The following is a 57,671-nucleotide window of genomic DNA, read 5'->3' as shown; positions in this document are numbered from 1 at the left end:
AAATCATATGACTCTCCTTTTCTATTCAGTTCATTTAATCAATGGAAAGTCTATCACTTTTCTGCGTATAAAAAAAGTAGCACTTCTACTTTAAAGAAAATGCTACTTAAATAAGTAAATGACACATTTACTTTACCTTATTTAAATATCGATAGATGGTCGCTTCTGATGCTTTTAAATGTTTAGCAACTTCACTTACGCCGCCTTTAAGTAAAAATACCCCTTTATCATTAAGTTTTTTTATCCCTTCCATTTTTTCATCAGGAGACATTCTCTCAGGCGAAACTTCGTACTCTATTGAACTACCCCCACCTACCGCTTCGCGCTTGATGTGGGGGTCTTCTCGCCAGATATGATAAAACTCCTGTAATAAAGGAAAAATCGAATATTAAAAATGATAAAATAAGATGTCGTTCTCTTATTATCAAACGATTAAAAGACTTAATCTTTATAGTGAGAGAGTGCTAAGTTTTGAGTTCATCAAAGGCACTATCTTTTAAGAAATCAACCTCTGAGGAGGAAAAGGATGGATACTCCCCAAAAAAATAAGTGGTTTGCACTTGCAGTATTAATTTTAGGCGGAGGAGCAATTTTTAAACTTCCATTTTTAAAAGATGCTTTTTATATTCCTATGATGGATTATTTTCACTTATCTCATACCCAAATAGGGGTAATCTTATCTGTTTATGGGATTATTCAAGCATTTGGTTATATCGCATCAGTGTATATAGTAGACAGGTTTTCTAAGAAGAAAATCATACCTTTTAGCTTAATTGGTGTTGGATTATCAGGATTATATTTAACAACATTTCCTGGTTATTATGGTGTTTTAACCGTTTGGATTATTTTCGCTTTATTTGCAGAGACTGCTTATTGGCCTGCTTTAATTAAAGCTGTACGGTTATTAGGAGATAAGGACGAACAAGGTAGAGTGTTTGGATTCCTTGAAGCAGGAAGAGGAGTGGTTGATACTATTGTTGCTTTTTCTGCCCTTGCAATTTTTAGTTGGTTAGGATCAGGAGCAGCTGGCTTTAGAGGTGCAATTATCTTCCTTGCAGCAACAGCAATTGTTATTGGTATCATTTCTTATTTCTTGGTAGAAGATGACATAATTAAAGATACAGACGAACATGGTAACAAAATTAACAAAAATAAAGCTGCACTAGAAGGTGCTTTACAAGCAGTAAAGATGCCTGAAGTATGGGCAGTATCATTCACTATATTCTCTGTGTATTCCGTCTATATAGGTTTAACATATTTTATTCCTTTTTTAAAAGTGATCTATGGTATGCCTGTTGCACTAGTAGGTGCTTATGGAATTATTAATCAATACGCTTTAAAAATGCTTGGAGGTCCACTAGGAGGATTCTTAGCTGATAAAAAATTCAAGTCTCCATCTAAATATTTAAGAGTTGCTTTTATAGCCGCAATTATTGGGATGACTATTTTTATCTTCTTACCTCATGAGACGATGAATGTATATGTTGGAATGATCTTTACACTTAGTTTTGGCACGATTATTTTTACTCAAAGAGCAGTATTTTTTGCTCCTATTGATGAGGTGGGAATTCCAAGAGAAATCAGTGGTGCATCTGTTTCCATCGCTTGCTTAATAGGATATGCACCTTCGATGTTTGCATTTTCTCTATATGGAAGCATGTTAGATAGAACACCTGGAATGGACGGTTATAAGCATGTATTTTTAACAATGATTGCTTTTTCCGTACTTGGTTTGATTATTAGCAGCTATTTAGTCCGAATTGTTAAGAAGAAAAATGAGTTAAATTCAATTTCAAATGAAGCATGAGATTTATAACAAAAAGATAAGAAAGGTGAGGATATTATGAAAATTGGATTAGAAACAGAAAGCTATCATTTATCATTTTTAATAGCCTGTAAAGCAGTCTTAAGGCTGCTTTACAGATTATAGAGAAGTCCTTTTTTCTATATAATCATTTTATCCCGCATTAACGGGCAGTAATACTCCCACCTCAAAATTCGGTGAAAGCAAAGAAGTTAGGTGGGAGATAAACTGCCCGTAAAAGCCCGATTGGTTCAACTAATAATCAGTGGGGGATGAAGAACCCCCCCACTGATTAAAGTTTCACTTTATTTCTTTGCTACTAACTTCCTTTCCCTAATCTACAATATCCCCCCCTTAATTTTCTATATTTTTATTTAAAAGTAAATCCTCCTTCTCTTTTTTGACTTTTTTGTATGAATCCTTTACAGTCAAACTGTTCATAAGTTTTACAATGTAGGAGGATCAGCATGGAAATCCAAATAAAAGACACTTTAATCTCACAAGAACAGCTGCAAGAAAAAGTAAAAGAGCTTGCACTGCAAATCGAACGTGATTTTGAAGGAGAAGAAATTTTTGTTATTGCTGTACTAAAAGGTTCTTTCGTATTCGCAGCAGATTTAATTCGTCACATTAAAAACGATGTAACAATCGACTTTATCTCTGCATCTAGCTATGGAAACCAAACAACAACAACTGGAAAAGTAAAATTATTAAAAGATATCGATGTAAATATTACAGGTAAAAATGTAATTGTCGTAGAAGACATTATTGATTCTGGTTTAACACTTCACTTCTTAAAAGACCACTTCTTAATGCATAAACCAAAAGCGTTAAAATTCTGTACGCTTCTTGATAAACCAGAACGCCGTAAAGTTGATTTAACAGCTGAATACGTTGGCTTTGTCATTCCAGATGAATTCATCGTCGGCTATGGCATTGACTGCGCTGAAAAATATCGTAACTTACCATATATTGCTTCTGTTGCAACAGATAAATAATACGATATCAGCTTTTTTTACATATATCGGCCATTCGCCAATATACGACATGCATACGTAGTAAAAAAAGTAGCTATGGCTTATACCAATAGCTACTTTTCTACTACTCCTCACTTACAATCTTAAAATAAGAACGCACCGTTAAGAAGTAATAGCCAATATAAATCACACTATATACTCCAATGCTCATTAATAATGGAATTAAAATTTCAAATGGCAATAAATTAGCCAATCCTTTTAGCGCAAATAAGCTATGCAAAATTCCAATGACTAATGGAATCGCAAAAATAAAGCGAATTTGTTTTGCGATTGCTTTCTTCATCTCTTGCTTCGTTACCCCAATTTTACGAAGAACAACATATCGATCACGGTCTGCATTTGCTTCTGTTAATTGTTTAAAGTAAATGATAGAACCTGTTGCAAGTAAGAATACCATTCCTAAGAAAGTACTGATGAACATCATCAGACCAGTTGCTTCCATTCCGCCTTTAAATCCTGTATAGAAATCTCTAAATGACGGTGCAGGCTCAGGCTCTCTCGGCATAATCTTTGTTAATTTTTCCGTTAATGCCTTACTATTCTTCTCATTTTTCACATTAATATTTTTAACAACTCTCGTTCCATTTACCTTTTTCGCTTGCTCGTATACGTCGTCTGGAACAACAACAACTAATTCTCCTAAGTTCGTAACATTACGACCTTCAACACCTTTAATTGTTAATGCCTTCGTTTCATTTCCAAGAGGAAATACCGCTTTATTTCCTGTATATACTGTACTAAATTCATGTCCTTCAATATACGTGCCATCCAATACGAAAGCTTCTCCAGCGGTTAACCTTACCGTATCCATTTTGTTCGCAATTGTATTAAAGGCGGATTGTGACACAAGTTGATATTGTTCTGTCATCATATAATGAGCATTCATACTTATATCAGCTTTTTCACCTTCAAATTTCCCTTTCACCGGCACCATTTCAATTTCGAACTGCTCTTTAATTGGATTATGCTTCTTCTCTTCCTCAAAGATTGCATTCACTTTCTGTTCTAAAGCCTCATCCTTTTTCTCATAAGAGAAGCTATACGGTGTATAATCTTTCGTTTGTGTGAATGTGTTGTAATACATCGTGACAGATGTACCAACGGCTGTTAATGTTACTGCACTTAAAATAGCAATGGTTGCAAGCGATTTTGCATTTCCTTTAATGCGGTATAACAACTGAGATGTCGTTACCATATTCATTCCATTATAAAAGGATGATTTATTATTTCTTGCGCGTTTTAAAACGACAACTGTAAAGAACTTAAATAATAAATACGTACCAATTACGGTTGCAAATAGAATATAAAATGCGATCATCATGAAGTCTGCGTATTTAATAGCTTTCGTAAACATAAGTGATAAGAAATATCCAGAACCAATTAAGAATATAGCGATAAATGCCATAATAATAGACCCTTTTGGCATTTGTTCTCCTTCACGCTCAGCGCGGAATAGCTCAATAAGCTTAAATCGATAAATTAAACGATACCCTTGCAGCGATGTATACAAAATAATAACAAAAAACACAACTGCCGTATTCGTAATCGCTGCTAACGGCACTTCAAAATGAACATGTAAATCGAGTCCCATTAAGCTTACTAGTAATTCCAGAAATAGCTTAGACAGTAAACTACCAATCACAATACCAATTACTAAGGACATTAATCCCATTAACATATTTTCATAAAACAGCATTCTTCCAATTTGGCGTTTCCGAATTCCTAGTAAAGAATATAACCCAACTTCTTTTTTTCGTTTACGTGTAAAGAAGCTATTGGAATAAATAATAAATACCGCTACGAAAATAATGAGCATTACACTAGAGACTTGGAATGCCCCGCTAATTTTCTTTGATCCTTCTGCCGCTTTTTCCATTTGTGTATTATATTGAAGTGCTGCAAAGGTAAAGTAAATGACGATACTAAAAATCATCGACATAAAATATAAAGCATAATCTTTAAAGTTTCGCTTTATATTGCGAAGGGCAATACTAGATAACGTCATCTACTATACCTCCAGAGATAATAGACATTACATCTAGTACTTCTTGGAAAAATTGCTTCCGCGTTACTTCTCCTTTGTGCAGTTCTTTATATAACTCACCATCTTTAATGAAAATAACACGCTGACAATAACTTGCGGCAAATGCATCATGCGTGACCATTAAAATTGTCGATTGATCATATTCATTTAATGATTTCAAGCTCTCTAATAAGTCAGTTGCAGACTTAGAATCTAACGCACCTGTTGGCTCATCTCCAAAGATCATACTTGGATTTGTAACAATAGCGCGAGAGGCTGCGCAGCGCTGCTTCTGTCCGCCAGATACTTGGTATGGATATTGATCTAAAATATGATCAATACCAATTTTTTTCGCGATTTCAAGAACACGGCGATCAATTTCACCTGCTTTTACTTTTGATAACGCAAGTGGAAGCGCAATATTTTCTTTCACTGTTAACGTATCTAATAAATTATAATCTTGGAAAATGAAGCCTAAGTTATCACGACGGAATAATGCTAATTTATCATCATTCATTTTCACAATATCATTTCCATCAATTAAAATTTCACCGCTCGTTGCGTTATCAATTGTAGAAAGAACATTTAATAACGTTGTTTTACCCGATCCAGACGGCCCCATAATTCCAACGAACTCGCCTTCTTTCACTTGTAAGTTAATTCCTTTTAACGCTTCGTATTTATTTCCACCGGTGTCATATATTTTTTGTATATTATTTGCTTCTAGCACTGTTTTCATTACTATATCCCTCACTTTACCTTATCTCATCATTACTGTTGCCACGATCGAACCCCCTTACACAAACATGATTATTATATAAGTCGCAATATCTTCTATAAAAATTATATTAAAATGATTTTCTTAAGTATTTTGTTACTATAACACCGCCACTAATGCCACACTATCTATTTCTCTTACATAAACATTACATTTATGTAAGATTAGAAAAAAGCCACTCTTCTCAATGGAAGAGTGGCTTTTTCTTTTTGACCGTTTTCATAATATATAATAAATAGATTGCTGATATAAGGGCTGTATTATAAGCCTGCCCTAAAAGAATTATTACACAATAATACTTTATCTGTATATCAATATAAATACCTTTTCTTTAGAAAAGAACCTTCTTTTTATATTTTCATCTCTTTCTTATAAGCAAAATAAGAATATAGCATTGTGATTACCACTCCAATCAAAACGACAGTCAGTACGATATATGATCTCCAATGAACAGGAGCAAAAATACTTATACACATGATAATCCCTAAAATCATAAATACTTTCCCGCTAAAACGATGTGTTTTGCGCCATACTTCTTCATTGCTTAATGTCCATGGAGTACGAATGCCAACAAAGAAATTCGGCTTACATTGTGGTAAATAGTTACCTATTACTAAAAATAAAATGCCGACAATCAACTCTGAAAAACGATTTATTCGTAAATCATAGCCTAATCCCGTTGCAATAATATCCATGTTCCCAATAAATAATACAACAAGGATACTATAAGTTATCATCGTAAAACTTTTCGAGAATTTTTTATAATTCTCTTTCTTTGGATCAATATTTGGAACAACATTGAGTAATATATAAGTTCCAATCATAATCCCAACCATCGATAACATTCCATTTAATTTAGAAGAATAACCATCTGGGGTGCCGCCGCTCCAATGTGTAGCGATTGTATTCGGAAGGTGCGGCCAAGAGATAATCCAAGCAAATATTGTTATGCTAATAAGTATAATGGCAAAAATGTGTTTCTTCATTTTGCTTCTCCCCCTTTATTCGTAAACGTAAACACCCAAGTTAACAAATCTTGAAACACGGTCGTATTTAATGAATACACAACAAACTGTCCTCTTTTTTCATCTTGAATGAGCTCTGCGTTCTTAAGCGCATTTAAGTGATGGGATATACTCGGTTTAGTCATATTAAAATGCTCTGCAATTTCTCCAGCTGTTAAATCGCCTTCTTTTAAGAGGTCTAAAATTTTGCGCCTTGTCGGATCTGCCAACGCTTTAAATGCTTGGTTCAATGTCCCTCTTCCTTTCATCAATTAGACATTTAGATATTTATCTAAATATTAAATTCAGCTTTCGAATTTGTCAATTTCAGCTACAATGTATAATAGGTATGGGACATAATGAAAACTGAGAAAACACATGTTACACTATACATACACAAAGTTAGAGGAGGAGTTTCCATATGTACAAAATTTTAATTGTAGAAGACGATCCTAATATTTCATCTTTACTACAATCCCACATTCAAAAATACGGTTACGAAGCAATTGTTGCTGATAACTTTGATGATATTATGATTTCATTTAACAATGTGAAACCACACCTTGTTTTATTAGATGTAAATTTACCGAAATTCGATGGCTTCTACTGGTGTCGTCAAATTCGTCATGAATCCACTTGCCCAATTGTTTTCATTTCAGCTCGCGCTGGTGAAATGGAGCAAATTATGGCGATTGAAAGCGGTGCGGATGATTATATTACAAAGCCATTCCACTATGATGTAGTAATGGCAAAAATTAAAGGGCAATTACGCCGCATTTACGGTGACTATGCACCAAGTATGTCAGAACGTATTGTTGAAGTGGAAGGATTAAAACTATATCCTGAACGACCAGAGCTTCATTTTAGAAATGAGCAAGTATTACTAACAAAGAAAGAAGCAATTCTAGCAGAAATGCTCCTATCAAAATATCCTCGTACAGCAAACCGAGAAGATTTATTATCTGCACTTTGGGATGATGAAAGCTTTGTCGAAGAAAATACATTAAACGTAAATATTACGCGTCTTCGGAAAAAATTCACTGAACTTGGAATTGAAAATGCCATTGAAACAGTACGCGGCTTAGGCTATCGCTTTAACACCACTTGGAGTGAATAAATCATGAAGTTATTTTTACGTGATCATGTTGGTTTTTTACTTCTTTATATTGTAAACTTTGTCATCATCTTCGCTTTGTATGATGCCGTTGATGGATTTCAAAACAATAAATTCTATTTTATTGTGTTAAGTATGTATCTATTCATCTGCTTTCTTGCTTATCGCTACGTTCGGAATCGCAGGTTGTATAAAAGACTAAGTGAACCACCTGAAAAAATGGAAGATGCGTTCATCGAACGAGCAACTGCCCCTATGCCGCATAGCGTAAATGAACTTGTTCGTACACAATATCGTCTATTTCAGAAAGAATTGCAAACATATGAAGTCAAACAGCAAGAACATCAAATGTTTATTAATCAATGGGTTCATCAAATGAAAACACCCGTTTCTGTTATGCAGCTGATGGCGCTTGAAATGGAAGACGAACATCTCATTCCGAAGTTTAAAAAAGAGCTAGAGAGATTAAATCAAGGACTGGATATGGCATTATATATGGCACGGTTAACGAACTTCCATGAAGATTTCCACGTGGAAACCATTTCATTAAAAGATGCGGTAACGAAAAATATAAATAACTTAAAAGAACTGTTTATTAGAAGCGGTGTCTTTCCTGTTCTAGAAGTACATTCTGATTTAATGGTTACTTCTGATGCGAAATGGTTAAAATTCATTATTTATCAATTAATGACAAATGCCGTGCGTTATTCAGGAGAAAGAGGAAAAAAAGTATTCTTATCTGCTTCTCAAAGTGGAAAAGATATTGTTTTTGAAGTTCGGGATGAAGGTGTCGGAATTCCGGAAGAAGATATTCGCCGTGTGTTTGAACCGTTTTATACTGGAAAAAATGGACGAATATTTGGAGAGTCTACTGGTATGGGGTTATATATTGTTAGCAAAATTTGTTCTTATTTAGGTCATTCTATAAAATTAGAATCTGAAGTTGGAAAAGGTACAAGTATCAAAGTTATTTTCCATAACGCTGTAATAAACAAAACAGAAGAGTATGAAGGGTAATTCTCTTTTTCCATTCATTCGTTCACTATATATGCCATATGAAACTGTAATGAAAGATAAGCATAGTTAGAAAGGTGATTTACATATGGACGAAGTACTACATATTAAAAATGTATCGAAAGTATATGAGGGAAAAGTCCCTCATACCGCTTTAAAAAATATTAATTTACACGTGGATAAAGGTGAATTTGTTGCCATTATGGGCCCGTCGGGGAGCGGCAAATCAACTTTATTAAATGTCATTTCGACAATTGATTCTCCTACATCAGGAGAAGTATTTATTAATGGAAGGCAGCCGCATACGTTTCGCAATGAAAAATTAGCTGTGTTTCGTCGGCAAGAGTTAGGATTTGTGTTTCAAAGCTTTAATTTATTAGATACGTTAACAATTGGTGAAAACATCATTCTGCCATTAACGTTAGATAATGTTCCACTTTCTGAAATGGATGAGAAGCTAGATACAATTTCAAACAAACTCGGAATCAATCACATTTTAAATAAACGAATTTTTGAAATTTCAGGAGGACAAGCACAGCGTACGGCAGTAGCCCGTGCTGTTATTCATCAGCCATCTTTATTGCTTGCTGATGAACCAACAGGAAACTTAGATTCTAAAGCAGCTATCGATGTAATGGAGTTATTTACGAAGTTAAATAAAGAGGAACGAGCTACTATTTTAATGGTGACACATGACCCATTTGCAGCTAGTTATTGCAGTCGCGTTATTTTTATTAAAGATGGTGAACTTTACAATGAACTGCATCGCGGCCTCCACCGTGAAAAGTTCTATCAAGAAATATTAGATGTATTAGCTTTACTAGGAGGAAGACGTGGATGAAGTTTTGGCAATTTGCTTTAAAAAATGTCGTCCGTAATTCAAGAGCTTATTTTGCTTATTTTTTAAGTAGTTCTTTTTCCATTACGGTCTTCTTTTCATTTGCTGTGTACCGATATCATCCACGCCTGCAAAATATACAAAACTACAAAGATACCGGACCTCTTATGAATTTAGTTGGCTTTACCCAGGTAGTAATTGTACTGTTTTCTTTTTTCTTTTTGTTGTACTCCATCGGAGCGTTTTTAAAAGTACGTAATAAGCAGTTTGGTGTTTTAACGATTTTAGGTATTTCAAACAAACAACTGAAACGACTTATTTTTTTAGAAAATATGCTGATTGGGTTGCTTTCTATTTTTGTAGGCATTCAAGTTGGCCTTGTGTTTTCTAACTTTTTCTTATTAATCACCTCAAAGATCTCAGGTGTTAACGGCCTTTATTTATATTGGCCATCAGAAGCAATTTGGACAACTATAACGACATTTCTCATCCTTTTTATTATTGTATCAGTCTTTACACCTGCTTTAATTCGAACACGGAAAGTAACTCGTCTTCTAAAAGGAGGAATTCGTACAAAGAAGGAGAAACTGCCTTCCATTGTCATTTCAATTTTTAGTTTACTGTGTTTACTTTCAGGTTATATTTTTGCGGCTTATCCACAAAGTTATATAACAGAAGAAAGCTTAACAAATGGAGTTGGTGTACTCATTATCTTAGCCATTATTCCTCTTGTTACAGTTGGGACATACTTTCTATTCTCACAAGCTAGCTTCCTGTTCATTTGGATGTTAAAAAAGAGACGACGCTTTTATATGAAAAAAACAAATATGCTTTGGATATCAGATTTGGCATCACGAGTTCGTGTCAATATTAATATGCTTTTCATTGTAACAATGTTATCTGCAATTGCTTTTACCATTATTACACCATTATACGCTCTTAATAAACATACAAAGGCTTCTATAACTGAAACATTTCCTTTTCCATTTACTTACGCATCTTACGAAGGGAATCCATTTGAAACGAAGCATATTACAACACTAGAAAATGAATTAACGAAAGACAAATTTACATATCAAAAACATAAATCAGTTGTATATAAAGATATGGCAGCTAACGAAGATATTTGGATTATGAAACAAAGCGACTATAATATTCTTGCTAAATTTCTAAATCGTTCTCAAATTCAACTAGCTAACAACGAAACATATGTTATTCCAAAATATTCGCCTGTAACATTAGAATTGTTAACAAATCCTTTTCTTAAGCAAGAAAATATTACGTTACAATCTAATAAAAAACAATTTCGTATAAAAGAAATAGCAAACAAGCCAATTATACCGCAACATGCTTGGGTATATCTTATCGTACTGTCGGATGAGGCTGTAAACAACGAAATTCCACACCTCGAACCAATTACACTTTATAATTTCCAAGTGGATAATTGGGAAAATACGCTTCCGCTTACAAAGCGCATATTGCATATGACCGATGCCGATGCACATAGTTTACTTCCAAATCCGGATCAGCAAACGATGCATGACCAGAAAAGTTTCTTTCATATTTATACTGCCAGCGATGAATTATATGCAGAGAAGCGATGGAATGTTGCTTACCTCTTCACTGGTACATTTCTTGGAATTATTTTCTTTATCGGAGCAGGAAGCGTTCTGTACTTCCGTATGTATACTGATTTAACGAGAGAAGCAGAAAAATATAAGACGATTACAAAAATCGGATTAACAAAGTCTGAAATGATATGTTCGGCAACAATTCAATTAGCCATACTATTTTTCGTTCCTTATATTATTGCTTCTATTCATACAATATTTGCAATTAAATTTATACAAAGTACACTCTCTTTCTCTTTAACAAAAGAAGCTATGTTAGTATTAAGCCTCTTTGGAATAGTCGAAGTCATTTCCTTTTTCCTAATTCGCTCATTTTACATTCAAAAGTTATCACAACATATTAAACTGTGAATAAAATAGCCTTGTGCAGAGCACAAGGCTATTTTCAATAGTTTTTAACTTATTATCAGCAATAACCACCATAACCGCCGTGGCCGTAACCACCATAGCCGAAGCCACCACCATAGCCGCCGTAGCCACCGCCACAGAAGCAGGCAGCACCAATGATGATTAATAAAATAAACAACACGATTACAAGCGCAAAGCCATTGCCGTGATGACGAAACCCGTGTCCATGTTCACTACTTTCACCCATTGCTCTTTTCCTCCTTTAATAAAAGTCCTTCATTTGTGGGATCCTTTCAATTGGATTCCATTTATCCTATGTTTCGAATGAGAATAAGAGCTTGTTCTTTTCAAAATCAGGCTTGTTTCCAAACGAGATTGATTTTCTAATCTATCCTGCATAAAGTGAAACTTCCATCAGTACTTTTTTCATCCCCCACCTATCTATCTTACCCACTTTTAAGGCGAAGGGCTTACTTGCCCGTTCATGCGGGATAAAATACAAAAAAGCTAATCATCTACTTATATCCTGTAAATGATTAGCTTTTACTCTTTTAAAAGGCAATATATTTATTCTTTTTTTAATTGTTTCAACAGCTCTTTAATTTCCGCTAATTCGCTTTCTATATTGTGTAAGCGACTTTGCATATTATCAATCTCTTGCTCTGCTTTATAATTAATCGCAAAGTCAATAACAGATTCATGTTTGTCACGTGCAGCTTGACGGTTTTGGCTCATCATAATAACGGGAGCTTGAAATGCCGCTATAAAAGATAAACATAAGTTCAATAAAATAAACGGCGGGGCATCAAAGTGTGCTCCTTTTGTGATAGGCAGGCCATTCCAAATAATCCACCCAGCAAGAAAACTTGCAAACCAGATGATGAATCGCCAACTACCTCCAAACTGTGCAATTTTATCAGCTATTCGGTCTGCCCACTTTGTTCGTTGTGTGTATTCACTATCAAGTTGGTGAAGTATTTCTGACTCGTAGCGATCCACAAGTCGGTCAATACGTGTTAAGCTTTCTTGGTTTAAGTCAATATCAAAACCTTGGATTTTCGTAGCTTCTTGTTTTTGTCCTTTAATTTGCTTCCAGATTTTTTGTACCATTGTACAAACCTCCTCTCTTATAGAGGAAGTCACCTTTCCAAAGTTTATATGAAGCGGTAACCATTTTTACACAGTAATCCGCTTCGGATATTCAGTTGTATGACTTCCTCTGACGTCGGTGCTATGTCCGACTCTCCCATACTCGGATTACTCATAAAACAGTTCCACCTCACTTTTTTCTCAAAATCCTTTATCATTATATGCTAGTGTATTCCTTATGACTATGCGATTGTTGAGAAAATACACTTTATTATCTTACATTTTTATATAAAAAATTTATATGACTAACATTTCATTCACTTAACCCACATCAATAGCTTATATACTTCAATCCTGCTTTGTATGAGCCCCCTTATCATTGAATAAATGGAACATATATTGATGATAATCTGTTATTAAGGTACTTAACTTCTCTACATGCTTATCTTTTAGATGTCTACCTAATTTCCAAGGTACTTTTTCTTTATATTGGGGGGCCTCCGTAAAATCTGCTTGCTGTAGTTCTTTAAACTGCAGATTATCTTTGTTCATTATTAAAATTCTCCTTTATCATGAAATTTAAATGAACAAATTCCAATGTTACTGTATCCAAAAACAGTTCAGTTCACACCTTTTATAATATTTTTTAATAGGGTACTTATATGATTTTTCTCTTTTACTAAGATATTCTCATTTAAAAAGTGAAATCCCTTTGGTATATCATATGCCTGTATGTTTTACATAGTTATCGAAAGTAAATGAAAAGGCTCATTCCTTACGTACAAAGGAGAGCCTTTTTCTCTTTCAAAATCTTTATGCTCAGTCTAGTGCTTTATCCCGCATTAACGGGCAGTAAGACCCCCACTGATGGAAGTTTCACTTCATATACGCTGCGCAAACAACTTTCCTTCTCGTAAAATATGACGCTTCAGTTCGCTATTAGACAATGTATTCAAATGAACCGCATCCACTTTACCTGCCCCGCCCAGCTCTTCCATCAATTGAAACCAAAGCCATTGAAACTCACCTACTGAAATATGTGTAGTCTCAATTGCTATATCATAATCTGAAGAAGATGTTGCTTCTTTTCTTGCATGAGATCCAAAGATGTACGCCACTTTCACAAATGATGTGTTTAATAAACGAGTTTGTATATAGCGCAGCTCCTTTTCATGCTTTTGCATATGTTCACCTCTCACATACAATGCATTGTTCCGTTATCTCTTCTAGTCTTGCCCGGTTTATGTCATAACCAAACCCTGCCTGCTGCGGAATAACAATTTTTCCATTTTGCAGCGTTACTTCCGGTGAAATAATATCTTGCTTCCAATGCCTGTTTGAAGCTGAAATATCGCCTGGAATTGTAAAGTTTGGAAGAGATGCTAACGCAATATTTTGTGCACGTGAAATTCCCATTTCTACCATGCCCCCGCACCAAACTGGAATACCATGCTGCTGACAATAATCATGAATGCGAATGGACTCTGTTAATCCGCCAACTCGTCCAGGTTTTATGTTAATAATACGGCAGCTCTCAAGTGTAATCGCTACCCTTGCATCTTCTAAGCAATAAATACTTTCATCTAAACAAATCGGTGTTTCCATTTGCTTTTGCAAACGGGCATGATCAAGAAAATCGTTATCTGCTAGCGGCTGTTCGATCATCATTAAATCAAACTCATCCAATCGCTGTAGCTGCTTCATATCATCTAACGTATACGCAGAATTCGCATCTACCATTAATGGAATAGTAGGAAACGCTCTTCGTATTTCATGAAGCAACGCATAATCATTATCTGGTTTGATTTTCACTTTAAAACGTTTATAGCCTTCTTCTGCATACGTTTCAATACGTTTTAACATGTTTGGAACTGTATCAAGGCCAATGACAACCCCAACTTCAATTTCTCGTTTTACACCGCCAAGCAGCTCAGCAAGCGATTGATTCTCATGCTTTGCATACAAATCCCATAATGCACCCTCTATTCCTGCTTTCGCCATATTATTACGTTTTATATGCTGAAAAAGAGATGCGACATCAGCAGGGTGCGAAAGCTGCTGTTCAAATAACACTGGCAACAAAAAATCTTGCAGCATATGAAATGCTGTTACAACTGTTTCTTCTGTATACCATGGCTCAGAAAAAGCAACCACTTCTCCCCATCCGCTTCGTCCTTCTTCATCTATTAATTCAATTACAATACTTTCACGCTTTTCATACGTCCCGTAACTTGCAGCAAATGGAATAACGAGCGGCATTTCTGTTAGGTAAAGTATTGCTTTTGTAATACGCATTTACATTTCCTCCGCCAGCTGCCGCAGTTCACGGCGCAATAATTTTTTTGAAGCATTGCGCGGCAACTCAGAAAGAAAATAAATCGCCTTTGGCACTTTATACCGCGCTAGTTTATCTTCACAAAAAGCGAGTAGTTCTTCCGCTGTTACCTCTTCTGATTTCACAACGAATGCGACAGGAACTTGTCCCCATCTTTCATCATTTGCTCCAACTACTCCCGCTTCCGAAACAGCCGGATGTGCAAGCAAGACTTCCTCAATTTGCGCTGGATATATGTTCTCTCCGCCTGAAATAATTAAATCACTGCGGCGATCTAACACATAAAGAAAGCCATCTTCATCTAAATAGCCAATATCTCCAGTATGCAGCCATCCGTCTTGAATACTCTCTCTCGTCGCCTCTTCACGCTTAAAATAACCACCCGTTACATTTGGCCCCTTCACAACAATTTCCCCGGCAGTTCCTACCCCAGCTTCTCTTCCATCTTGTTCAATGCGAAGCTGACATGGAAACAATGTTTTTCCGGCCGAACCAACTTTCTTTAACATATAATCAGCAGCCAATGTGCAAATTTGCGAAGATGCTTCTGTCATACCGTACGTCTGATACACTGGAATTCCTTTTGCAACGCACGTTTCTAACAACGGCCTTGGAGCTGGTCCTCCGCCAAGTAATACGCAGCGAAGAGACGTTGGATAAGTATCTTCTTGCAACCTTTCTAATAAATCCGTCAGCATTTTAGAAACGACCGAAATCATCGTTACGCCTCTCGTTTGCAGCGCTTCATGAATAAAATCCGGATCATACTTCGGAACAAGTAACACCCTCATACCGTACATAATATTCTTCATTAAAAGCGATAACCCACCTACATGGAAACACGGCAAACACGCTAACCAGCAATCATCCTCACGAAGTCCTAAATTCAAAGAAGAACCAACTGCACTCCACCAATGATTCCCGTACGTAAGCATAACGCCCTTTGGCTTTCCTGTTGTACCTGACGTATAAATAATTGTCATTGTATCTTCTAAAACAAACTCATTCTGCACAGTTGCTTTTTGTTTTGGCAATGCCGTAAGTTCTGTAAACAAGTATACCGGTACCCGCTCTGCCTCGAAATCTTCATCCGTAAGCAAACAAGAAACTTCTGCATCCTCCATTTGCCAAAGTAGCTCTTCTCTTGAAAGACGTGTATTCAGCAAGATGGCTACTGCACCCATATAAGAAAGCGCATGAATCGTTATTACCATCTCCATACTATTTTTCATCAGAACAGCCACTTTTGTACCTTTTTGCACTTGTAAATAAGCAAGATGCTCACAAAGTGAAAGAACTTCTTCATGAAGCTGCAAAAACGTATGTGTACTTTCTTTCGTTTCAATCGCGGTACGCTCCGGTGTTAAAAAAGCTCTTTGCATAAGCCAATTTGGCATTCTCTCCATATCATATTCTCCCTTCACAGAATAGAAGACTAACATAACTTCTTTTACTTCTGACCTATTTCTTTACTTGTAACTAGTGTTGCTTTATTTCCATCTTATCTATCTCTTGCTTTTATATCAAATAGGAACTCTTTGTCTGTTTCATATGCTGCAACAAATTATTCTACATTATTTTTTTGAATAGCAAACGATTGCTCAGTACATAAAGAGAAACTTTCATCTGAATCTTGAGTTGGAAGTCTTACTGACAGTTAATGTGGGATACATGTAAAAAAATGTCGAAAAAACAAAAAAATTCAGTTTTTTTGTTGTTATTTTTTAATTTTACTGTTATTATAAATAATAATCATATAGATGTTGGGAATGTTGCTCCTCTAATAAACTGAATTTTCAGACTCCGATACCGACATTGTGTGATTGTAAGCTCCCTCCCCTTTTTATTTTATGCCCGACAAAAAGAACCTTTTTAAGGTTCTTTTTGTATTTACTAGATAAAAAAAAGAAAATCCCGAAATGATTTATATTCATGAAATAAAACTACCACCAGTGAGGTTTTTTCATCTTCCCACCTATCTCTTTATCAGTTCTATTTGCGTACATGTTTTCATTTTAATAATCTATTTCGCGGTACTTATAATTGGTATCCATACCTCTTCTTTTGCGTTTACATCGTCCGGACTATAATGATCATCCATAACTTCAAAATGTTCCCTTACGTCTAAACTATAATTGGAATTTGGTAACCATTCTTGAAAAATATACTGGAAAGTGCTCATATCAGATGCCGTTCCTTGATGGATAAAAACAGCATATAAGCCGCCTGTTAAGGTATGCGTGGACAATTCCGAAAAAGTCTCTGTTTCAAAATCTTCAACTTCAACAGCAGCCCACTTTTCATAAGCATAGTTTATATCATTCATATTTAAAGGCGTATGTAACACCTTTATAGAAAGGAAACAAGAGTTACTTCTATGAGGAATACGATTTCTTAATGGCATGAATGTTTTCCATATTTCTCTTGTGACTTCGGGATCTGTGGCAAAAGTTGTTTCTCTCTTAATCCCAACAATTTTTTTTGCTGGAATGCTTACTATTTTAGGTTCCATTCTTTTATTTCCTCCCCCAATTCATATTCAACATGAATCACTTCAGTTTAAATTCGAAATTCTATATATGATATTCATAAAGTAGTTTTATATTTTTCCAATTAAAACAATTACTGGTACTCAACCACCTGCACTTCCCATATAAATAATTGAAATACACTATGTACAGAGGTGAGATTATGAATTCTTCTTCGTTTTACTCTATTGTGATCATAGTTGCTGCGTTGGTCTTATGGCGTAGAACTAGGGCAATGTATCGTCCTATTAAAGGAAACGGAACCCGTCTTCTCTTACCCATATTATTTCTACTATTACCTAGTGTTTTCATAATCCTGAATCCAAATGTACATGCCGCTGCCTGGGAATGGATTTGTGCAGCTATCTTTGGGTTCCTTTTGTCAATTCCACTTATTTGGGCCACTAACTATGAACTCCGATCCGATCAGCATATTTATGCTGTAAGAAACAAGAGTTTTGCCATTACCTTTCTCATCGTATTTATTATTCGATTTTTACTTCGTGATTATTTAAAATGGCTAGGTCCAGAGACAGAAGCAGCACTATTTATAACTGTAGCGCTGGGATATATCTTACCTTGGAGAATTATTTCTTTCATCAAATTTCGTCAACTATACAAAAGTCGAATCCGAACTAACGACAACATTGACTTCCGATAACATTGATTATGCGAATGGAAAGCCCCTTCAGTTCTTCTGAAGGAACTTTTAAAGTTTTTGTGATACATTATACATTGGTTTTATGTTAACAAAAGGTGCTTTCATGTATAGAAAACACCTTTTCAGTCTACAACTATTTTTTAACAGAATACTAGAACCATCTTCTCTACTTTACATTTACTTGAACGGAATCGAGAGAATATCCCGAATAGCCTCCATCGTTTTCAAATTAGAACTTAGAAAGAAGAACTCCAACAGATACATCATTAACATCCATTGAAGTTTTACTATAGATCTTCATTAGTCATCTAAAGAAATTTCTGCAAGATTTCTCATAATTTCTGTAACAATCTGCATTAGAAATTTCTTTTTATACTTATCTACAGTTTTTAGGATAGTTAATTATTTTAACATTCCCCACAATTCATCCCCAATTCTCCCTAATGGTTCATTAGCTTTAACACGTTCATTAAAATTTGCTTTCCATATAAAGAAATCAGATAATCCTCCCCTTGGTGGATATAAATTACTATGAATTAATTTTATTTCCCTTATAACATCATCAAAATCAATATAATTAATATTTTGGCATTCATTTAAAATATTAATTCCATATCTAACTTCAGATATCTGATAATCTATATCACCTTTACTATTTACCTCTAATATTACACTCAATTCACTAAAAAGCTTTTCTAAAGCGCCGATGGTGTTACGAGTTTCATATTTTTCTATTGTTAAATCTCGCATAGCTTGTGCAAAGGCATCTATATCTTCGTAAAATGGCTGATCAATTTCAGTATCAATCAGTTCTCCTACTTTTCCGCTAAAATCATGGAGCACTTCGTAATCTTCATATAAATCCTGATACTTACTTTTCTGGCTCGTATGTTCAAGGGGAACGACTCCGTCAACATCGTACTTTTAAATTGAATCTTCTATTTCAGAACAAAAAATACCCAGCATTGACCATAAATTGATTTTATTACATTATGGTATACTGGATACTTCTTAGGAGAAAAACATTATTTTCTTCTCTCTCTTCGATTTTTTCGCATTATCAAATATTTTAATATCAATTCACAGGCATCATTTTCATTTTCAAAAGTATCTATAATATTCATTCCACCTCTCTCTAACGATTGATATACTTTCCATACTTTTTCTTCTTTTAATATACCTAATTCCAATTCACGAATAGGTTTATCACCTAAATTGTACTCGTGTTCTTCTATTCCTAATTCATTCAATCTAGTTTTTAACTCACTAATGTTCATTTCAAACCTCCTACTTATTTGATTTCTCTTATAAATCTAAAGTCTTGCAAATACTCTATTGAAATTGGTAATTTCTATGGCATCTGGTGTTTTTAAGATTTCGTTCGGATGTATCAAATTTTCTTTATTTCAGCTATTTTTTATCACTTTTGTAGTTAAGAGTTCTATTCTATGCCGCCAACACTGTCTGCTAAAGATTCACCTTCTAAATGACTCTAGAAAAACACACTGTTACTAAAAAATATTAAAAAAATAAAAAACTAATCACCTATCACATATAGATGATTAGTTTCTTTTATTTCTGTATACCGAAAGAATTCCTTCTACTTATTTAAAAATATTCTATGAAGTTTGGAACGGACTCTCATAAAGCCATGCCAAGTAAGGGTCCTTAATTATTGTTATATCTTTATTATTAAGGTTATACCCTAATGCATTACATTGAGTCGCTACAAAATATGGAAATATTTCTTTCCAACTTTTAAATACTACTTTACCAGTGTGATTTAACTTTTGACTTAATTCTCTTAGCTCTTCTTCTATTAATGAAATACTTAATAACTTCATATCTTCTACTTCTATCAGCAGGAAATCATTTTTATATTGCAGTACATATGCTCCTCCTTTCATATACAAATCCATTACTACAACTTCCCTATACAAAAGTTTTAACATATCTGGATCAAGAGTTAATTGAGATTCATCTCCTAAATTAATTATAACTCCCTGATTTTCCATTCTTAAAATATTTTTAAGTACATTTACAGCATCAAATTCAACAATATTATCAAGGTTTAAATACTTCTTAGTTTCAGTTAGTACCTCTTTACTTGTAGCTATTACTATATATTCATTTTTGTTCAACTTTACTTTAGCTAACGAATTATCAGAATTACATAGACAATAATATGTCACTGCTTGTCTTGAAAGCATTTGAATTAATTCATGTAAGCAATCTTTCTTTTTACTTATTTCTATAATTCTATTTCTAACATCATCGTTATACATTTTTATACCTCGATTTGATAATTTGGGTTAATAGACCAATAAAATCTTATAAATCTAATACCATTTTTTCTTCTACTATTCTATCTACTTCATTCTTTTTTATCCATTTATGAAATACAGAGCGTTCTACAAATTCCATATTTAACTCAGCTCCTACTTCATAATTAGGAGTATAAATTAATATACTATCTTCTTTTTCTGATATGACTTGAAATTTATAACCTTTATAAAAACAGTTGGTCTGTATAGAATATATTTCTCCAACAGCATCTCTTTTTACAATTTTATAATTTATCTTATCATCTAATTGTAGTGTAACGTTTTTACTTTCTTTGTCATAATTAAGAACTTCATACTGTTTACCCATATATAAAGTATATTTACCAAGTAACATACATAACTCCCCCTGTTTACTTAATGTTTACAAACCTACCATTTATGAATTTAGCAATTAACTCCTCAGCTCCAGTAATACTGTCCACTCTAAATAGTTCTGCTCCTTGGTTAGGCTTCAAATATGGTATTGTATATTCTGGAATAATATTACCATTAATATCTTTAGTAAATCCATGTCCTGTAAACGGGTCTGGTGAGTTGTCAAATCCGTTAGTTGGTGGTTTTGCACCTATCCCCTCCATAGATGGTCCATATGGGATATCCATTTTTTCTACTTCATCTGTTTTAAATCTTATTATTCCATAGTCCTTATCCATTCCTACCTTAAACGGAGTTCCATTATAATCAAGTCTTAATCCATCATAAACATCTTTCAATGTACTTAATTGTTTAACATCTTGAGCTCTAGTTACAAATCCACCTACGGTATTCCATGGTTCATCTTCTTTTAAATAATTTTCAATCTTTCCGCCATCGAATACTTTTTGTAATATTGTATCACTGTTCGGAGTTGGAACTGCTTCTCTTACATTCACCATAATTCTTCTTTGTTCATCTGTCAGTTCAGAGGCTAATTTCATTCTCATTGAATGAAATTCATCCAAAGTAACTCCTTCATTTTTTAGTATAGAGTCTACGCTCTCCTGAAATGAATTCATTTGATATATGTTTTCTTTTAAAAATTCAACTTCAACTGCCTCTGTCGCACCCGACTTCAAATTCAACCCATCAAAAAACTCCGCCGATTTCTTCTCAAACGCTGGCGCATTTTCCACAGGTGTTTTCTTCTCTATATTCAACGAAAGGTCTTCAAGTTGCTCTCCTGATAATTTGTTCGCATTTTGCGCCCGTTCTGTAAGAAGATTATCAGCCTGCTTCAAGCGAGATCCGCCTTCTTCTAGCCCTACTTTTGAAGCGTTTTTAATCGTCGTTGTACTAGTACCTGCTTTTAGACCTGTTGTAACATTTCCAAAGGCATGTAATCCTTTTGCCGCAGGCAATACATCAACAAACGCCAATACACCGCGTAGCCAACGTTCGGATGTATCGAGTTTTCTTCCTGTCATCCAGTCTTTTCCCGTTGCTGCGCTGGAAAGTTCCATTGCCCCAACACTCGTTACAAGAGCACCTAATGCAATACCAGCTGGAGGAAAAAACGGGGTGGCAACAGCTAGTACGATTGTTGTACCTAGTATCGCTATATCACGCCAAAATTCTTTATTTTGTTGCTGATCTTTAATTGAATCATAGGTGAATGCTCGGCTATTTAATGCTGCTTTTTGATAGGTAGTATACGATACGTTCTCTTTTGGATGTTCTTTCATATACGCCTCAAACTCTGCCTTCAAGTTAGTTGCAAACACATTATTGGAAGAGAAGATATCATTCACTGTGATTTTGTCTTTGACGCGCTCTGTCGTTTGCACATAGGACCCCCCCATCGGCGTCGCAATTGTTTCTTTGGCACCGATGGTGTTACTAGTTGTATATTTTTCTATTGTTAAATCTCGCATAGCTTGTGCAAAGGCATCTATATCTTCATAAAATGGCTGATCAATTTCAGTATCAATCAGTTCTCCTACTTTTTCGCTAAAATCATGGAGCACTTCATAATCTTCATATAAATCCTGATACTTACTTTTTTGGCTCGTATGTTGAAGGTGAACGACTCCGTCAACATCGTATTCCCCTATGGAATCTTTTGCATCTTCCATTATATCATCCAGTTTTTTCAGCTTGTCAATAACCCCTTTTCCCCACTTACCGAGGCCAACTAGATTACCAATTCCCTCTTCTGTTTTCTCCCAGTCCTGTGGGATATACTTCACGTCCATGGCTTACACCCCAATTTTTTCTATAATTTCTTGTGCCAGTTTTTCATCTGTTTCCATCATGGAGTTTAAAGTATAGGCAACTAGCGACATTATGCGAGCGTAATGATCTCTGATTTCCATTGTTTTGTTCAAAATTTTCTCATACTCACTTACAACCTGTTTCGCTTTTCCATCTTTGTAGTATTTAAATTGCTGGATGTTATGACTGGATGCTTGAATCTCATTTTCAAATGTACTTAGTATTTCTTGTAAGTACTTATAAATCGTAGTCATTTCATCCACATTCATCTGAATGCTTTGGCCATCAGACACAGCATTAGCCATTTACGATTTCCTCCTTCGTATAAGGAAATTCCAGTTCATCAAATACAAGCTTTAATAGCCAGAACTGACTTACAAACAAATATTGCTCTTTTACTAAATTAACAGCTGCTACTTTTTTCTCTTCTTCAAAGAAAAGCCATTGTTGATAGTAGCGTTGGTTCGACTGTAACGCTGGTTTTTCCGTCAGATGAAACAGTTCCATATTTATCATGCCCTGACCTGATAAGGAGCGTTGTTCCATCTCTTTTCTTTCCTGATCAGATGCTTCACGCGTTAGTTCTTTGTATTCATCTTCTTGTGGTTCCCTTAGCAGCATAGGGAAATGCTCAGTCAGCATTTTCAATACAATTGCTTTAGAGAGAACATGTAATTGATATTGCTGATGAGGTATGATTTCAACTAACATGATTAACTCATCTGATTTCTCCTCTAAAAAAGCAAACATAAACTGATTTAGTCGTACATACTTGCGGCTTTTATAATAAGTTTGTAGTGTTTGAATAACAGTGGCTCCGCCTTCTGTTATTTTCCCGTCTACTGTTAATATTTCTTTATCTATTAATTTTTGTTTTGCTTGTTCCATTACGTCTAGACCCTTCATGATTAGTAACTCTTTTGAATCTAGACCAAAAATGACATTGGCATCAAAAGCACTTGCTAGTAAATATAATTCTTCTGTACTGAAAGTATCCTTGATCATTTGTGAATCTATCATGAGCTATAAATTCCTCACTTTCCTCACATCTGCTGTATCTTCGAAATTTCTCACGTACGTATTTAAGTTTTCTAACGCTGTCGTATGCTTGTCCATAATATGCTTCATATCTCTATGGTATTGCGTAATTAAATCTAAGTATGCTTCAAACGCTCCGCGTGTGCTCCCGCTCCATTTAGCTGATTTTACAAAGCTTTTCAAATCATTGCTTTTTTCATAGGATGTGTTTAATGCTTCCTGGATTGCTTTAGAGCAGCTAATTGCTTGCTGTAAATCGCTATCAATAATCTCAACTTTCCCCATCTTCATCACTTCCCTTCTTTAGCCTTTGCATTTGCTTGGTCCCTGTAATAAATGTAACGATTGTAAGCTGCTTGTTTAGCTGCTATTAAACTCGACTGTTTCTCTTTTGCGGCTGAAATATACTTCGTCAGCTTCTCATCCAGTTGCTCACGTTTCGGCACAAATTCATTGGATGGGATACTCCCACTTGATGAATGGGGCATCTTGCCTTTATAACTACTTAGCATACTATTAATTTCAGCTATACCATTTGAATAATCCGTGATGTTTTCTTGTAAGTCTTGGTATAGATTCCTATAGTAATCTCGTTTTCTTTCATATTCATTTTTTAAGAAATCAAACAAATCCATCCCCATCCTTTTAACGTAAATTCTCCACTGGCGATAAGTAAGCTGCTAATTTAATTTTTTCAGCCATGTTTTGCTGTATAAAGTAGGCTTCATAAGGTTGTAAATTCTTTTCTTTGTAAGGACGGTTAGAAACTTCAAACAGCCATTGGTCTGCAACTTTTGTTAATACAATACCCGTTTTCTGTTTTTTCACAGCTTGGTTCACCCTGTCGTAATCTTTTCCTAATAGACCATTTGTACCAGAAATAATACAGTGAATACCCATTCGATGCCCATTTTCGATGAGTTCTCCTAAATTGTCTTCTACTGTTGTATTCAATGTGCTATTAATAAATGGAACATCCGTTATTACAACAACAATAGGTCGTAGCTGTTTTTTAAATTCATGGATTGATAGTTGACCATTGCTTTCTTTCTGCATTTCAATAAATGCTTCTTCTCGTCTTTTCCATACATTTCTTAGTGCAGCAGCTACCTCTTCCATCTCTGTTCCATTAGAAACATACTGTGCAGCTACCTCTTTGCTTCCAGTGAATCTCATTGTACTATTATCAAATAAAACGATATCGTATGCGTCACTACGTTTTAGAAGTTGTAGAATCATTTCCATCGAATTTTCAATGATCTCTAATTGATCTCCTATAACAACAATATTTTGATGCTTTTCTAAATCAAATACGACAGGTTGTACTTCTTCCATATCAACTGCAAACGGTATTTGCTTGTTTTCAACAAGTTGCTTCGTTTGCGGCCAAGCAATGAACTCGTGATAATGTAGTACTTCAGGCACCATTGGAATTGGCAACGGTCTTTCACCTTTCCATGCATGATTCATAGCTTTCGCTTCTTCTTGAATAGCTTCAACAATAGCCAAAGCATCTTCTCCTATCGTTGGTAGCGCTGTTTGGAAAACTGCTGGATTTTCAAGTTTCACAAGTCCTCGCCCTGGTAATTCTTCAATTGTTAAATCTGTACGTCCAACAATATTTCGCGCTTCGTTTTGCTCAATGTTATAGAGTGCAATTTGCATTTTAATATTAGCTAAAAGTGACATCAGTATTGCGTTTTGACGGCCTGCACTCATTAATAAATGAATTCCAATACTCGCGCCCTCACGTGCAATTTGTGTAATCATTCTTTCAAATTCATCACCAAATTGTCCATCGCGTACCGTGTCATAGTTATCTAAAGTAATTAAAATATTCGGAAGAGATTTACCGCTTGCTTTCTCATACATTGCCATATTTGCGACACCATATTTGCTTAGTAGTTGTTTTCGAACTTTAAGCTCTTGGGATAAACGTCTAATAAATTTATTTATTTTCTCCAAATCATCTACCATAAGGGTATCCGCAACATGTGGTAAGCCTTTTAGTGATAATAAACCATTTGTACCAAAGTCTAATAAATAGACATGCAAATGTTCTGGACTATGCTTCCGCACTAAATCCATTACAACAGATTGTAAGAAACTTGATTTCCCGTATCCTGGACTTGCAAAGACTACGATATGTCCTTCTTTTGTTAAATTCAGTTGTAATGGCTCTTGCGCTTGCATCTCTGGAATATCAACAATACCAATCATCGGTTCTAAATCGCTTTTCGGTTCTTGCCACGCTTGTTGGAAATCAACAAGTTGCAGTTGCGGCAAGTAAATACGTTCTTCTAAAGGCGGTAACCATGGACGCTTCAGCGGTGCTATTTGTTCTTCTTCTGTGTACTCATGAATGTAATCAATGACTGCATCCAATTCGGTTGGTACTTTTGCGATGCTCTCTTGTTTCCCAAAACCACTCAAATCCTCACTCAAAATCTCATACTGTCCTAAATCATTAATTGCATAAATCGTTGCGTCTAAATGCTCTTGATCGTCTCTGTTCTCTATGTAATCAGCGCCGCTCCATGCAGATTGGAACAATTCATAGATTTCATTATTTCCGACTTGTAAGTAAGCTCGTCCTGGCAGCGTGATTTCTGCGGCATCTGGTGTTTTTAAGATTTCGTTACTGTCGGATGTGTTTTGTACTTTTAGCGCTAATTTAAATTTCGAGTTACTCCAAATTTGGTCATCGACAACCCCGCTTGGTTTTTGCGTTGCTAGGATTAAGTGAATTCCTAGAGAACGACCGATACGTGCTGTTGATACTAGCTCTTTCATAAAGTCAGGCTGCTCTGCCTTTAACTCTGCGAATTCATCACTAATTAAGAACAAGTGCGGCATTGGTTCTTTCGCTTTGCCTTGTTTGTATAGTTTTTGATATTGGTTAATATGATTTACATCATGTTCCCCAAATAAGCGCTGGCGCTTTTGTAATTCCGCTTTAATCGATGCTAAAGCACGCATACTTTGTGCACCGTCTAAGTTCGTAATAGTTCCTAGTAAGTGCGGTAAATCCTTGAATAAGTTCGCCATTCCACCGCCCTTATAGTCAATGAGTAAAAATGCTACTTCATACGGATGGAAATTAACCGCAAGGGATAAAATGTATGATTGAATAATCTCTGACTTACCAGAACCTGTCGTACCTGCGACTAATCCGTGTGGTCCATGTGCTTTTTCATGTAAGTTTAGATTTACAATATCTTCTTTACCGCGTAATCCAAGTGGTACAGCTAATGATTTGTGGGCTGCATTTTTTTCCCACCTTGCTGTAATGTTTAATTCTTGAATTTTCTCAACACCATACATTTCTAAGAAAGTTACACTTTCTGGAATACTATTTTTCAAGTTTTGTAGGTGATTCAGCGGTGCTAATGCACGGGATACATCTTCTAAGTTAAAGTCTTTCGGAAAATGATCGAGCGCGAATTGATGGTTAACAAGTTCACCTTTTTCTAAGATGATATTCCCTTTCTTCGAATCTCTTATATCGATGACTGTCTTTACATGTTCTGGTAGACTTTGCATGACATCCTGTACGAAGACAAGCGATACTCCTAATTCCGTTGGATCTTCATTAAAGAATTCCATTACAATATGGTCTAAGATTAGTTTTTCATCTGTAATGAGTACAACATAGTGCGGTGCAAAATATAATTTTTCATTAGAAGAACCTTTTTCTTCTATTTTCATTTTGCGGTCTTTTAATATTTGATACAGACTATTTAGTACTTGGTCACGGCTGCGTTCATGGTACACAAAACCACGTACGTTAATATCGCGTACACTTGCATGCGGCAGCCAACGCATCCAATCCCATTTATTCTTTTCCTCTTCAGGGAACAATGTAATAAACTGCAAATCATAGTAACTATGAAATAGTGCAGTTTGCATAACTAATAGTTGCAGTTGTTCTAACACTAAAGAGCGTTGTCCAATATATCCGACTGGCCCGTTCATTAAATCTGTCACGACTGGAACATCTTGTAGTGCGAGATATTGTTGTCTTAGTTCACGTGCTGCCTCAATTAATTCATCTTTCTTTTGACTAAATTCTTCTTCATTAAATTGAATTTCAAAACTAGTATTTTCCTGCCCTGTTCCAACACGATATGTTAAGAAATCATGATGAAGCATCGTTTTTTCATATATGCGTGGGTTTACCTGCATAGTCATGTTGCGAATTTCTGCAACATCCGGATAATGATAGTGAAGTGCATGACGTTGCTTTTCAGTTTCTTCATATAAATCTTTTGTCTTTTGTTTTAAATACTCTCTATAACTTGTGTCACGCTCTACAATATCAATTTTGTATTGCTTTACACTTTTAATATACGATGTGACCGATATAATTACTGTCGCTACAGTCATCGCTAATGAGGCAAATATATATAAGCCATTTGACATAAAGATTGCCAATAGTACAGTGACCACGATCATAACAAGAGACGGAGCGATCATTCGCACTAAATGTTCTGTTGGTTTTGATGGTTCACTTGGTGGCTTTGCAATTGTCATTTTGTCAACTGGCTCACGATAAATAATGCGTGGTGAACGATGGTAGTCTGGATATTCATCACGAAAATAGCTATCTGCTTCAAGTAAACGAGGTAATATTGATTGTACTTTGTCTTTGGCTGCTCCAAATTGAATATCTTCATGTCCAATTTGAATTGTTACACCATCAAAAAATAATTGATCTCCACTTTCTAAAATAGCACTACCTTCTAATTTTTGATGATTATGAAATACACGTCCTCCGTGTACGTTAACTTTGAATGATTCATCTAATGAGTCACGAATGAATACGAGGTCTGCGCTTGTTTCATTAATGGTAATATCATCACCTTCACGTTCGCTAAGCGTGATAGAATACTTCGTCGCTATATCATATACAGCAACCTCTTCAACATATGTAATCCACATATGGAGAGATTTATGATTTTTCAGTTCAATTTTATTCCCCTTGTTAACATGGATAATTCTATCTTCTATTTTCCATACACCATTCTCAAGGTCCCAATTCATCGTAAGCGATTCTTCTAAATCAAGATTCGTAATTGTATTTGACCACTCATTCCCAATTGTCACAACGGGACGTTCAGATGGATTTAGGCGACATTTATACAATTTATCGCCATAGCTCACTGCTAGAAGTTGTTGCTTCATCCTTCTCCACTACTCCTTTGTTAGCTTCTATAGTAAAAAAATATGTGTACTGTTTCTCTTAAAGATAGTAAAACTCCCACCTAGCTTCTTTTCTTTACGTTTTGAGGTGAGAGTTTTACTATCCATTAGAGCAGGATACATGAAGTAAAAGAAGTTTCATTCTTTTAACGTTCTTAGTTTGTTTATTTGTTCGTATTAGATAAATCTTTTTCATCAGATGTATCACTATATTTCTTTTTATACTCATCTAACTGTTGCTGATATGTTTTTAACTTCTCATCTCGATCTTTTCCCGACAATTTTGGATTATTTTTCACAGCTTCTATTTGTTTGATTAAGCCATACATGATTAATTGTGGATCATCAATCTGCTTTGCTATATCTAGAGATTTATTAAAATCTCCTTTACCGTTATAAATCCAATACAGCAAATAGTTTTCATCACTTTTTAAACTGATGTTCTTCATAATAGATGATTTTTGCTGTTCCCCTAATTTCTCACCCTTAACATAAGAATATGCCAGCTCATATTTAGAAGCTAAAGGTAGTCCTTCAGCATCTTCATCTTGTAAATTACTAATGACTTGATCATAATCAGTCGCTAAAAAGTTTTTATTTGCTTCTAACAATGTATTTTGATAAGGTACTTTCATAAACGCGTAATACGCTAATGGTGCTACTAAAATAACCGTAGCTGCCGCAAAAGAGTATGCCATATATTTGAACCTTTTAAAGTTTTTCTTAGGGACAATTTGCATATTCTTTTCTGTTTTTCTTTGTTCTTTTTCAAAGCTATCTTCAATAAATTGGATTAATTCGTCTAAACTGTTCATACTAACAACATTTTGCTCAAATGTTGTGTCTTTTACATTTTTCAAGACGCCACTATACAATTCATCATAGCTATATTTTTTAGAAAACAATGCAATAATTAAACATTTATATTGTAATAAGAATTTTTCTTCTGTAATTGGGGCTGGCGGGACAATCTCTCGAATTCCACGATGAACAATAAAAGGTAAATAATTAGTATCAAATACTAGATTTTCTGGGTGTAAAAAGAACGTTATTCTTCTATGTAAATACTCTTTAAAACGAGCGACATTTCGAAGCAATCGTAATTTTTCATTTCTCTCTAAATCTTTTATATCGTCCCACTTCTTTAATTTCTTACTAATTTCGTATGAAAAGACAAAGGTATCTTCTGTTTCTTCTACTGCTACCGGAACAAAGATTGCTGACTTCTCCATTAATAAATCAAATTGACAAAAATCTTTTACTCGAGTTTGTGACTGGGCAAGTTCTAATTTCCAAGTCCCTTCGCCTATTTCAAATCGATAATTCATCGAATCAATCTGAATCGTTTTCTCCACCATGTTCTTCTCCTTTTGATCGTATACATAAATTTCTACACATTGAACTATTTATCCAAGTAGTCATAGTACTTGTAAAATATCTCCATCAGTTACTTCATAATCTATTAACCGATCATTGTCTGTTAGTAATAGCGACTTATTAACAACTTTTATGACATAATGTGATCCATCATGATTTTGAACTTTTAAAGTTTCTATTAAATTCTTCAACAAATATTTAATAGATTGATGATTAGGAATGCGTAAATCATATGTTTTCCCATTCCATTTACTAAAATCTACGGTGACATTAATATGTGTTTGAACAGCCATTCATATTTCTCCTTATACCCCAGTTTTTCGAATAATGGCATAAATACCACTACAAATGAGTAGAATCCCACCGATGAGTAGTACCGTCATCGTTGTACTAATTGGTGTTCCCGTTGTGCTTTGATTATTATTTGTTTCACTCGAATTCATTTGCACCGCGTAGTTTTTCTGGAATAAACTTTCTTTTGTATCTTTAATATCATCATTTGTTTTTGTATTGAGAAATAAGGATTCCCTTAATTCTTGCATCTGTTTCTTTTCTTTCTTTTGTTTTTCTGCAATTTCTTTCTCTACTTCTGGATTAAATAATTCTATTTGTGTCTTATCTAATTCCGTTTCTTGTTCCCCTTTATTCATTTTTTCTTGATCTGTTTGTTCTATTCGATCTACTTTAAACTCCATTTTCCCATTATCATTGAGGTAGCTCTCTGCCGCGCACCTCATCGGTAACGCGGCAAATGAGCCAAGGAAAAGAAACAATGATAAATTAACTAATACTTTCCGTGATTTGATCATCTAACTCTTGTCCCTCTCCTCTTCTTCTATGCCATACAAAGAGATTGATAATAAATCCAAAAATAGCTAAGCCAATAATACATCCAAAAATAGCAGGCTCACTATTTTTACCACTTATAAAGTTATTTAAAAATGTTTCAAGATACTGAAGTGGTGAGAATTCACGTATTTTTCCAAAGTACGACATCTTATCTACATTCATTCCTACTGCATTCGTTAAGAACAAATACATACTAAAGAACGTTAATAATACAAACATCCCAATCATTTTTACTTGACGTAATAAGTATGTGGAAATAAGAACTAAAGCAGCCATAATCATTGTAATAGAACCAATCCACATTAAATTACGTGTCTGATCAAATTCTAGTAAATGCCCTGAAATAATACCAATCGTTATCCCTTCTGCAATTGCAATTCCTAAAGTAATTGCAGTAATTGGTACATTTGAAAGCATCGTAGAGAATTCTTCTTCAAAATCATCTTTTTGACTACGTCTTTTCTCTTGATGTGCGATTGCATAAGAAGTAAATAAAGCAACAATAAAGCATACCAATACCATTAAGTACGGTGTAAACGCATCTCCAGCTGTAATCGTACCATCATTTTGCTTCTGAACTGGGCTTGCTAAAAATTGATATAAGTCTTCATTTTGACGCTCTCCAACACGGCTATTTGATAGTACTTTCGCAAAGTTTTTGGAGAAATCCTTGTCATCTGCTACTTTTTCACTATAATCATCTAGTAATGTATTCGCTTTCGATACAATCGTTACACCACTATCTTGAATTTCTTTTGCCTGATTATTAATTTCATCAAACGTTTTATACACGTTATCTGCCGCTAATAGATTTCCTTTAGACGCATCACTTAAAGATTGGCTTTGCGTTAACAATGAATTATACTCGGAATTTAATGCTAACACGGCTGTTTGTTCACCATCACGATTAGTCGCCACTACTTTTTGGTCATCTATTAATTTCAAGCTATTTTCACGCCATGCTTCTACATTTTTTAAGTATTCTCCTAAAGTCGCATTCATAACTTGAGCTTGTTCTGTTGTTTGTTTTAATACTTCTGCCAAGTGTTCTGAATTTTGATCAGCATTACCTACTAATTCCATATACGTATCGACTTTTTGTTTTAAATCATTTGTTTCTGCCGTTATTTCACCAGTAATCTCAGTTGCAATAAAGTTTGCCATTACATCTACTATATCTTGCTTATTGAAAATGTAATAAAGAGAATCTGGTGCAGCTTGATCACTTAATGTTCCCTCTGCTAACTTTGTTTCTAAATCTGACTTCATATCAAAGCCATAATACAATTCATACAAACTTAACAATTGCTGATAAGCTTGTACTGATTTAACAGAATCGCTAATTAATACATTTGTTGAATCTGGGAATAAATTCTCTGCCTTTTGATGTGAGATTCGATCATTCGTGCGTTCAATTGTTTCTACCTTAGGTTTATCTTTGTTAGGATCACCTGGGGTTGTTCCATCGCCCTTATTTGGATCACCCGGGGTTGTTCCATCACCCTTATTCGGATCACTTGGCGTTGTTCCATCACCCTTATTTGGATCACCTGGGGTTGTTCCATCGCCCTTATTTGGATCACTTGGGGTTGTTCCATCACCCTTATTGGGATCGCCTGGGGTTGTTCCATCGCCCTTATTTGGATCACTTGGCGTTGTTCCATTGCCCTTATTTGGATCACCTGGGTTTGTATCCGTTGTTTGTACTGTTTTCGTTACCTTTTGTGAAGCTGTACTTATCGATGTATTACCAGTGTTTCCGGCATCTTCTTTTCCATTAGGATTGGAAGGCTTTCCTGATTCAGGAGGTGTTTTCTTCTCAGACTTATGATCTAAATTCCACTGCCAATTTACTGGAGTAAACACATCTATATTGGCATTTAGATCTAGCAATTTAACATGTACACGAACCTCTAAATCCCCTTCTTTTCGCGCTGGTAAAGTAACTGTACCTTTATTTAAAAATTCTTCTGTATAATCTTTGCCATCAATTACTAATGACTGAAGACCAAACTCACTAGGAAGATTTAAAGTGAACGTTTGAGTAGCATCCATCTTCGGCACTTTTTTGACATCATTAAAGATGATTCCCTTTGTTGCAAGATCCTCTTTAATGGTTTTTATTGTATTTCCTAAAGGGATTTGTCCTGTATCTTCAGGATAAAATTGATTCTCTGTATTGTATTTTCCAGTAACTAGAATCACATTTATTAACTCTTGTTTTGTTTCATCTGGTAACGGAAGCTGATCTATCTCTTCCTTACTCACAATCGGTAAGTGATTGATTAGCTGTTCAATTTTCTTCTTAATTGCATCGTTCGGTTGCTGCATAAGTGTATTTAGATATACTGCTTTTTGATCCTCACCCGAAATGGCTTTCTTTAATTTCTCACGAGTCTCAGCTTCAATATCCGACTTTAATTTTTCTGTTAAATCTGCATCGTAACTGCGAATTTTACTATTAACGTCTGTTAAGTAATTTTGAATAGCAGCTGAATCTGATAAAATATTAGCATTAGCTTTTTGATCTGCAAGAGTGAATTGATCAGCTATCGCTTTGTTAGTTAACTCCAAAGTATCTAGCCTTTTTAATACATCCTCTGTACTTAAATCGCTATTGAATTGATTCAGTTGGTTAGAGAAATTATTTGCAACTAAACTATTTTCCCCTTGTGTCTTTTGGAAATTACCAAAACTATTTTGGAAAGCCAAATTAGATTGTGCGGTTCCATCAATATTTTGTTCAAACCCATTCAAGACACCTTGAAACCCTTTAAATGTATCTATTGAAACTCCTGTATAATCTTGTACTGTTTTAAATTGTTGTGTATAGTTTGCTAAAGGGCTTTGTACATCTGTCTTATATACATTAAATTGAGCTTGTTCTTTGTTGATGATTGCCTGTATATTATCTTGTGCACCTTGTAAATTCCCAACAATACTGGCAAAATAAACATCTACTATATGTTTATTAAACTCTTCTAAAATAGAAGCCGCAGTATTTTCTGCCTCTGCCTTCAAATCTTTATTACCAGTAGCGTTAATTTTGTAACTTATCGTTACTTTTTCTGGCGAATCCGAATTAATAGCAACCGCTTTCTGAGAAAAATCATTCGGAATAACAATCATCATGTTATAATTATTATTCTTCAAACCATTTTCCGCTATTCCGCGACTTACCACATACCATTGTTGTTTATCATTTTTACTAATGTTTTTTATAAACTGATCTCCAAAATTTATTTTCTGCCCTTCAAACGTCGTTCCTTGATCTTCGTTTACTACGGCAACTGCCATTTTTTTAGCACTAGTTTCATCCTCTTTTTTAACCTTATGATTTAATGCTAAATAGGAAGTTCCCGTTGCTAGTACAAGAGCTAAAACAATAAACAACAAAATCCTCCATTGAATTTTTTTCAATACTTACCACTCCTGTGAATATAAAATAATTTATCCATTGTTAGCATGTAGCTTATTTTTTTCTTTCAAATGTATAGCCTTAAACTGCATCAACATAATTGCAATGGAGAGAATGATTATTATTAAAATTTCAAAATTAAACCACTTATATATAAATCAGCCATACAACAAAAGTCGCATGGCTCATTTATCAATCTTCTACTATTCAAGCTTTCTTATTTCAAGCCAAAATTACGTGATAACTGCTCATCATGTTCAGCAACAGCTTGTGCAGTTCTGTCTAATTGAACGTTAATCTCATGTAATAATTGAGAGAAACTTTGTACTTTCGGTTTCAATTCATTAAATTGTTGATCAAACCCTTGGAAAGCACGGCCTTCCCATTCACCTCTTAATTCATTTTGTAACCCTTCCAGCTTGCGTAAAATACTATCAATTTCTTGAGAGCTTCTACCATATAGAGCTGCTTTAGCTTTAAGTTCCTCAGGACTCATACGAATTTGTCCAGACATTTAATATTCCCCCTATCAATATGCGAAATTTGTAAAATTAACCATTTTAATTTTACTATTTCTATTATAACAATAATGATAAAATTATAGGAAGGAAAATTTACCTTTTTGTATATAAATATCCAATATTAGAAGCATTTATTTATATATAAATATAATAATAATATGTTATCAAACGAGAATAACTGTAATCTAATACAGATTTTTGAAAATCATATTAGAAAACTGGCTAAGCATAAAGTGAAACTTCCATCAGTGGGGTTCTTCATCCCCCACTGATGGTTAGTTGAACCAATCGGGCTTTTACGGGTAATTTCCCCCACCTATCTTCTTTGTTTCTCTCTCAATCTTGAGGTGAGGGTCTTACTGCCCGTTAATGCGGGATACAAAAAAGAGACTTGATGAAATTTCATCAAGTCTCTTTTGTTCATCTTCCCGATCAAGGAAAACGAGGGAATTGTCCAAAGTCCGGACGGCGTTTTTCTTTAAACGCATCGCGGCCTTCTTTTGCTTCGTCTGTTGTGTAGTATAATAGCGTTGCATCACCAGCTAGTTGTTGAATACCAGCAAGGCCATCTGTATCTGCATTAAATGCAGCTTTTAAGAAACGAAGTGCCATCGGGCTGTTTGCTAAAATTTCTTCTGCCCATTTCACAGTTTCTTCTTCTAACTGTTCTAATGGTACAACTGTGTTAATTAAGCCCATATCAAGTGCTTCTTGCGCATTGTATTGACGGCATAAGTACCAAATTTCGCGCGCTTTCTTATGACCAACCATACGTGCTAAATAACCAGCACCGTATCCGCCATCAAAGCTGCCTACTTTTGGACCAGTTTGGCCAAATACTGCGTTATCTGCTGCGATTGTTAAATCACATACGATGTGAAGAACATGTCCACCACCGATTGCATAACCTGCTACCATTGCGATAACTGGTTTTGGAATCGCGCGAATTAAACGTTGTAAGTCTAATACGTTTAGGCGCGGGATTTGGTCTTCCCCAACATATCCGCCATGACCGCGAACCTTTTGGTCACCGCCAGAACAGAATGCACGGCCACCTTCACCTGTTAAAATGATAACGCCAACATTTTCATCATCTCGTGCATGTGCAAACGCATCGATTAACTCCATTACCGTTTTTGGACGGAATGCATTATGTACTTCAGGACGGTTAATCGAAATTTTTGCGATTCCATTGTATGTGGAGTAAATAATATCTTCGTAATTACCTTCTTTTACCCATTCAATCGTCATTTTGTCTCTACCTCCTTTTATGTTTTGCAAAAAGCCCCTTACTATTGTATCAAACTTTTGCGGTTGTTCCACATGAATTGCATGGCCCGCGCCAATAATTTGTACAAATTCAGCATGAGGAATATGTTTTTTCATCTTTTTTAAGATGTGAAAGAACTTTTCATCATATTCTCCGCTCATGAGTAAGACCGGCATTTGCAAGTGTTGCAATTCATTCCACCAGGATGGCTGCGCTCCTGTTCCCATGCCCCGCAAGCTGTTTGCAAGACCCTCAGGATCATTAGCTAACCTTTCTTCACGTACGCTAGCTTGTACATGAAGCGGTAATTTTTTTTGCGTGGCAAAGAGCAGAATGTTCTCCCATTTTTCCACAAAAGCAGAAACGCCTTCTCGTTCAATCTTTTCAGCAAGCTGTTCATCCTTTTGTCTACGCTCTTCACGTTCTTCTTCTGTTATCAGTCCCGCTGTACAGTTTTCTAACAAAAGAGACAAGGCGCGCTCTGGATATAAACAAGCAAGCGTAAGCGCAAGGCGCCCGCCCATAGAATAACCTAACATATGCGCTTTTTCAATTTGCAAATGATCGAGCAAGGCAATGAGATGCCCAGCTACCGTTTCTATGTTATAGTGCCGGGTTTCCTTTGGACTTTCCGTTTTACCATGTCCGATTATATCGACTAAAATCACTTGAAACTGATCGCTCCATGCAGGGACAAACGAACGCCATGTTTCCATGCTGCCTGTAAAACCATGAAGTACAAGAAGCGGCTCGCCGCTTCCGATTACTTCATATTCGTAAGAAACACCATGTACGTTTACTTTCATTTCCCTTCACCTTGCAATACTTCTGAAACAATGGCTGCTGCCTCTGCCATAATGTCACGATGAAGCTGTAAGTTCTCTTCACGATCTGTTTGGATTTCAATGACATGCAGTCCATTTTCTCTCGTACCTTTGTCCACTTCATTTCGAAACGCTTCCCATGTTTTTACGCGCTGGAATGAACCGTTATACATCTTGACAACATGCTCATAATCAAGTCCGAGCGGCGTACCAAATAATGCTTCAAAATGTTCTTTCTGTTCATACTGCGGTAAAAATGAGAAAATACCGCCGCCATCATTGTTAACGACAACAATAGTTGCATTTAAATCATGTAGCTTTGCTGCTAACAATCCATTTAAATCATGGTAGAACGATAAATCCCCCACAACTAATACGAGCGAATCACGAGCTACACTCACCCCAAGCGCTGTCGAAACAATGCCATCAATGCCATTGACACCGCGATTTGCTAGCACTTCAATATTTTTATCATTTGAGAAGAAAAACGTGTCTGTATCACGAATTGGCATACTGTTACTTACAAATAAAGCTGCATCATTTGGCAGAACATCTACAAGTTCTGTAATCACTTTTCCTTCAAATGCATGTTCATACGATTCAATTTTAATAAGCTTCTCTTTTGTTACAGCATTTATCTGTTGCCACATATGAAGCCAGCCATAGTTGCATTGCTGCTTGACATCATTTACAAGCTGCTCACAAAATTTAGCATCATTGGCATACACAACTTCTGTGGACATAAGCGCTGGATCACGCCAATTTCCAGATTCGTCAACAACAATGTGCAATGCTTCTGTTTGCTTTTTCAAGTATTGCGTAAGTGCTTTAGAAACTGGCATACCGCCGAAACGAATGATCACATCTGGTTTCCAACTATCGCGAAGTTGTTCATTTCGTAAAAATGTATCATAGCAATCTATAATCGTCTCTTTATCGTGAAGACCGCTGCGAAGCCCAGAAAGCGGATCTGCAAGAATCGGATAACCATATGCTTTTGAAAAAGCCACGACAGCTTCTGCAATATTTGGATGACTATCATCACCACATACAATAAGCCCCTTTTTCATATGCGAAAGGCGCTCTCGTAAAGATGCTGCATATTCATCCGTCACCGCTATTTTCCCTTGATGAACGGTTGTTTCGTATTCTCCGCGGCCTTTTTCCCATAGATTTCCTAAAGAGAAATTCGGAATTAACGGCTCGCGAAGCGGAAAGTTTACATGAACGGGTCCTTTCGGCGTTTGTAATGCCGCTGCTATCCCTCGTCCCGCTGTCATCCGTGCATATCGATACATTGGTTCTGCTGCTTCTGGAAGTGCCATTTCAATAAATTGTTTTACAAACGAACCGAACAAATGAAATTGATTCATTGCTTGCGGTGCACCAATATCTCGCAATTCATGCGGACGATCCGCTGTCAGTACGAGAAGCGGGATGCGCGAATGAAATGCTTCGCATATAGCTGGATAATAATTTGCTGCCGCTGTGCCTGATGTACATAATAAGGCGACAGGGCGTTTTTTTGCCTTCGCAATGCCAAGAGCAAAAAAGGCCGCTGATCTTTCATCCACGTGTAAATATGTGCGGATTTGTTCATGCTGCGTCATTAATAAGGCAAGCGGCGTTGACCGTGAACCCGGGCTAATGACAACATCCTGCACATGCAGGCGCGCCAATTCATCAACAAACGCGCCTAAGTAATACGATAATGCTTCTATATGATTGCTCATCTAGATAGTCCCTCCAAAGCAGAAAGCATCGGCTTAAATTTCAGCCTTGTTTCCTCATACTCTAAATGCGGCTTTGAATCAATGACAATGCCGCATCCAGCAAATAACGAAGCTTGTTTACCAGACAATAATCCGCAGCGAAGTGCTACGGCAAATTCTCCGTTTCCTTGCTCATCAACCCAGCCCATTGGCGCTCCGTATAACCCGCGATCTAATAGCTCTACTTCACGAATCAATTTCAGCGCTTCTTCTCGCGGTGTTCCTCCAAGAGCTGGTGTTGGATGAAGTTCTTCAATCATCGATAATAAATCACCATTTCCATTTGCTTGTACTGGTGTATATAGATGAAGTAAATTTTTCGTCTTCAATAATTGCGGTTCATATGGAATATCGACCGTTTCACAATGCCTTGTTAACACACTGCGAATCATGTTTACAACATAATCATGCTCTGCTAAATTTTTCTCATCATGCAAAAGTTCATATCCATTCTCTTTCGTTTCCTCTTCTGAAGCACCTCGTCCAATCGAACCGGCAAGACACATGGATGTATATGTTTCTCCCTCTTTACGAAGAAGCCTTTCTGGCGTTGCTCCTAAGAAGCACGTTCCTTTATAATCAAACGCAAATACATAACAATCCGGTTGACCTATACGAAGTGCTGCCAAAACAGAAGCCGAATCAACATCTTTATCCATAACAAGTTGCATCTCACGAGCTAACACAACTTTTTGAACAGCCCCTCGCTTCATTTCTTCCTGCACTTGTTCAATTGCTTGCAGCCATTTCTCGGGCTCTACTTCTACTTTCGAAAGAATGGTCACATGCTCTTCCACGAAGGAATGCTTGCTTTGCTGCAACAATTGCTCCTCAGCGTTTTGCAATTCCTCATAAATCTTTTCTGCACAATCATTTCCAGAAACAAAACGGTTCACTGTTAACCATGCCTTTTCATTCTTTACCGTTAACAAAAAAGCTGGCAATTGCAGTGTTGTATCGTGAAATGACTTCCATAAATCTGTTCTTTCTTTTCGTGGATCAAAAGCAAAACCACCAAATAAAAGCGGCCCTGTTCCAAATTCGTAAGTATCACGATGAATTACTGCTTCGTCTTTCAATCGCGCCCACTCTTGACGAGCATTTTGAAAGCGCTTATCAGAAGAATTTGCTATAGTAAAGGCAGAACCTACTCCAGCGAAGATAACGTGCTGCGATGGATCTGCAAAATAACATCTGTCTCTATATCCAAATTGTGTTCCTGCTGCATAAAAAAGGAGTGGATCAACCCATTCCACTTGCTTCACAAAACTAACGAGTACTTGCCCGTCAGCTGCGCGCTGAACCGCAGTAAGAATCACATCTTTTACATCATGTTGTTTCGTTTGAATCACACAGTCTCCCCCCTATGGGCGAAAAATAGTCATAAATACGCTTGATTTTAAGATACACCTCAAACGAAAGGTGTGTCAATGTTTAGCATTTCTGAGAAAATCCGAGCATATTCCTAGAAAATAAACGTTGACACTATATGATGCTTTTCCTACACTTAATTGTGTACTTTTTGTGTACGTGTTCCGCTCTAATGGGCAGTAAGAACTCATTTTTATTTTATATAACAAACAGATAGGAGGATTCCATATGGAAGTAAAAACTGAAACGAATTCCTCTTCCATGCAGCCAAAGCCAAGTAAACAAACGGGCTGGCGTATTTGGTGGAGTTTATTACGTCCTCATACATTAACTGCAGCTTTTGTTCCCGTCTTTATTGGAACAACTTATGCTATGCATGTTGAAGGTATTAGCAAAATAAATCTTCCTCTTTTCCTTAGCATGCTTCTTGCTTGCCTTCTCATTCAGGCAGCAACAAACATGTTTAACGAATACTTCGATTATAAAAGAGGGCTTGATCATGAAGGATCCGTTGGGATTGGCGGTGCAATCGTTCGCGATGGTATTCAGCCGAAAACAGTATTAAACTTAGCGTTTGGATTCTTTGGCATCGCAATTTTATTAGGAGTTTACATTTGTATGAGCTCCAGCTGGTGGCTTGCGGCAATCGGTCTTATTTGTATGGCTGTTGCCTACTTATATACAGGCGGCCCAATTCCAATTGCCTATACACCTTTTGGAGAATTAACAGCAGGATTATTTATGGGTGTTATTATTATTGGAATTTCATTCTTTATTCAAACTGGAACTGTAACATCAGAAGTTATATTACTATCCATTCCAAATGCCATTTTAATTGGAGCCATTCTACTTGCCAATAATATTCGCGATTTAGATGGCGACAAAGAAAACGGACGAAAAACATTAGCCATTTTAGTCGGACGAAACAATGCAATTAGTGTGTTAGCATCCATGTTTATCATTTCTTATATATGGACGATTGCCCTTATTATTGTCGGTATTGCCTCACCGTGGATGCTCGTAGTCTTTCTAAGCGTTCCAAAAGCATTTAAAGCAACAAAAGGTTTTATCGGAAAGAGCATCCCAATGGAAATGGCACCTGCGATGGTTGCCACAGCAAAAACGAATACAATTTTCGGATTTTTAATGGGAATTGGGTTATTACTTGGATATTTCCTATAAGAAAAGCGCAAGTGTAAAAGCACTTGCGTTTTTTTATGGTACATTCATGTTATATGTTGTCGAATTGCCTTTATCCCGCATGAACGGGTAATAAGTGTTGAATTGGAATACAGTTTAACATTCCTTCCCAATCAGAACTGTTATAGAGCCACCATAGAGCCAAGAACTAGGGAATCATTCTTGGGTATGCAACCTACGAACGGAGTCCACGAAAGACCGAGGCTAGACAACCAGGGCTTTTTTCAAGCCACCACTTCAAAACGTGTTAGCGTTTAAGTGGTGGGTAGTTGACATCCACATATGATTATTTTCATTAACTATCTTCCTTTAAATAATGGTTGGGTCTTTTCTAAAAATGATTTAGTTCCTTCTCTGAAGTCCTCGGTGGACGCTATCAAACCGAAATAATCTGCACCGAGAAGTGCGGACTCTTCTAAAGTTAAATTACCTCCCCGATGAATTGCCTCCCAAGTCATTTTTACTGCGATAGGAGACTGAGACAGAATTTCTAAAATAAGCGTTTCTACTTCTGATAATAATTTATCGGGTTCAACAATCCTATTAATCAGTCCTATTCTATAAGCTTCGTCTGCGCTTATCACGTTTCCGGTGAGCAATAGCTCTGTAGCACGCCCCTTACCTATAAGTCTGGGCAGTCTCGTAGTTCCTCCAAAACCGGCAACAGCTCCAATACGGACTTCAGGATGTCCTAATCTAGCATGATTAGCACAAACACGGAGCGTACAGGATTCAGCTAACTCAAGTCCGCCTCCCAGTGCGAAGCCGTTGATGGCAGCAACAACTACTTTCCCTAATGACTCAATTTTATTAGTAACTGTAACAGCTAACTGAGCTAAATCTCGTACTTCTAGCGGAGTGGCTTTATTGAGAAACTGAATGTCAGCACCTGCGGAAAATGCCTTTTCTCCGGCACCGATGATTATCACTGCCTTTACACTTGAATCAGTTTTAACCCTGTCCAAGACGGACGAAAGTTGTTCAAGAACATCTCGGTTTAACGCATTTAGTGCTTCCGGTCTGTTTAGTGTAATTCTTGCGATACCATTTTCTTCAGTGTAGAGGACGACATTTTTATTTAACATCTTAATCCCTCCAATAGTTTGGTGTACCGACACAAAAGGTTGCCTTCCTTGAAACACTTTTCAATATTAGATGTTCTTACATAAAAACCCTCTTCAGACAAAAATATTTAAAGAAGAAAAATTTCGCAATTTTTTTATGTCGCGACTTTATTTGAAATATCGCATCTATTTTATAAACATCGTGACTTTATTTTAAGCCCACAGTAAGACCCCTACTGATGGGAGTTTCACTCTATATTATGTTGAACCGCCGATATATTAACGTATTATTTTTCATAATTCCTGTAATTGAGCTCATACTACTTAAAGAAACCGAATTGTAGGAAGGTGGATTTTATGCTAACTCCACAACAAATGGATCATTTTCAATCTGTACTACAAAAACAAAAACAAGAGCTTGAACAAACGCTGCAAAATCATGAACATCGAGGGCAAGCTTCTGAACGTGATTCAGTTGGCGAACTCTCTGCGTATGATAATCACCCTGGAGACATGGGAACAGAATTGTATGAACGTGAAAAAGACTTAGGATTAGTCGAATTTTGGCATAAACAACTTACGGATGTAAAGCATGCCCTGCAAAAAATAGAAGCTGGAACATACGGGATTTGCGAAGTATCGGGTGAACCAATTCCACTTGAACGTTTAGAAGCAATGCCGACTGCAACAACTTGTATCGAACATACACATAATAAACTAATCCTTGGTGCGCGTCCTATTGAAGAAGAACTTATTGAGCCTCCTTTTGGTAAATATGATATGGATAGTGCTGTTGGTTATGATGCTGAAGATGCTTGGCAAGATGTTGCTTTATATGGAACGTCAGAAACTCCTGCTGATTTAGAGCGCCGCGACTCTAAAAATTTTAATGAGATGTATGTAGATGCAGAGGAACCGCGCGGATATGTTGAGGATTTTGAGAACTTTATTGGAACAGATATGTACGGAAAAAACGTACAAGTATATGCCACAGAAGCACATGAAGAATATGAACAAATGCTAGATGACTACGAAAAAAGAACCTTTAACGGCGAACTTTCTTCAGATGAATCAAGTTCAAGACCATAAAGTGAAACTTCCATCGGAGTGCCTTTTCTCCGATGGTTAGTTGAACCAATCGGGTTCTTAGGAACAGTTTCTTCCCTGTATCTCTTACACCTTTACTGTTCCTTTGAGCGGGATAAAAAAAAGAAACATTCCTTATTCAGGAATGTTTCTTTTGCCTTCATTACTTTTTAGTAACGTTAGCAGCTTGAGGTCCGCGGTTACCTTCAACGATTTCGAAAGAAACTTCTTGACCTTCTTCTAAAGTTTTGAAGCCTTCGCCTTGAATTGCAGAGAAATGTACGAATACATCTTCGCCACCTTCAACTTCGATGAAACCAAAACCTTTTTCGCCGTTAAACCATTTTACTTTTCCTGTTTGCATTGCATGTACCTCCTAAATAAAAAGAAATCTATCTATTGGAAACTACATACAAAGGTCGAGATAAACATCATGATTTCCTCACAAGCTAATGCTTTGAAACAAACACGCTTTATTTCCGTACCACATTATGCAGCTCAATAGTTCTTTTACTATATCATGCCCGAAATAAAACGTCAAATAAAACAGAAATATCTTTTTGAAAATTAACAAAACTTGTATTTTCTATTTGAAGATGTTTCGGTACAATATAAATACGGATATACATATTTATAATTGAGGTGAAACCATGAAAGCACATGAGATCGAATACAAATTATACGGCGATGATATGCAGTTTGTTGAAATTGAGTTAGACCCGCAAGAGAGCGTAGTTGCTGAAGCCGGTGCTATGATGATGATGGAAGACAATATTGAAATGGAAACAGTATTTGGTGACGGTGCTGCACAAACAGGTGGATTTTTCGGCAAGCTTGTCGGTGCTGGGAAACGTCTCGTGACAGGTGAGAGCTTATTCATGACTGTATTTACAAATACAGGACATGAAAAACGTCATGTTTCATTTGCAGCTCCGTATCCTGGGAAAATTATCCCTGTTGATTTAACTGAGTATCGCGGGAAAGTAATCTGCCAAAAGGATTCTTTTCTATGTGCTGCAAAAGGTGTTTCTGTCGGCATTGAATTTACAAAAAAACTTGGTAGCGGCTTCTTCGGCGGCGAAGGATTTATTATGCAAAAACTTGAAGGCGACGGCCTTGCTTTCATGCATGCCGGCGGAACAGTTTATAAGCGTGAGTTAAAACCAGGAGAAAGATTAAAAATTGATACTGGTTGCCTCGTTGCAATGACACAAGATGTTGACTATGATATTCAATTTGTTGGTAATGTAAAAAGTGCAATCTTCGGTGGTGAAGGCCTATTCTTCGCAACATTACAAGGACCGGGAACGGTTTGGGTTCAATCTTTAACATTAAGCCGCTTAGCACAGCGCATTGCTGGCCCAGGAGCAAAAAATTCCGGAGAAGGCAGTATTCTCGGTGGACTTGGACGCATTCTGGATGGCGACGAGTAAAGTTTTACTGCCCGTTAGTGCGGGGTAAAGTGAAACTTCCATCGGGAGTGCCTTTCTCCGATGGTTAGTTGAACCAATCGGGCTCTTACGGGCAGTTTTACTCCCCGCTCTTCTCTATCCTTTACTGCCCGTTAGTGCGGGGTAAGTAAAAGAATGAAATCCATAGCCTCCTCATATATTGAATTATATTTCATCATGAGGAGGACTTTTCTATGCCAACTTCTGTATCCTTTCATAAGGATACCGCTGTGTTGTTAGCTACATGCTGCGAACTAACATATGAGCAATATAAGCAAAATGGCATTTTCACCATTCCCGAAGGTTTTCGATATATACAAGGCTTTCAGGCAAAAGCCATTCAAACAACAACATGGTTTGGATTTATTTTAGAATCAGAGGATCAAATTATTGTAGCCTTTCGCGGGACACAATCCGACCGTGATTGGATGGCCGATTCGATAGTCCAACAAAAACCATATCCATTTACTGCAAATAGCGGCAATGTTCATAGCGGCTTTCTTTCTATTTACGAATCATGTAGAGATACAATAATGGACACCCTCGTTTCCCTATCTTCTCATAAAGCACTTTTCGTTACTGGACATAGTTTAGGAGGAGCCCTTGCTACCCTGCACATACTAGATGCCCGTGTAAACACTTCATTCTCTCATTACACTCTCTACAATTTCGGCTCCCCGAAAGTCGGAGATATTGCCTTTCGAAATTATTATAAAATGCAAGTGGCCAACAGCTTTCGCTTCGTAAATTTATTTGATGTCGTCCCGCTTCTTCCTCCTCGTAAAGTACAATTTGAAGAAAATAAATGGGAATATTCCCATATTCATCGCAGTATGACCTTTACGAAAAATATGAATTCCATTACAAAAAACCATCACATTACAACTTATAAAACATCAATTGCCACTCTTTTTTAAAAGGTCTATATTGGAGACCGAACATAGTAAAAGCTATCGTTACATTCTTTCTAGTTATGCTTGTTGTTTTTACAGGTTTCTTTACATTTTCGTACTTTGCTACAACAGAATACGATGGACACGGTATATTATATGCACCGTTCTATCCTACTTCTGCCACAAAGTAAAACGACTTGAAATGTTTACAAGTCGTTTTTTTTCGTTTTCCTTTAGTAAACAATTGTTCCGCTTCTCGAAACTATTTAGATGAAACTCTACTTTCTTTTACCGCGCTCGCATGCCCTCTGCGATTCTCCAAATATCACGACTGTACTGTAAGATTGTTCGGTCACTTGCGAAATGACCAGATTTCGCAATATTAACAGTACTCATTTCAAGCCATTTTTTTCGATTCTCATATGTTCTTCCAACTTTTTCTTGCACATCTGCATACGGTGCAAAATCCCGGAGAACAAAATATTCATCATTTTGAATAAGAAGGGAATCGAAAATGGCTTCAAACTCATCACCCGCATCCTCAAAAAAGCCATTTGTCAGCTGATTGACGACTTTTTGAATGCGCATATCATGATGATAATAATCGCTAGCACGGTATCCGCCATTTTGATAATAATGTAGTACTTCTTCTGCAGTTAAACCGAAAATAAAAATAGCATCATTTCCAACAGTTTCTTTTATTTCAACATTAGCACCATCTAGCGTACCAACCGTTATCGCACCGTTCATCATAAATTTCATATTTCCGGTTCCTGATGCTTCTTTACTTGCAGTTGAAATTTGTTCACTCACATCTGCCGCTGGAAAAATATCTTCAGCAAGAGAAACGCGATAGTTTTCTAGAAAAATAACTTTCATATATTGACTTACATACGGATCATCATTCACTTTTCGGGCTAATTCATTTATAAGTTTAATAATCTTTTTCGCATAATAATAACCAGGCGATGCCTTTGCACCAAAAATAAATGTACGCGGATAAAAGGAAAAACTAGAATCTTCTTTTAAACGATTGTACAAATATAAAATATGCAGCACATTTAATAATTGCCGCTTGTATGCATGTAGCCGTTTTACTTGCACATCAAAAATAGAATATGGATCAACAACAATACCCGTTTGTTTTTCAATCCGCTTCATTAACAATTCTTTTCGCACTTGTTTTACATTATGAAGCGCATCTTGAAATGCTGCATCATACTTATAATTTCCTAAAGTTTGCAGCTGATCTGGCTCCTTCACCCAATCTGTTCCAATTGTTTCACAAATTAATTTTGACAGCTGCGGATTTGCTTTTAATAACCAGCGCCGATGGGTAATTCCATTCGTCTTATTATTGAATTTCTCTGGATAAAACTCATAAAACAATCGCATTTCTCGCTGCTTTAATATTTCCGTATGAATGTTAGCAACACCGTTTACACTATGACTGCCAACGATTGCTAAATGTGCCATCTTCACAAGCCCATGAGCGATAATCGCCATATTTTCAATGCGATTCCACTCATACGAATACCGCTCCCATAAATCACGACAAAAGCGCTCATTAATTTCTTGTACAATCATATAAATGCGCGGTAATAACGGCTCAAAAATATGAATCGGCCACTTTTCTAACGCTTCAGATAAGGTTGTATGGTTTGTATAAGAAATCGTATGTCTTGTAATATACCACGCATCCTCCCAGCTCATCTTTTCTTCATCAAGCAAAATACGCATTAATTCCGGAATCGCTAAGACAGGGTGCGTATCATTAATATGAATCGCAATTTTCTCATGCAGATTGCGCAGCGTGCCATTTCGTTCACGATGCAACCGAACAATAATTTGTAAGCTAGCAGACACAAGAAAATATTGCTGTTTCAAACGAAGTATTTTTCCTTCATCATGCGTATCATCTGGATATAAGAACTCCGATACTGCTTCCGTTTCCCGTTTATATTTCAATACATCCTTGCAGTTTTGGGGAAATAGAACCGGCTCTGCACTCCAAAGACGCAGTGTATTTACAGTATTTGTCTGATAGCCGACAACAGGTACATCATACGGTACAGCCATAATTGTTTCCGCATTTATATGCCGAAATTCAAGACGTTCATTTGACTGAAATGTATCAACTTGTCCCCAAAAGCTAACTTCCACAGCTTGATCATGCCTTCTTACTTCCCAAACATTCCCGTGACGCAGCCATTGCTCCGGCAGCTCGATTTGATAACCATCCACAATTTTTTGATCAAACAAACCGTGCTTATAGCGAATACCGCACCCGTGGCCTGGCAAATTTAATGAAGCAAGAGAATCAAGAAAACAGGCCGCCAAACGACCAAGACCGCCATTTCCAAGTCCAGCATCTGCTTCAATTTCTTCAAGGTCTTGTAAGTAAATCCCAAGTTCTTCTAATCCTCTCTCGCATACATCACGTATTCCCAAGTTTAAGACATTACTTCCTAATAAACGCCCTAATAAAAACTCAATCGATAAGTAATACATTTGCTTTTGATTGTCTGTCCGATATCGTTCATTCGTCTCAATCCAGCGCTGACTAATATATTCACGTACCATATGTCCGAGCGTATTATATTGATCTTGCACAGTCGAATCTTTAAAACTTTTACCATACATCGTTTCTAGCTTTTCTAAAAAAGCAGCTTTAAAACTCTCTGTACTCGAAAACATCTCTCTCACCTCTTCCAAAATGAAACTACCAGCAGTGGATTTCCCGCTGCTGGTTAGCCCTCCCAATCCGGTTCTAACGAATGAATCCTTCACACATACAACCCGTTCAGTGAAACATGTATCAATTACGCTTTCCTACTGATGATGAACAAAAAGAATCGGTTGCTTATCATCAATCTCCTTTTGTTCCTCATGAGATTGTGGTTCCTCATTTGACTCGAACAAGCTTTCATAAAGCTCCTTATACTTACGTGCGGACTGCTTCCAGCTATAATCCTCTGTCATTGCTCGTTTCACAAGAGACTGCCATACCTTTTTGTCATGATAATAGTGCAGTGCACGCTGCACCGTATGCAGCATATCGTGCGCATTGAAGTTCGTAAAACTAAAACCATTTCCTTCATTTATAGCTTCATTGTACGATTGAACTGTATCATTTAAACCGCCTGTTTCCCGCACAATTGGAATCGCTCCGTATGCAAGGGCAATTAACTGTCCAAGGCCGCATGGCTCAAATAAAGATGGCATTAGAAACAAATCTGTCCCGGCATACACTTGATGTGCCAGCCCTTCATGAAATCCGATATACACTTTCACTTTATCTGGATATTCATATGCCATTTGTTCAAAAAACTGTTCATATTCTTTATCGCCCGATCCAAGTACAATAAATTGCACATCTTCTTGCATCATTTCATGAAAAACATGACGCACTAAATCTAATCCTTTTTGCTGCGTTAAACGTGTAACCATCGCAATAATAGGTGCCTCTTCTTTTTCTGGCAATCCAAAATAACGCTGTAATGCACGTTTATTATCTCTTTTTTTATGAAGTGAATTTGCATCATACATTGCCGCTATCGTTTTATCATTCTTCGGATTGTACAAAACATCATCAATTCCATTTACAATCCCAACAAGTTTATCGTTATATTTACGCAATAAACCATCTAACTTCTCTCCGAAAAATGGATATTGAATTTCTTCTTTATATGTCGGACTTACCGCTGTAATCATATCAGAGGCGATAATTCCGCCTTTCATGAAGTTGATGTTTCCGTAAAACTCAAGCTGTTCACTATGAAAATACTCATTGCCAAGCTCCAATAAGTCATCCATAACGATGCGCGGAAACACGCCTTGAAACTGCAAGTTATGAATCGTAAAGACTGTCTTTATCTTTTCGTATAATGGCTGATCACGATATTTTTCACGCAATAAAAAATTCGCCATCGCTGTATGCCAATCATGACAATGCAGAACATCTACTTCAAAATCTATATGCGGAATGCATTCTAATACCGCCTTTGAGAAAAATGAAAAACGTTCGCCATCATCATAATGACCATATAGTGAATCGCGTTTAAAATAATATTCATTGTCGATAAAATAATACGTAATTCCTTCATGCTCCATTTTCAAAATACCGCAATATTGATTACGCCAGCCAAGCTGAACCGTAATCACTTTATGAAGCACACATTCTTTTCGTACATGCTCTGGAATTAAACTATAGTACGGAAGCATAACACGCACGTTCATTCCAAGTTTTTGCAATGCCTTTGGAAGTGCTCCAGCTACATCTGCTAATCCACCCGATTTAATAAATGGTACACATTCTGATACTGCAAATAAAATATTCACTGCGATTGTCTCTCTGCAGCAGCAAGCATAGGCAAACTATGCTTACCTATGCCATGCCTGCAGATTCCTCCTCTCAATTTTCAAATATACATCTTAGTAAATCGTTATATTACTGCTTTGTATTGTTCCTTTCTCTACAACAAATGGAGAATGGGCTCCGCCTGTTAACGTCGTTCCATCTTCAATCTTTACATCCTTATCAATAATTACACCATCTAGTATACAATTCTCTCCAATTTGGCTCTTTTGCATAATAATACTGTTACGAACAATCGAACCTTTTCCAATCTTTACAGAACGAAAGACAACGCTATTTTCTACTTCTCCCTCAATAATGCTGCCATTCGCAACCATCGCATTATGTACACTCGCGTTTTTTCCGTACCTTGTTGGCGGCTCATCCTTTACTTTCGTAAAAATCGGCGTTTCTTTCTTAAACACTTGCTTCCAAATATGCGGCTGCAGTATTTCCAAGCTATGTTTATAGTAACTTTCAATTGAATCGATTACCGCCACATAGCCAGTATGCTCATAACTTTCAATATGCAATGATGTGTTTCGCTTTTCTTTTACAACATCAATTAATCTATAATATCCCATGTCTTGATACGTCTCAAACAAATGTAATAATAACTCCTTCTTTAATACATATGTCTGAAGTGACTCACCTTGGTGACATACTTCTGTAATATCTGCCTCTGTGTATAAGTGACGGTCTAATACCGCTTGGAAATCAAGCGCTGTTACAACATGACTGTTTGTAATGACAACATACTGCTCTTTACTACGTAAAAAGTAATCAATATGTCTGCTAAAATGAGCAAATGTACCAAACTCATCTTGATCACATTGACAATTTGGAGGAAATAAAAATAAACCATCACGTTTTCGATCTAAGTCCCACTGTTTTCCAGAACCGAGATGATCCATGAGTGAACGATTTTTATGACTTGTGAAAATGGCTACACTATGAATATGAGAATTTACCATATTGGAAAGCATAAAATCTATTAAACGGTAACGCCCAGCAAACGGCAATACCGCCAATGATCGATGATTTGTTACTTGTTGTAGTGATGGAAAATTCTCTGTTGCATTAATAATTCCTAACATTGATTCTCTCACTCATCTCATCCCCTTTTCGTCACGCTCTAACAGACAGTAAAATTATCACCGTAACCTTCCATAAACTCAAAGAAGATAGGAATAGAATCACTATCCGTAAAAGCTCCGATTGTTTCCGCTAACTATTTGTGAAGGGATTAAGCTCCCCTTGCTAATCATTAGTTTTACTTCATTTAATTTTCCTCTGCAATTAATACAACGTCTTCAATATTTCGTTCCGGACGAATGATTGCTCCATCTTCAACGACCATCCCTGGCCCAACAATGGCACGCTCAATCACAACATTCTTTCCAATTCTGGCATCTGGCATAATAACTGAATCTACAACCTTGCTGCCTTCCTCCACGATTACCCCTTGAAACAATACAGAATGCTGCACATCACCTTCTACAACACAACCTTCGTTAATTAACGATTCTTCCACTTTAGCTGACGGTGCAATATATTGAGGCGGCTGGTTCGGGTTAACAGAACAAATTCGCCAATCACGGTCATATAAGTTGAGTGATGAATCTTCGCGAAGCAAATCCATATTTGCTTCCCATAAGCTCTTCACTGTTCCAACGTCTTTCCAATACCCGCTAAATGGATACGCAACAAGCTTTTTCCCTTCATCCAATAAAAGCGGAATCACATCTTTTCCAAAATCATTACTAGATTCTGGATTTCTTGCATCCATTTCTAAATACTCTTTTAAAATAGCCCAATTAAAAATATAAATGCCCATTGAAGCTAGATTGCTTTTTGGAAACTGCGGCTTTTCTTCAAACTCAACAATTTCCATCGCTTCATTCGTATTCATAATGCCAAAGCGGCTTGCTTCATCCCACGGTACTTCAATAACAGAAATAGAGACATCTGCTTCTCGTTCCATGTGATGATCGAGCATTTTTGCATAATCCATCTTATAAATATGATCGCCAGATAAAATGAGAACATATTCCGGATCATACTGCTTTAAATAATTCAAATTTTGATAAATGGCACTTGCCGTTCCTGTATACCATTTCACTCCAGAAGACTCTGCATAAGGAGGGAGTACAGTAACCCCTCCATTTACACGGTCTAAATCCCATGCATCTCCAATACCGATATAACTATGCAATTCTAACGGCTGATATTGTGTTAAAATCCCCACTGTTTCAATACCAGAATTCGCACAGTTACTTAATGTAAAATCAATAATGCGATATTTACCGCCAAATGGAACAGCTGGCTTCGCTAAATTTTTTGTTAAGGCGCTTAAACGACTACCTTTTCCCCCTGCTAATAACATTGCTACGCACGTCTGCTTTTGTACCATCTTGTTTACTACTCCCCTTTCGTGTTTTCACCGGCCGTAAAATTGAAATTCCAAATGGTGGTATTGTCATTTCAACATGAGCAAGCTGATTATGATAAGGTTCCATAATCGCTTTTAATCGCTTCTTATTGATTTGTCCCGAACCGCCGTATGCAGAACTATCACTATTTAAAATTTCGTTATAATAGCGAAATGCTGGTACGCCAACTTTATAGTTTTCATACACCGCATTTGTAAAGTTACAAACGATAACGAGAACATCCTCTTCTCTCTCCCCTTGGCGAATAAACGAAAAAATACTTTGCTCACGGTTATCCGCATCAATCCACTGAAAACCCTTTTCTGTGTGATCAAGCTGCCAAAGCGGCTTAGAGCGCTTATACAATGCTATGAGCTCCTTAAAGTAATCATGCGTACGATCATGCATTTCAAAATCATGTAAGCCCCAATCTAAATCTTCAAGGTCTTTCCATTCGTCATATTGTCCAAACTCACCGCCCATAAAGAGCAGCTTCTTACCTGGATGTGTAAATAAATAACCATACAATAAACGAAGCTGAGCAAACTTGGACCAATAATCACCCGGCATTTTATTTAATAGCGACTTTTTCCCGTGTACAACTTCATCATGTGATAACGGTAAAATAAAATTCTCAGAATACGCGTAAAGCAGTGAAAATGTTACTTTGTCATGAATATATTTCCGATACTCCGGCGCACATTCCATATATTTTAAAATGTCATTCATCCAGCCCATATTCCATTTATAATTAAAACCAAGTCCACCTTCGTATGTCGGTGCAGTTACGAGCGGCCATGCTGTTGAATCTTCCGCAGTCATTAAGAAAGTTGGATCTTCCGCAAATACTGCTTCATTCAGCTGTTGCAGAAATAATACAGCATGTTTATTACTTTCCTGCCCCCCATTTCGCTCCCAATATAGCATGTTAGCAACCGCATCAACGCGAAAGCCGTCGATATGATAATACTTCATCCAAAACAATGCATTCGAAATGAGAAAATTTCGTACTTCTTGTTTTCCTAAGTCAAAGTTCACAGTTCCCCATACGTGATTTTCTTGTACATCAAGATCTCTATATTCATACGTTGGTTCTCCATCAAACAAATAAAGCCCATGAGCATCTTTACAAAAATGCCCTGGTACCCAATCTAAAATGACACCGATCCCATATTTATGACATTCATCGACAAAATACATAAAATCCTGCGGTGCTCCGTATCTACTTGTCGGTGCATAATATCCAGTCCCTTGATATCCCCAAGAACGATCATATGGGTGTTCAATAAGCGGCATAATTTCAATATGAGTAAATTGATGCTCTACTACATACGGAATAAGCTCATCTGCCATTTCTCTGTAAGAGTAAAAAGACTCATCTTCTTTCTTTTTCCATGAACCAAAGTGAAGCTCATAAATTGCTAACGGTTCATTATAAATTGGTTTTCGTTTCTTTTTTTGAAACCACTTCTGATCTTTCCATTTATATCCTTTTATATCATAAACAATGGATGCCGTATTTGGTCTCACTTCAGCATACATTGCATACGGGTCAGCTTTTAAAATTGTATGGCCGTTTGAGGCTTCAATTGCATATTTGTACAATTCCAGCTGAGCTATATTTGGTATGAACAAAGACCAAATTCCATCCTCTGTCACTCGCACCATTTTATGAATTTGATTATTCCATCCATTAAAATCTCCTACAATACTTACAGCTTGTGCATGAGGAGCCCAAACGGAAAAACGTGTTCCTTGTACCCCATCTTCCTTCGTTAGATGAGCACCAAATATTTCGTAGCTATCGTAAAATTTCTCTTTATGAAACAATAGCATTTTTTCCTCATTACAATTTGTTACAATCACTATGTTCACCTCACAAGATGACAGAATTTTAAATATGTTATTACTATTCTTCGGTAAATAGAAATATCCTTGCGATTTTCTAAAAAAACATACGTTTTTTTCGCGGAAATTCATGGTAATTCCGTAAATTTCAGCTGAAATTATCGAATTTTGACGAATATTCCTTGTAAGCGTTTTATTTTAGAATAATTTTCAAAGTAAAAAAGAGGGGAATTTTTACTACGATTCATTACTTCCTATTAGAGCAAAATACATATTACATTTAAAGAGTAATTAACTTTCAGCAAAACAAAAAAACCCTTTCCGGCAAAAGGGGGATATACAGGGGGCTGCCGGAAAGGGTTTTATACAATTTGGATTATAGTACTGGTGCCATAGTTTCTTTTAGCACTTTTACAGAATGATCAAATTTCAATTCTTCTTCTTCATTTAATTCAAGCTCTACAATTTCTCGAACACCTTGACGGTTGATAACTGCTGGAACACCTACGTAAACATCTTGTTGTCCGTATTGTCCTTCAAGGTATGAAGATACTGTCAATACGCTGTTTTCGTTGTTTAAAATCGCCTTAGTTACACGTAGCAGTGACATACCGATACCATAGTAAGTTGCACCTTTACGTTGAATAATATGATAAGCAGCATCGCGTACATTCGCAAAGATTTCATCTAAATCGCTTTGATTGTACTTTTCATTATTTGCTAAGATTGTTTCTAGTTTTTGTACACCAACAGTAGTATGACTCCATACTGGAAGCTCTGTGTCACCATGCTCACCAATAATATATGCGTGAACGTTGCGTGGATCCACATCTAAGTACTCACCTAACATGTAACGGAAGCGAGCAGAGTCTAAAGTTGTACCAGAACCAATTACACGTTCTTTTGGTAATCCAGATTCTTTCCAAGTTACATAAGTTAAAATATCAACTGGGTTAGTTGCGATTAAGAAGATACCATCAAATCCGCTATCCATGATGCCGCGAACGATTTGTTTAAAGATTTTTGTATTCTTCTCAACTAAATCTAAGCGAGTTTCACCTGGCTTTTGTGGTAATCCAGCAGTGATAACAACAAGATCTGCATCTTTACAATCTGCATAGCTGCCTTTCCAAACTTTTGTTGGAGCTGGAGCAAATGGAACAGCATGGCTTAAATCCATTGCTTCCCCTTCTGCTTTTGCTTCGTTTACGTCAACAAGAACAAACTCTTCAGCTACACCCTGGTTAATCATAGAATATGCATAGCTGCAACCTACAGCCCCTGTTCCTACTAATACTACGCGGTTAATACCTTTTTTCATGGTAAAATCCCCTCTCTATTTTTCATTTCATTATTATTATTATCATTGTCATTTAAGTAAATAATTAAAATACTGATTTTATATTGTTTAACTTCCTTACACACATATTGTAGCATGTTTCCTTGTGAATATATTCACAAATTATGACCTATTTGTGAACTTTTTCACAGATAGGAGGAATTTATGGTATCAGGTGTGGAATCCATCCAAGTTTAGGCGAAACACATTCACATACTGGTTCCACCAGAATCATAAACCACTTATCGTCTATTCGACGATTCGCCAATATCCAACATACGTAAGCAGCAAAAAGGAACTCTCCCAAAAGACACCTACTTGCCTTTGGATAAACCCCGTTTTTTCTATCCCGCATTAACGGGTAGTAAGCCCCTCACTGATGGAAGCTTCACTTTATAAAAAGAAGAAACATAACCCAATAACAGCGCCGGCATATAACAAGTTGACAACACAAAATCCCATAATAATACAATGCATCTTTGTATTAATAAGCTAAATGAAAATACTCATATACCTTATATAAGTTGTCCACACCTTTTTTCAGCTTTCAAATATTATATATTGAGTCAAAAATTTATTTTGAAAGGAGTTGGTTTATATAAATAAGCATACAAAATGCGTCTGTGAACAACTAGCAGAATTACAGGTAGGTACAGTAGTAGATATTTTTCTAAATGGAAACTTTATAGATGATGTTACGTTTGTTAACTTTAATCCTGAAAACTTTTGCGCAACTTTCGTATTTACAGAAGGAGACGAAGAAGGAGGAGTACTTCTTATAGATTGCCGTGATATTCAAGCACTTACAATTAGTAAGGGCTAGTTTATAAAAGAGAGCTTTGAAAAAAGCTCTTTTTTTATAATTTCAAAATATATTTCTATCCGAGATAAACAAAAGAGGAAGAGGGAAAGAAACATGTCAATTCTCATAAATCATACTGCTACCCCTAAAATATTCAATCCGAATTTAGTAAAGGACACAGATATACAATCTTCACATATAAAAAATAAAAACAAACACCTTGAAGATATTTGTTGCCTTTTAAACACCTTTAATTTAGGAAGAAAAGTAAACGAAATTATAGTTAATGGCACACCATTAACCGTTTCAATTTTCACAGGATTTCACTTTAACACAGGTCTTGCTACGTTTATAGATAAAAGTGGGCGCATTATCCTCGCTAATTGCGAGCGCATTGATGCAATTGTTCTTTAGCATTTTTATTGATATTAAAACGAAGAATTGTATTTTAAATAAAAAAACTATCTTCTTTAATTAATACTCATGTGATTAAAGTTGAGGATTAATTATCCATTAACACAAGACAAATAGAAAAAGAGATAGCATATATGCTATCTCTTTTTTTATGACCCGTACGGGATTCGAACCCGTGTTACCGCCGTGAAAGGGCGGTGTCTTAACCACTTGACCAACGGGCCAATTTCTGGCAGAGAAGAAGGGATTCGAACCCTCGCACCGCGTAAGCGATCTACTCCCTTAGCAGGGGAGCCCCTTGAGCCACTTGGGTACTTCTCTATATATGGCTCCGCAGGTAGGACTCGAACCTACGACCGATCGGTTAACAGCCGATAGCTCTACCACTGAGCTACTGCGGAATA

The 57,671-nt window shown here is 36.4% G+C and carries 51 protein-coding genes, 3 tRNA genes and 1 pseudogene; 13 read left to right on the top strand and 42 right to left on the bottom strand.

Features of this window, described 5'->3' with window-relative positions; genetic code table 11:
- Window positions 1–127: 127 nt before the first annotated feature.
- The gene (locus ACTDJC_RS19965) at window positions 128–298 is read right to left on the bottom strand and encodes a helix-turn-helix domain-containing protein (RefSeq protein WP_440604505.1); all 171 of its coding nucleotides are present in this window, start codon (window positions 296–298) and stop codon (window positions 128–130) included.
- A gap of 228 nt (window positions 299–526) precedes the next feature.
- Here ACTDJC_RS19965 and ACTDJC_RS19960 point away from each other — a divergent pair, with 228 nt between their 5' ends.
- Window positions 527–1,807 (top strand): MFS transporter, encoded by a 1,281-nt coding sequence (locus ACTDJC_RS19960; protein ID WP_440604485.1) that lies wholly within the window; start codon window positions 527–529, stop codon window positions 1,805–1,807.
- A gap of 464 nt (window positions 1,808–2,271) precedes the next feature.
- Window positions 2,272–2,802 carry a hypoxanthine phosphoribosyltransferase gene (hpt, locus tag ACTDJC_RS19955; RefSeq protein WP_098306526.1) on the top strand — a complete coding sequence of 177 codons (531 nt, stop codon included), beginning with the start codon at window positions 2,272–2,274 and terminating at the stop codon, window positions 2,800–2,802.
- A 103-nt stretch (window positions 2,803–2,905) separates the two neighbouring features.
- Here the strand turns inward: hpt and ACTDJC_RS19950 are convergent, their stop codons facing one another.
- The 4 genes from ACTDJC_RS19950 to ACTDJC_RS19935 all read right to left on the bottom strand — a co-directional run bounded on the left by ACTDJC_RS19950 (window position 2,906) and on the right by ACTDJC_RS19935 (window position 6,897).
- Window positions 2,906–4,846 carry an FtsX-like permease family protein gene (locus ACTDJC_RS19950; RefSeq protein ID WP_440604484.1) on the bottom strand — a complete coding sequence of 647 codons (1,941 nt, stop codon included), beginning with the start codon at window positions 4,844–4,846 and terminating at the stop codon, window positions 2,906–2,908.
- A complete protein-coding gene (locus tag ACTDJC_RS19945; protein ID WP_253630705.1) occupies window positions 4,833–5,603 on the bottom strand; it encodes an ABC transporter ATP-binding protein in 771 nt (256 codons plus the stop codon). Before ACTDJC_RS19945 ends, ACTDJC_RS19950 begins: the two co-directional genes overlap by 14 nt.
- A gap of 389 nt (window positions 5,604–5,992) precedes the next feature.
- The gene (locus tag ACTDJC_RS19940; protein ID WP_440604483.1) at window positions 5,993–6,628 is read right to left on the bottom strand and encodes an SdpI family protein; all 636 of its coding nucleotides are present in this window, start codon (window positions 6,626–6,628) and stop codon (window positions 5,993–5,995) included.
- Complete coding sequence (locus ACTDJC_RS19935; protein WP_440604482.1) at window positions 6,625–6,897, bottom strand: autorepressor SdpR family transcription factor; 273 nt, start codon at window positions 6,895–6,897, stop codon at window positions 6,625–6,627. The genes ACTDJC_RS19940 and ACTDJC_RS19935 overlap by 4 nt, the downstream gene beginning before the upstream one ends.
- A 170-nt stretch (window positions 6,898–7,067) precedes the next feature.
- On the opposite strand from ACTDJC_RS19935, the gene ACTDJC_RS19930 reads away from it, so the two are divergent.
- The 4 genes from ACTDJC_RS19930 (at window position 7,068) to ACTDJC_RS19915 (ending at window position 11,594) form a co-directional block, all read left to right on the top strand.
- The gene (locus ACTDJC_RS19930; protein WP_098306516.1) at window positions 7,068–7,763 is read left to right on the top strand and encodes a response regulator transcription factor; all 696 of its coding nucleotides are present in this window, start codon (window positions 7,068–7,070) and stop codon (window positions 7,761–7,763) included.
- A 3-nt stretch (window positions 7,764–7,766) separates the two neighbouring features.
- Complete coding sequence (locus tag ACTDJC_RS19925) at window positions 7,767–8,777, top strand: sensor histidine kinase (RefSeq protein ID WP_440604481.1); 1,011 nt, start codon at window positions 7,767–7,769, stop codon at window positions 8,775–8,777.
- 85 nt (window positions 8,778–8,862) lie between these two features.
- The gene (locus tag ACTDJC_RS19920; protein WP_429716306.1) at window positions 8,863–9,615 is read left to right on the top strand and encodes an ABC transporter ATP-binding protein; all 753 of its coding nucleotides are present in this window, start codon (window positions 8,863–8,865) and stop codon (window positions 9,613–9,615) included.
- On the top strand, window positions 9,612–11,594 hold the full coding sequence (locus ACTDJC_RS19915) for an FtsX-like permease family protein (RefSeq protein ID WP_440604480.1): 1,983 nt from the start codon (window positions 9,612–9,614) through the stop codon (window positions 11,592–11,594). Before ACTDJC_RS19920 ends, ACTDJC_RS19915 begins: the two co-directional genes overlap by 4 nt.
- A 55-nt stretch (window positions 11,595–11,649) precedes the next feature.
- On the opposite strand, the gene ACTDJC_RS19910 is transcribed toward ACTDJC_RS19915, so the two are convergent.
- The 7 genes from ACTDJC_RS19910 to ACTDJC_RS19880 all read right to left on the bottom strand — a co-directional run bounded on the left by ACTDJC_RS19910 (window position 11,650) and on the right by ACTDJC_RS19880 (window position 17,527).
- Complete coding sequence (locus ACTDJC_RS19910) at window positions 11,650–11,838, bottom strand: YjcZ family sporulation protein (protein ID WP_440604479.1); 189 nt, start codon at window positions 11,836–11,838, stop codon at window positions 11,650–11,652.
- Window positions 11,839–12,158: 320 nt separating this feature from the next.
- Window positions 12,159–12,701 (bottom strand): DUF1003 domain-containing protein, encoded by a 543-nt coding sequence (locus ACTDJC_RS19905; RefSeq protein ID WP_440604478.1) that lies wholly within the window; start codon window positions 12,699–12,701, stop codon window positions 12,159–12,161.
- A 327-nt stretch (window positions 12,702–13,028) separates the two neighbouring features.
- Complete coding sequence (locus tag ACTDJC_RS19900; RefSeq protein WP_440604477.1) at window positions 13,029–13,232, bottom strand: hypothetical protein; 204 nt, start codon at window positions 13,230–13,232, stop codon at window positions 13,029–13,031.
- A gap of 329 nt (window positions 13,233–13,561) precedes the next feature.
- Window positions 13,562–13,864 (bottom strand): nucleotidyltransferase family protein, encoded by a 303-nt coding sequence (locus ACTDJC_RS19895; protein WP_440604476.1) that lies wholly within the window; start codon window positions 13,862–13,864, stop codon window positions 13,562–13,564.
- 4 nt (window positions 13,865–13,868) lie between these two features.
- Entirely contained in the window at window positions 13,869–14,975 is a 1,107-nt protein-coding gene (menC, locus tag ACTDJC_RS19890; RefSeq protein WP_440604475.1) for an o-succinylbenzoate synthase, read from the bottom strand.
- Entirely contained in the window at window positions 14,976–16,421 is a 1,446-nt protein-coding gene (locus ACTDJC_RS19885) for an o-succinylbenzoate--CoA ligase (RefSeq protein WP_440604474.1), read from the bottom strand.
- Between the two features lie 617 nt (window positions 16,422–17,038).
- On the bottom strand, window positions 17,039–17,527 hold the full coding sequence (locus ACTDJC_RS19880; protein WP_440604473.1) for a GyrI-like domain-containing protein: 489 nt from the start codon (window positions 17,525–17,527) through the stop codon (window positions 17,039–17,041).
- Between the two features lie 179 nt (window positions 17,528–17,706).
- Between ACTDJC_RS19880 and ACTDJC_RS19875 the strand changes: the two genes are divergently transcribed.
- On the top strand, window positions 17,707–18,204 hold the full coding sequence (locus tag ACTDJC_RS19875; RefSeq protein ID WP_440604472.1) for a CcdC protein domain-containing protein: 498 nt from the start codon (window positions 17,707–17,709) through the stop codon (window positions 18,202–18,204).
- 402 nt (window positions 18,205–18,606) lie between these two features.
- Here the strand turns inward: ACTDJC_RS19875 and ACTDJC_RS19870 are convergent, their stop codons facing one another.
- From ACTDJC_RS19870 to ACTDJC_RS19780, 19 genes and pseudogenes are all read right to left on the bottom strand, one after another.
- Window positions 18,607–19,047, bottom strand: a complete 441-nt coding sequence (locus tag ACTDJC_RS19870; RefSeq protein ID WP_440604471.1) for a hypothetical protein — start codon at window positions 19,045–19,047, stop codon at window positions 18,607–18,609.
- Between the two features lie 182 nt (window positions 19,048–19,229).
- Complete coding sequence (locus ACTDJC_RS19865) at window positions 19,230–19,481, bottom strand: hypothetical protein (protein WP_440604470.1); 252 nt, start codon at window positions 19,479–19,481, stop codon at window positions 19,230–19,232.
- A 342-nt stretch (window positions 19,482–19,823) separates the two neighbouring features.
- On the bottom strand, window positions 19,824–20,489 hold the full coding sequence (locus ACTDJC_RS19860) for a hypothetical protein (protein WP_440604469.1): 666 nt from the start codon (window positions 20,487–20,489) through the stop codon (window positions 19,824–19,826).
- 46 nt (window positions 20,490–20,535) lie between these two features.
- Window positions 20,536–20,883, bottom strand: a complete 348-nt coding sequence (locus ACTDJC_RS19855; protein WP_440604468.1) for a hypothetical protein — start codon at window positions 20,881–20,883, stop codon at window positions 20,536–20,538.
- Between the two features lie 16 nt (window positions 20,884–20,899).
- Entirely contained in the window at window positions 20,900–22,720 is a 1,821-nt protein-coding gene (locus tag ACTDJC_RS19850; RefSeq protein WP_440604467.1) for a pre-toxin TG domain-containing protein, read from the bottom strand.
- A gap of 3 nt (window positions 22,721–22,723) precedes the next feature.
- Complete coding sequence (locus ACTDJC_RS19845; protein ID WP_253630722.1) at window positions 22,724–23,044, bottom strand: hypothetical protein; 321 nt, start codon at window positions 23,042–23,044, stop codon at window positions 22,724–22,726.
- Window positions 23,037–23,759, bottom strand: a complete 723-nt coding sequence (locus tag ACTDJC_RS19840; RefSeq protein WP_098306466.1) for a DUF5081 family protein — start codon at window positions 23,757–23,759, stop codon at window positions 23,037–23,039. Before ACTDJC_RS19840 ends, ACTDJC_RS19845 begins: the two co-directional genes overlap by 8 nt.
- A 3-nt stretch (window positions 23,760–23,762) precedes the next feature.
- Window positions 23,763–24,062: a WXG100 family type VII secretion target gene (locus ACTDJC_RS19835; RefSeq protein ID WP_098306810.1), complete on the bottom strand. Its 300-nt coding sequence runs from the start codon at window positions 24,060–24,062 to the stop codon at window positions 23,763–23,765.
- Between the two features lie 5 nt (window positions 24,063–24,067).
- Window positions 24,068–24,412 carry a chorismate synthase gene (locus ACTDJC_RS19830; protein WP_440604466.1) on the bottom strand — a complete coding sequence of 115 codons (345 nt, stop codon included), beginning with the start codon at window positions 24,410–24,412 and terminating at the stop codon, window positions 24,068–24,070.
- 10 nt (window positions 24,413–24,422) lie between these two features.
- Entirely contained in the window at window positions 24,423–28,961 is a 4,539-nt protein-coding gene (essC, locus tag ACTDJC_RS19825; protein ID WP_440604465.1) for a type VII secretion protein EssC, read from the bottom strand.
- A 182-nt stretch (window positions 28,962–29,143) separates the two neighbouring features.
- Entirely contained in the window at window positions 29,144–30,337 is a 1,194-nt protein-coding gene (essB, locus tag ACTDJC_RS19820; protein ID WP_440604464.1) for a type VII secretion protein EssB, read from the bottom strand.
- Between the two features lie 60 nt (window positions 30,338–30,397).
- Entirely contained in the window at window positions 30,398–30,649 is a 252-nt protein-coding gene (locus ACTDJC_RS19815) for an EsaB/YukD family protein (RefSeq protein WP_098306458.1), read from the bottom strand.
- Between the two features lie 12 nt (window positions 30,650–30,661).
- Complete coding sequence (essA, locus tag ACTDJC_RS19810) at window positions 30,662–31,165, bottom strand: type VII secretion protein EssA (protein WP_098306456.1); 504 nt, start codon at window positions 31,163–31,165, stop codon at window positions 30,662–30,664.
- On the bottom strand, window positions 31,137–34,625 hold the full coding sequence (esaA, locus tag ACTDJC_RS19805) for a type VII secretion protein EsaA (protein ID WP_440604463.1): 3,489 nt from the start codon (window positions 34,623–34,625) through the stop codon (window positions 31,137–31,139). Before esaA ends, essA begins: the two co-directional genes overlap by 29 nt.
- A 215-nt stretch (window positions 34,626–34,840) precedes the next feature.
- On the bottom strand, window positions 34,841–35,137 hold the full coding sequence (locus ACTDJC_RS19800) for a WXG100 family type VII secretion target (protein ID WP_098306453.1): 297 nt from the start codon (window positions 35,135–35,137) through the stop codon (window positions 34,841–34,843).
- A 439-nt stretch (window positions 35,138–35,576) separates the two neighbouring features.
- Window positions 35,577–36,395, bottom strand: coding sequence for a 1,4-dihydroxy-2-naphthoyl-CoA synthase (menB, locus tag ACTDJC_RS19795; RefSeq protein WP_098306808.1), 819 nt, complete (start codon window positions 36,393–36,395; stop codon window positions 35,577–35,579).
- Between the two features lie 36 nt (window positions 36,396–36,431).
- Window positions 36,432–37,220, bottom strand: a pseudogene (menH, locus tag ACTDJC_RS19790) (2-succinyl-6-hydroxy-2,4-cyclohexadiene-1-carboxylate synthase); the annotation flags it as partial.
- Complete coding sequence (menD, locus tag ACTDJC_RS19785; RefSeq protein ID WP_440604462.1) at window positions 37,217–38,971, bottom strand: 2-succinyl-5-enolpyruvyl-6-hydroxy-3-cyclohexene-1-carboxylic-acid synthase; 1,755 nt, start codon at window positions 38,969–38,971, stop codon at window positions 37,217–37,219. The gene menD and the pseudogene menH, both read right to left, overlap by 4 nt.
- Window positions 38,968–40,362, bottom strand: coding sequence for an isochorismate synthase (locus ACTDJC_RS19780; RefSeq protein WP_440604461.1), 1,395 nt, complete (start codon window positions 40,360–40,362; stop codon window positions 38,968–38,970). Before ACTDJC_RS19780 ends, menD begins: the two co-directional genes overlap by 4 nt.
- A 247-nt stretch (window positions 40,363–40,609) precedes the next feature.
- Between ACTDJC_RS19780 and ACTDJC_RS19775 the strand changes: the two genes are divergently transcribed.
- Window positions 40,610–41,563, top strand: a complete 954-nt coding sequence (locus tag ACTDJC_RS19775) for a 1,4-dihydroxy-2-naphthoate polyprenyltransferase (RefSeq protein WP_098306447.1) — start codon at window positions 40,610–40,612, stop codon at window positions 41,561–41,563.
- Window positions 41,564–41,880: 317 nt separating this feature from the next.
- Here the strand turns inward: ACTDJC_RS19775 and ACTDJC_RS19770 are convergent, their stop codons facing one another.
- Complete coding sequence (locus ACTDJC_RS19770; RefSeq protein ID WP_098306445.1) at window positions 41,881–42,666, bottom strand: enoyl-CoA hydratase/isomerase family protein; 786 nt, start codon at window positions 42,664–42,666, stop codon at window positions 41,881–41,883.
- A 336-nt stretch (window positions 42,667–43,002) separates the two neighbouring features.
- Between ACTDJC_RS19770 and ACTDJC_RS19765 the strand changes: the two genes are divergently transcribed.
- Window positions 43,003–43,734: a yteA family sporulation protein gene (locus ACTDJC_RS19765; RefSeq protein ID WP_098306443.1), complete on the top strand. Its 732-nt coding sequence runs from the start codon at window positions 43,003–43,005 to the stop codon at window positions 43,732–43,734.
- Between the two features lie 160 nt (window positions 43,735–43,894).
- Here the strand turns inward: ACTDJC_RS19765 and cspD are convergent, their stop codons facing one another.
- On the bottom strand, window positions 43,895–44,095 hold the full coding sequence (gene cspD, locus ACTDJC_RS19760; RefSeq protein WP_035432508.1) for a cold-shock protein CspD: 201 nt from the start codon (window positions 44,093–44,095) through the stop codon (window positions 43,895–43,897).
- Between the two features lie 286 nt (window positions 44,096–44,381).
- Between cspD and ACTDJC_RS19755 the strand changes: the two genes are divergently transcribed.
- Entirely contained in the window at window positions 44,382–45,164 is a 783-nt protein-coding gene (locus ACTDJC_RS19755; protein WP_098306441.1) for a TIGR00266 family protein, read from the top strand.
- 212 nt (window positions 45,165–45,376) lie between these two features.
- Window positions 45,377–46,099, top strand: a complete 723-nt coding sequence (locus ACTDJC_RS19750; RefSeq protein ID WP_098306439.1) for a lipase family protein — start codon at window positions 45,377–45,379, stop codon at window positions 46,097–46,099.
- A gap of 264 nt (window positions 46,100–46,363) precedes the next feature.
- Here the strand turns inward: ACTDJC_RS19750 and ACTDJC_RS19745 are convergent, their stop codons facing one another.
- The 6 genes from ACTDJC_RS19745 to ACTDJC_RS19720 form a co-directional block, all read right to left on the bottom strand.
- On the bottom strand, window positions 46,364–48,772 hold the full coding sequence (locus ACTDJC_RS19745; protein WP_098306437.1) for a glycogen/starch/alpha-glucan phosphorylase: 2,409 nt from the start codon (window positions 48,770–48,772) through the stop codon (window positions 46,364–46,366).
- Window positions 48,773–48,907: 135 nt separating this feature from the next.
- Window positions 48,908–50,416: a glycogen synthase GlgA gene (glgA, locus tag ACTDJC_RS19740; protein WP_440604460.1), complete on the bottom strand. Its 1,509-nt coding sequence runs from the start codon at window positions 50,414–50,416 to the stop codon at window positions 48,908–48,910.
- A 93-nt stretch (window positions 50,417–50,509) separates the two neighbouring features.
- Complete coding sequence (locus tag ACTDJC_RS19735; protein WP_253630733.1) at window positions 50,510–51,541, bottom strand: sugar phosphate nucleotidyltransferase; 1,032 nt, start codon at window positions 51,539–51,541, stop codon at window positions 50,510–50,512.
- Between the two features lie 173 nt (window positions 51,542–51,714).
- Entirely contained in the window at window positions 51,715–52,845 is a 1,131-nt protein-coding gene (locus tag ACTDJC_RS19730) for a glucose-1-phosphate adenylyltransferase (RefSeq protein ID WP_429710139.1), read from the bottom strand.
- A complete protein-coding gene (glgB, locus tag ACTDJC_RS19725; protein ID WP_440604459.1) occupies window positions 52,793–54,730 on the bottom strand; it encodes a 1,4-alpha-glucan branching protein GlgB in 1,938 nt (645 codons plus the stop codon). Before glgB ends, ACTDJC_RS19730 begins: the two co-directional genes overlap by 53 nt.
- 358 nt (window positions 54,731–55,088) lie before the next feature.
- Window positions 55,089–56,033 (bottom strand): L-lactate dehydrogenase, encoded by a 945-nt coding sequence (locus ACTDJC_RS19720; protein WP_440604458.1) that lies wholly within the window; start codon window positions 56,031–56,033, stop codon window positions 55,089–55,091.
- Between the two features lie 616 nt (window positions 56,034–56,649).
- On the opposite strand from ACTDJC_RS19720, the gene ACTDJC_RS19715 reads away from it, so the two are divergent.
- Window positions 56,650–56,874, top strand: a complete 225-nt coding sequence (locus tag ACTDJC_RS19715) for a penicillin-binding protein (protein WP_440604504.1) — start codon at window positions 56,650–56,652, stop codon at window positions 56,872–56,874.
- 93 nt (window positions 56,875–56,967) lie between these two features.
- On the top strand, window positions 56,968–57,267 hold the full coding sequence (locus ACTDJC_RS19710; RefSeq protein WP_440604457.1) for a hypothetical protein: 300 nt from the start codon (window positions 56,968–56,970) through the stop codon (window positions 57,265–57,267).
- 152 nt (window positions 57,268–57,419) lie between these two features.
- Here the strand turns inward: ACTDJC_RS19710 and ACTDJC_RS19705 are convergent.
- The 3 genes from ACTDJC_RS19705 to ACTDJC_RS19695 form a co-directional block, all read right to left on the bottom strand.
- A tRNA-Glu gene (locus ACTDJC_RS19705) sits at window positions 57,420–57,491 on the bottom strand.
- Between the two features lie 6 nt (window positions 57,492–57,497).
- Window positions 57,498–57,588, bottom strand: a tRNA-Ser gene (locus ACTDJC_RS19700).
- 5 nt (window positions 57,589–57,593) lie between these two features.
- Window positions 57,594–57,668: transfer RNA gene (locus ACTDJC_RS19695), tRNA-Asn, on the bottom strand.
- Window positions 57,669–57,671: the final 3 nt, after the last annotated feature.

It is taken from the genome of Bacillus sp. GB_SG_008, assembly GCF_052038115.1.
In the GTDB taxonomy this organism is placed as follows: Bacteria; Bacillota; Bacilli; order Bacillales; family Bacillaceae_G; genus Bacillus_A; species Bacillus_A rhizoplanae.
Note: the sequence above shows the minus strand (reverse complement) of the source record. Positions and strands in the feature narration are given on the sequence as shown.

Excerpts from the sequence above, each read along its gene's own strand:
- ACTDJC_RS19960 (WP_440604485.1), top strand. The coding sequence starts at position 527 with ATGGATACTCCCCAAAAAAATAAGTGGTTTGCACTTGCAGTATTAATT.
- hpt (WP_098306526.1), top strand. The coding sequence starts at position 2,272 with ATGGAAATCCAAATAAAAGACACTTTAATCTCACAAGAACAGCTGCAA.
- ACTDJC_RS19950 (WP_440604484.1), bottom strand. The coding sequence starts at position 4,846 with ATGACGTTATCTAGTATTGCCCTTCGCAATATAAAGCGAAACTTTAAA.
- ACTDJC_RS19945 (WP_253630705.1), bottom strand. The coding sequence starts at position 5,603 with ATGAAAACAGTGCTAGAAGCAAATAATATACAAAAAATATATGACACC.
- ACTDJC_RS19940 (WP_440604483.1), bottom strand. The coding sequence starts at position 6,628 with ATGAAGAAACACATTTTTGCCATTATACTTATTAGCATAACAATATTT.
- ACTDJC_RS19930 (WP_098306516.1), top strand. The coding sequence starts at position 7,068 with ATGTACAAAATTTTAATTGTAGAAGACGATCCTAATATTTCATCTTTA.
- ACTDJC_RS19925 (WP_440604481.1), top strand. The coding sequence starts at position 7,767 with ATGAAGTTATTTTTACGTGATCATGTTGGTTTTTTACTTCTTTATATT.
- ACTDJC_RS19920 (WP_429716306.1), top strand. The coding sequence starts at position 8,863 with ATGGACGAAGTACTACATATTAAAAATGTATCGAAAGTATATGAGGGA.
- ACTDJC_RS19915 (WP_440604480.1), top strand. The coding sequence starts at position 9,612 with ATGAAGTTTTGGCAATTTGCTTTAAAAAATGTCGTCCGTAATTCAAGA.
- ACTDJC_RS19910 (WP_440604479.1), bottom strand. The coding sequence starts at position 11,838 with ATGGGTGAAAGTAGTGAACATGGACACGGGTTTCGTCATCACGGCAAT.
- ACTDJC_RS19905 (WP_440604478.1), bottom strand. The coding sequence starts at position 12,701 with ATGGTACAAAAAATCTGGAAGCAAATTAAAGGACAAAAACAAGAAGCT.
- ACTDJC_RS19900 (WP_440604477.1), bottom strand. The coding sequence starts at position 13,232 with ATGAACAAAGATAATCTGCAGTTTAAAGAACTACAGCAAGCAGATTTT.
- ACTDJC_RS19895 (WP_440604476.1), bottom strand. The coding sequence starts at position 13,864 with ATGCAAAAGCATGAAAAGGAGCTGCGCTATATACAAACTCGTTTATTA.
- menC (WP_440604475.1), bottom strand. The coding sequence starts at position 14,975 with ATGCGTATTACAAAAGCAATACTTTACCTAACAGAAATGCCGCTCGTT.
- ACTDJC_RS19885 (WP_440604474.1), bottom strand. The coding sequence starts at position 16,421 with ATGGAGAGAATGCCAAATTGGCTTATGCAAAGAGCTTTTTTAACACCG.
- ACTDJC_RS19880 (WP_440604473.1), bottom strand. The coding sequence starts at position 17,527 with ATGGAACCTAAAATAGTAAGCATTCCAGCAAAAAAAATTGTTGGGATT.
- ACTDJC_RS19875 (WP_440604472.1), top strand. The coding sequence starts at position 17,707 with ATGAATTCTTCTTCGTTTTACTCTATTGTGATCATAGTTGCTGCGTTG.
- ACTDJC_RS19865 (WP_440604470.1), bottom strand. The coding sequence starts at position 19,481 with ATGAACATTAGTGAGTTAAAAACTAGATTGAATGAATTAGGAATAGAA.
- ACTDJC_RS19860 (WP_440604469.1), bottom strand. The coding sequence starts at position 20,489 with ATGTATAACGATGATGTTAGAAATAGAATTATAGAAATAAGTAAAAAG.
- ACTDJC_RS19855 (WP_440604468.1), bottom strand. The coding sequence starts at position 20,883 with ATGTTACTTGGTAAATATACTTTATATATGGGTAAACAGTATGAAGTT.
- ACTDJC_RS19850 (WP_440604467.1), bottom strand. The coding sequence starts at position 22,720 with ATGGACGTGAAGTATATCCCACAGGACTGGGAGAAAACAGAAGAGGGA.
- ACTDJC_RS19845 (WP_253630722.1), bottom strand. The coding sequence starts at position 23,044 with ATGGCTAATGCTGTGTCTGATGGCCAAAGCATTCAGATGAATGTGGAT.
- ACTDJC_RS19840 (WP_098306466.1), bottom strand. The coding sequence starts at position 23,759 with ATGATAGATTCACAAATGATCAAGGATACTTTCAGTACAGAAGAATTA.
- ACTDJC_RS19835 (WP_098306810.1), bottom strand. The coding sequence starts at position 24,062 with ATGGGGAAAGTTGAGATTATTGATAGCGATTTACAGCAAGCAATTAGC.
- ACTDJC_RS19830 (WP_440604466.1), bottom strand. The coding sequence starts at position 24,412 with ATGGATTTGTTTGATTTCTTAAAAAATGAATATGAAAGAAAACGAGAT.
- essC (WP_440604465.1), bottom strand. The coding sequence starts at position 28,961 with ATGAAGCAACAACTTCTAGCAGTGAGCTATGGCGATAAATTGTATAAA.
- essB (WP_440604464.1), bottom strand. The coding sequence starts at position 30,337 with ATGGTGGAGAAAACGATTCAGATTGATTCGATGAATTATCGATTTGAA.
- ACTDJC_RS19815 (WP_098306458.1), bottom strand. The coding sequence starts at position 30,649 with ATGGCTGTTCAAACACATATTAATGTCACCGTAGATTTTAGTAAATGG.
- essA (WP_098306456.1), bottom strand. The coding sequence starts at position 31,165 with ATGATCAAATCACGGAAAGTATTAGTTAATTTATCATTGTTTCTTTTC.
- ACTDJC_RS19800 (WP_098306453.1), bottom strand. The coding sequence starts at position 35,137 with ATGTCTGGACAAATTCGTATGAGTCCTGAGGAACTTAAAGCTAAAGCA.
- menB (WP_098306808.1), bottom strand. The coding sequence starts at position 36,395 with ATGACGATTGAATGGGTAAAAGAAGGTAATTACGAAGATATTATTTAC.
- menD (WP_440604462.1), bottom strand. The coding sequence starts at position 38,971 with ATGAGCAATCATATAGAAGCATTATCGTATTACTTAGGCGCGTTTGTT.
- ACTDJC_RS19775 (WP_098306447.1), top strand. The coding sequence starts at position 40,610 with ATGGAAGTAAAAACTGAAACGAATTCCTCTTCCATGCAGCCAAAGCCA.
- ACTDJC_RS19770 (WP_098306445.1), bottom strand. The coding sequence starts at position 42,666 with ATGTTAAATAAAAATGTCGTCCTCTACACTGAAGAAAATGGTATCGCA.
- ACTDJC_RS19765 (WP_098306443.1), top strand. The coding sequence starts at position 43,003 with ATGCTAACTCCACAACAAATGGATCATTTTCAATCTGTACTACAAAAA.
- cspD (WP_035432508.1), bottom strand. The coding sequence starts at position 44,095 with ATGCAAACAGGAAAAGTAAAATGGTTTAACGGCGAAAAAGGTTTTGGT.
- ACTDJC_RS19755 (WP_098306441.1), top strand. The coding sequence starts at position 44,382 with ATGAAAGCACATGAGATCGAATACAAATTATACGGCGATGATATGCAG.
- ACTDJC_RS19750 (WP_098306439.1), top strand. The coding sequence starts at position 45,377 with ATGCCAACTTCTGTATCCTTTCATAAGGATACCGCTGTGTTGTTAGCT.
- ACTDJC_RS19745 (WP_098306437.1), bottom strand. The coding sequence starts at position 48,772 with ATGTTTTCGAGTACAGAGAGTTTTAAAGCTGCTTTTTTAGAAAAGCTA.
- ACTDJC_RS19730 (WP_429710139.1), bottom strand. The coding sequence starts at position 52,845 with ATGGTACAAAAGCAGACGTGCGTAGCAATGTTATTAGCAGGGGGAAAA.
- ACTDJC_RS19720 (WP_440604458.1), bottom strand. The coding sequence starts at position 56,033 with ATGAAAAAAGGTATTAACCGCGTAGTATTAGTAGGAACAGGGGCTGTA.
- ACTDJC_RS19710 (WP_440604457.1), top strand. The coding sequence starts at position 56,968 with ATGTCAATTCTCATAAATCATACTGCTACCCCTAAAATATTCAATCCG.